The following is a 57,671-nucleotide window of genomic DNA, read 5'->3' on the forward strand; positions in this document are numbered from 1 at the left end:
AAACGAACTGATCGCGGCCGATCCTTATGAGACGGCAGCGAAACTGCAAACGGTGCAATTTCAGCTGGAAAGCCTGTATTCCTTAACCGTTCGCAATGCGAACCTGTCGCTGGTGAACTTTCTGAGATGAGGGCGCTGATATTTCTCCTGATTTTCCTTCCCGGCATGGCTTGGGCTGGGACAATCCGTCTCAAGGACCTCGTGGATTTTGACGGTGTAAGGGGCAACGATCTGGTGGGTTACGGCCTGGTGGTCGGCTTGAACGGAACCGGCGATGGGTTACGCAACGCGCCTTTCACCGAAGAAATCATGTCCAATATCCTCGAACGTCTTGGCGTCAACGTCACAGGTGAGGATTTCCGGCCCAAAAACGTGGCAGCGGTATTGGTCACGGCCAGCCTGCCGCCTTTTGCACGGGTGGGGGGTCAAATCGATGTAACGGTTTCAGCCATAGGCGATTCAAGCAGCCTGTTGGGTGGAACATTGATCATGACCCCGCTTAACGCTGCCGATGGCCAAATCTATGCGGTCGCGCAGGGCACAATCCTTGCAGGTGGCGTGTCGGCTGAAGGAGAGGCAGCCTCGGTCGTGCGAGGGGTGCCTACTTCGGGCGTGATCCCATCCGGTGCAAGGGTCGAGCGTGAAATTGACTTCGATTTGTCAACTCTCACTCAGATGCGCCTTGCACTCAGAGAGCCCGATTTCACCACAGCCGCGCGCATCGAAACCGCGATAAACACCGAGTTCAACAGAGCCGTGGCAATCATGCGGGATTCCGGCACGGTTGAGATCAACGTCGCGGCGACGCAGGCGCTTTCGACAGCCCACGCCATAGGGCGTATCGAAAACATTCTGGTCGAACCTGAATCGAAAGCGCGCGTTGTTGTCGATCAGCGCTCTGGCACCATTGTCATGGGGCAGGAGGTCCGAATTTCGCGTGTTGCAGTGTCTCAAGGCAACCTGACTCTGACGGTTCAGGAAGCACCGATTGCGGTGCAGCCCAACCCATTCGCCAGAGGTGAAACAGTGATCGTGCCACGTACAATCGCAGGGATCGAGGAAGAAGAGGGAACCGGCCTCGCCGAAATCCCCGAGGCCACCACGTTGTCCGAGGTTGTCGCAGGTCTGAACGCGCTTGGGGTCTCGCCTCAGGACATGATCGACATTCTGAAAACGATCAAGGCAGCAGGCGCGCTGCATGCGGAATTCATCGTCAGGTGAAGGGCACCGCCAACTGGATGGGCGTGCTGCTGGCACGCCCGCCAAAGCTTGTATCTATTTCGATTTCCAACTGTCCAGCCAGCGTCGAAATCTGTTGTGTCGCTCTTCTATGGCGTCACCGGCCGCATATAGGCCGTCTTCCACGTTTTCGATCATCGGATCAATCCGTGCTTGCCGGAACCTGCGCCAACGCACCCATATCGCCCAGACGAACGCCGCAAAGATCGTCAGGAAGATGATATTGAACCAGGGAATGATCCGAACATCCGGCCCTTCAACGTCTTTGATGAAAATGGCGTTGGGAAAGATCGACATGAATTCGTTGCGCCACCCGTAGTGGGTTACGACCACCCATTTCGGGTTTTCCTTGGTGGATTTCGCATCATTGGCCTCGGTATACAGGTTCGCCGTGTCGAACTTGAAATACGGGGGCCATCCCCAGCCGGTATCCTCATTTCGGTACACGATGGGTTTTCCGTTGGCCCGCACCGCCTGAATGAACTGCACATCCCGGTTGGACAGGCTGGTGGATTGATCTTCCGGCTCTGACCAAAAGATCCGGGTCCAGTCATTCAGATCCTGCCGTTCTTCATAGGTGTTGACGATGCGCACAATGTCATGCTGGGGCAGAGAATATTGCAGGATCACGGCAATCGCACCCCAGAAGATGATAATGAACGCCCATTTCACATAGGCCATGCCTAAACCCTCACATGTAATTCACGATGTAGATCAGCGCGCCAATCGCCACCCACGGCACGATATAGACACCTAGGATCAGTTTACGCCGAAACGAGTTGTCATACACATGCAATCCGCGTTCGACAAAGGCTTCTTTGTTGCCCGTCTTGCCCTTTTCGTCCCACCAGTTCTCCAGTTTGCGCCGGCGTATGCCGCGCGAATAGAAAGACAGCCCGACATAGGCAATCGTCTGGATCACCAGCAAGATCAGCAAAAGGCGCAACAATCCAATCATTTCAACCTTTCCTCACCGAACCCCACGGACCGACCCGGGCAATTATGTCATCGCTGACGCGATCGTCGCCGCTCATATCCGGCTCATGTCCGAACAGGGCGGCGCGGGCACCTTGCTTGTCCACCTGATATTCGCGCGCAAGGAAGTCGGCCACATAGGCCTTCTTGCTCTCGGGCCAGCCCGAATATGTTCGGTAGAACAATTCTTTGTGGCAGATGAACATCTGGCGCGGGTCCAGCGGGGCCAATTCGGACAACAGCATGTTCACCAGATCGCGGTTCGGCGTATCGGCGGCGCGAAGCGTGTAGAAATAGGCCGGGTGGTCCGAAGTGATGCGCGGCCACGGACCCCCGTCACTTGCCCAGCGCAGCAGTTGCGCAAGCCCGTGATAGGCCTGCGGCAGGCGATCCGCGTGGTTCCGCGCCAACCGCCGCATGTCGCTGCGATCCAGCCCGGTGAGGTTGACATCGGCATCCGCCGCCGCATCGACGGTCAGGAAATCCATCTTCTGCTGCAAGATCGCGGCGGCATCCACGCCACGCGCTTTGACAATCGGTTCAACCAGATCGTTGTAGTCCAGAAACTTGGCAATCTGGTTTCGCTGTGACGGGTCGAACGTGTATTTGATTGGCAGATCATCCGGCTTTTCGCCCATGCAGATTGCCGCCGGGTGATCCACATCCGGAAACAGGTACAGCCCGCCAAAATGCGCGGTCCAGAAATTGCGCTGCTCAAATTCCGTGTGGCGCAGGCGCACCGGATTGCGGGTGACGTCGCCGGTTTCCCTGGCGGTTTCGATCATCTTGGCGATCAGCACATCGTCGAACCAGGCGTCCTCTTCGGTTTTGAACTGTTCGACCATGCCCGCCAGTTGCTGGGCCTTGCGCAGGGTGCCGCCAACCGTGTCGGCCTCGATCTCGATCTTGCGCAGGTTCAACAGGTCGCGCGGTGTGGTGAGTTTGAAGACCGAGTTCACCAGCTCTCCGGCCACCGCATCGGTGGCGGTCAGGGCGAATAGCTGCGCCTCGTTCATCTCGATGAATTCGCGCAGGATATCACGCGAGGTCGAGAATTTGACGTTCAACAGAGGCGCGCGTTTTTGTTCGGTCGTCAGCAGGATGAACTGCCGGTTGACCCCGTTGGGGTTGAGGTAGAGCGGGTCGTCCAGCTCAATCCCCACCTCCGGCGAATAGCCCGAGATATCGACATGAAAATCCGAAAGCTGAGTGGTCTTGCCCGCCAGGTGCTGCAGCGCGCGGTTATACCGCTCGACCAGAGCCGGGCTGGAGATGTGGACGAGGTTGCCAAACATCAGGCCTTTTTCGATGAGGCGGATCATGGGGCCTTCGCCTTTTGAGTTTCAAACTTGAGAATGAGCAACTTTATCCATGACATAGCATTTTCAATTGCCCATGAAGTCTGATCTGGCGAAAGCTGTGGCATGGGTTCACTTCCGGGGCCGTGACCCAATTGGTTGCGCACCTTAGTAAAGTAGGCCTTCAACAGTTCCTTTTCCCAATCACCCAAGAAAACTACTGATTTCTTCGAAAGGTTATCGATGTAGTTATGCGCTCCCTTCTCGCCGCCGTGCGTAACACCGAGTTTGTCAGATATGATTTTAACCGTACTTTCGAGCGCTTTTGCCGCAAAAAGTGCTGGGTCTTTGCCACCGTTGTCGCGTTGGTCAACCGCTTCCTTCATATCGAGGTCCACGTTTTGCCAAACAGGTTCGGATACAAGGCTCCAAAAAGGTTGCTCGATTTCATTTGAAACCAAAAGATCAGCTTCAATCTGGAAAAAACCATTGTGATAGTTGAGTGGAAACCTTGCCGAGCGAAATCTCTCGTTTATTTCTGCCGACGCGGTTTCGTATTCGTCGACCGTTTTCTTATATGCCTTAGCCACCAAAGAACTTGAAGGCCTGCTAGCTTCTAGAGACTTTCTGCAAGAATCCGCTCTATCGTACTTTATGCGTAACCCGACTTCGATAAGGCTAAGCCGTTCTTTCAGAAACTCATCAATATCGGCACTTTGAAGTGCGTGATTATTATACCAGTTTCGGCAGATTTCGATAAACGCTCTCTTTCTATGTTCTTTGCGCTTGTACTCCCCTAGTCCAACGTGGGTTTCGTACCATGCGTCAGACAGCCAACGAACACCGAGTTCATTTGCTAGCCTTTTGTGGATCTCTTCCCAAAACTTGCCACTCGCTTTTTGAGCATCGTCAGTTTCGCCCCAATAGGGGTGGAATTCTTCGAGGACAGTAAAGCACTGATGAAGAGCTCGTTTTTCCCGCCTAAGGAAGCTCCTGAATAGCGGGGTTTCTTCGTATCTGACAAAAAATACGTCCGTTAGCACTTGCTTCTACTTCCCCTCCAAATACCGCCGCTTGGCCTCTTCCATCCGGCCCATCTCACGCACCGCGTTCTCGATGGCGACCTCGTCGCTCTTGTCGGCATAGCGGAACTCGCTGTCGGCGTAGCGGTTGATCTCCTGGATCACCATCTCGACGGTGATCGGCTGGCGCAGGTCCTCGATCATCGCCTTCTTGGTGTCATAGTCGCGGAACAGGAACAGATCGGGGTTCTCCATCCACTCGTCCGGCAGTTCGAAATCCATCGCGCGGACCTTGACAGCGTCGGTGATGTTCTTGATCGCGCGGCCGGTGAACCGCTCATCCGCCTGTTGGATCGCCTTGAGGTAAGTGCCCAGCTTGGCGATCGTGTCCATCTGGCCGATCTCGCCGGAGACCCGGTCATAGACCTGCAACAGAGCGTCCTCATGCGGGCGCGAGTGGCTTTCAAAACTGGCGGCGACAGCCTTTTTGATCTCCTGCGCGGCATAGGCTTCGTGCTCGCCCAGCGGAATGTCGTGGTTGCGGCCCATCAGCAGGTGCAGGATGTCGATGTAATCCTCGCGCGTTTGCGGCCCGTCCACCAGGAACCGCGCGCCCGCCCGCTGGCGCAGAGCGTCGTCCACATTCTCGGGGTAGTTCGAGAACATGCCAAAGGTGCAGTTGCCGCGCACGACGGTGTTGGCACCCGCAAAGCTCTCCATCAGCACGGCTGTGATTTCCAGTTGTCCGGCTGACGACTGTCGGTCGCCGCGTTTGCCCGCCAGCTGATCGATATCGTCGATGGTGCCGAAACCGATGACCGAGGGGTCGATGATCGTGTTGATGAACGCCTTGGCGTTCTGGCCGGATTTGCCTTGATAGCTGTCGATATTATCGGTGCTCAGGTTCTGATAGCGGAATGGATAGCCTGCGTTCTGGCAGTAGTCGTTGATCAGCCCGGCCATCATCTGGATCAGGGTCGTCTTGCCGGTGCCCGGCTTGCCGTCGCCCATGAAGGTAAAGATGAACCCGCCCAGTTCCGCGAACGGGTTCAGGCGGCGGTCGAAGTCGTAGGCCATCACCATCTTGGCAAGTTTCATGGCCTGATATTTGGCGATATGGTTGCCGACCACCTCATTCGGTTTCTTGAACGTCATGGTCAGGGTGGTGGACTTCGCCTTTGAAGCTGGTTCGAACCCCCGGATCGTTAGATCATCAGCCTCGATATGCCAGGCGGCATTCTGGAACGGGGCCAGATGGCCTGCTGACTGCGCGCGCAGCGCGGCCTTTTCCATCAGTTGCTCGGCATAGGCGCTGGTGGCGGCAATCAGGTGGGCATCGTCGGGGGCATGTTTGGCGAGGGTCTGGTCCAGCTCCCACAGCGCGCCATGCAGGGCAAGTTGGCCATTATCGGTCAAAACCTCTTCGATCTCACTGATATCGGCGGTGGTTTCACCCAAATGCGAGGACATCAAGTACGCCAGCGCATTGCCGAACGTGTGCGAGGTGATCAGCGCCTCGGCCGTTAGCAACTCCGAGAATTCGGTCTTGCGGGCGGCGGGCAAATCGCCTGCCAGGTTCGCACGTTTCAGATCAGCCAGCGACGTCTGTTGCGCATAGGTCTCAGCCACAGCCAAGGCGATGGCAATGGCGCGGCGAATGGCCTGCTGCGTGGTCGCCTGAGGTGGCGAGACCAGCGTATCACCATCATCCGAGGCCTCGATCCGTTCGACCAGATGCACCCCGTCTGCCCGCGCCACTCGCCGGGTCGCCAACCCCGGCGTGGTCGACCGGAACCGCCGCCCGGTCGCAACGCCCGGAGATCGCTCAACCGCCGCCTCTGCCACTTTCGCAATCCGGGGCGCATGTTCGAACCCGTTTAGCAAGGCTGTTGCAGCAGGATAATGCTTGCGAATATCGTCTTCGCGCAATTCCATCTGATCTGACGTCAAACTCATCTCAATAACCGCCCTTGCTTCATCTTTTCAAAAATTCTCCCGCCGGAGGCGGAAAATTCAATATCTCAGCACCTGCCCGGCCTTACTGACGACGAACTTGCGCACATCGGCAAAGCCTGGCGGGTTGCGCTCGGCCAGCACCTGAAACGGCCGCTGGGGCAGGATGATCGACCGCTGGGTGCGCGTAGCCCCAGTCTCGGCCCCCTGCCCGCCGAACGGGTCCAGTGCAAAGACCTCGCGTTCGACGGTGGAAAACCATCCCGCGCGTTCTTCAATGACCTCTTCGCTTTCCAGCTCCTCGGTGGTCCAGGCCAGCGCCCAATCCTGACCTTCGGGCGCCTGTGCGTCCTCCAACACCTGCCGCAGGGGGCCGGATTGCTCGGTATAGGCCGAGGAATACATCGGGCCCACATGGATGCGGCGCATGTGTTTGGGGTGCAGGTCGTCGAAATCCTGATCGAACCCCTTGGCGATCGTCACCAGTTTCAGCCCTCCCAAGCTTTGCGCCATCAGATGCGCCTGTACCTCGGGCCAGCGGCGTTGATCCTTGGGCAGGGCAGTTTTGCCGCTGTCCTCCAACTGCATCAGATAGATGACGGGCAGGTTGATCTGGCTGTCATAGACCGCCCAGTGGATCAGGAACTTGCGCCGCTCGCCCTCATTCCCGATCCAGTGGCATTCGGGATCGTTGCGGGCCCAGAACAGCTGACCTTTCAACAATTCCTCGTAATAGAGCCTTTGGGACAGCGCGAATTGCAGCTTGGTGGGAATCTCCCGGTCGCCAATAATTGTCCGCACCATGTCGGTTTTCAGATCCTCTTCCGAGGGCATATTCGCCAGATGCACCTGCGCCTGCTGCGCGTCATTGGCCATGGTCAGCAGCTCGGCCGCGACCGGAAATCCGCTGTCGCGCTTGTCCATGGCGAGGCTACCAAAGAACCGCCCCGTATCGCGCCCAACCAGGAGATATTTCATGCTCAGCGCGCGGAAGGTGTAGAGCAGTCCCGAGAGGTAGCGCGACACGATCCGCACCTCTTGTTTGCTGATCGCGCCCTCAGCCTCCATCGTCGCAGCCACGCGCATGAGGTGGACGGTGATCACCTCGAATTTGCGGAAGTAGCGCCGCGAGGCGAAAGTGTCGGTCAGGCCGACATGGTCTTGGGAGGGGTTAGTCATCCTTGATGGTTTCTTCAAAATTGTTTGAACTCAGCCTAGAAAACCAAAGCCTAACTAAGCTGCCAAAGCAGAGCACAGCATAAAGCAGTATCCATTTCGACACATCGTTTGGAGCTAACCAAACTATGAACGAAATGAGGCAGGCACCTAATGCTGATTGGTATGCCCACTCACCCAACGTTCTTGGACGCCCCACTAAATTGAACTCAGGGAGATTCATCCGCCATACAAATTCTTATCATGCTTCTCGACAATCGAGGCAAACCGGCGGGCAAAACGCTCATCCGCCTTCGCCTTTTTCTCCAACACGTCGCGGGCAAAGACCATGTGGTCCTCGTGTGCCTCAAGCATGTCGGCCATTTTCTGGTTGGTCGCGGTGCCGATGGCGGCCATGGCGGTTTGCGCCTCTTGGTCGGTCTGCACGCCGATCTCGTTGATGCGGTGGGCCACGTCCTGCTGCTGCGCGGTTTTCAACGATTTGGTCAGGGCATCGTACAGCACCACGCGCTGTTGCGTGTCTGTTTGCAGCTTGTTGATCAGCACCATCTGCGTCGCCGCCTGGTTTTGCAGCGAATCGACCCAGGTCTTGCCCTTTTCGATGTAACGCTCCAGCGTTTGGCTTTTGGCCAGCTTGACCTGCTCTTCCTGAACCTTGGCGTTGTATTGTTTGTTCAACTCGGCAAGTTCGGTTTCCAACTGGGTTCGCGCGGCGGCGTCCTGTTCGACGCTGATCTTGTTTTCCAGCGTGATGATCGTCGGATCCATACCCTGAATCTCGGCGCGCAGCGCCTCGAGTTCCGCCACAGTCGCCTCGCGATCGTCCAGCGTGACGGTCAGGTTGTCCTCGACCTTGACGCGCTGTTCCTCCAGCACGGCCAACTGCCCTTGCAGCAGTTTGACGATCACGTCGGATTTGGCGATCAGGTCTTGCAGCTTGTCATCGATATTGGCGGTGCGCATCCGCTCCTGCCGCATCGACTCGGATTTACCTTTCGAGAAGATGCCGACAAACGACTCCCACCCGGTTTTCGAGCGCATCTCGTCAAAATCCTTGGAAAACGCGCTGGTGACGTCGTCCAGCCCCATGATCAGTTCGGCGATATTGGCGTTCATCACCTCGGTATGGGCGTGCACATCCTCGAGCGTGGCGTTTTCGATGTCGATATCGGCCTCGGCAGTGCCGATCTTGGCGCGGGCCGCTTCAATGCGCGAGGTCAGCCCTTCGATCTGAGACTGACTTTCGCGCACTTTGGCTTGAGTCTCTTCTATCAACGCTTCGAATTGCTGGTTCGACATCGCTTCTATCCCTTTTTTCTTCTATTACCCAATAAGATAGGGAATGTTACACTGATTTACATCCCCCGGGTCTCAAAATTCACCCAGACTTTGGCAAACTCCTTGGCAAAAAGAAAGGCGAGACCGGCCAATGAAACGCGCAGATTTCGGGTGACTCAATTAAATTAACTTGTTAAGTATTTTTTGATCAAATCTGGATTGATTCCACATCCAGAGTGGCCATAGACAATTGAGACATCACCTGATTGGGTGCGCGCAACCCAATTCACGCCGGAGGCTTATCATGCTGGACGCAACGACCGATCTGAAGTCAATCCTGAAGAACCCCGAATTGCTTGTAACCAAAGCCTATATCGGCGGTCAGTGGGTGGACGGTGACAATGGCACGTTCAAAGTCACAAACCCCGCTCGGGGCGATGTGGTCGCCGAAGTGGCAGACGTCAGCCGCGCTCAGGTCGCCGGAGCAATCGCACAGGCCGAAGCCGCGCAGAAGGAATGGGCCAAACTGACCGGCAAGGAACGTGCAGCCATCCTGCGGCGCTGGTTCGATCTGATGATGGAAAACGCCGAGGATCTGGGCAAGATCCTGACCGCTGAACAGGGCAAACCCCTGGCAGAGGCCATCGGTGAGATCGGCTATGGCGCGTCTTTCATCGAGTTCTTCGGTGAAGAGGCCAAGCGCGTCTATGGCGAGACCATTCCCGGCCATCAGCGCGACAAGCGGATCATGGTGATGAAGCAGCCGATCGGCGTTGCGGCCTCGATCACGCCCTGGAACTTTCCCAACGCGATGATCACCCGCAAGGCAGGCCCGGCTTTGGCCGCTGGCTGCGCCTTTGTGGCGCGCCCGGCCACCGAAACGCCCCTGTCGGCGCTGGTACTGGCGCTGCTGGCGGAACAGGCCGGCGTACCTGCGGGCGTGTTCAACGTGGTGCCCTCGTCGCAGGCCAGTGAGATCGGCAAGGAGTTCTGCGAAAACCCCGGTGTGCGCAAGCTGACCTTTACCGGATCGACCGAAGTGGGCCGCATCCTGCTGCGCCAGGCAGCCGATCAGGTCATGAAATGTTCGATGGAGCTGGGCGGCAACGCACCGTTCATCGTGTTCGACGACGCCGATTTGGATGCCGCCGTCGAAGGCGCGATGATGTGCAAGTTCCGCAACAATGGCCAGACCTGTGTCTGCGCGAACCGTATCTATGTGCAGGCCGGCGTCTATGACGCATTCGCGGCCAAACTGAAAACGGCAGTAGAGGCACTCAAGATCGGCGACGGCTTGACCGAAGGCACCACCACCGGCCCGCTGATCAACGCCGACGCGGTCGCCAAGGTCGAGGAACATATCAAGGACGTGACCGACAAGGGCGGCGAGGTTCTGACTGGTGGTCTGCCTCATGATCTGGGCGGCACGTTCTTCCAGCCAACCATCGTGACCGGCGTGACGCAGGACATGCTGGTGGCGCAGGACGAAACCTTTGGCCCGCTGGCCCCGCTGTTCAAATTCGAGGACGAAGACGACGTGATCGCCATGGCCAATGACACGATTTTTGGTCTGGCCTCGTATTTCTATGCCAAGGACCTGAGCCGAGTCTACAAGGTGGCCGAAGCGCTGGAATACGGTATCGTCGGCGTGAACACCGGCATCATCTCGACCGAGCTGGGCCCGTTCGGCGGCGTCAAGCAATCCGGTCTGGGCCGCGAAGGCAGCCATCACGGCATGGAAGACTATCTGGAAATGAAATACGTCTGCATGTCGGTCTGATCCAACACGGTCTCTGTCCCATTGCGGTGGGCAGAGACCCCGTATCCGGAAACGGGATCGCGTCGTCTTTTGACTGTTTATGGCGACGGCCCAGTCGACGCTGACACGGCTATTCTGCGGACTTGTCGCGGATTTGTTCGATTGCACGGGTCGCGAACTTTCCCTGCAACGAACCGTCAACCATGGCTTCCAGCGCGGGCAATGCAGAGGACGCCGCGCCACCAATTTTCCCCAATGCAATAGCTGCCTCTTTGCGGACAAACACCGACGGGCTTTCAAGAAGCGCGATCAATTCCGGCACCGCTGGCTCTGCCTCGGGACCGAACAGGGCCAGCGATTGGGCTGCCGTCCGCTGATCTTTGGCATCCCCCCGTGACAGATCCGCCCTCAGGCTTGCTATGGTCTTTTCCGGAGGCAACGCCGCCAGACGCAGCCCGTCGTTCAGCCGGGCGTTCAAATGCTGGTTCTCACCGACCCAGCGAATGATGAAAAAGTAATTCTGAACGGCGTCCTGAATGACACCGGCATGCTTGCCCTTTTGCCATCGGTCGATGATCGCCCTACCCGCACGGCGATCTCCATTCAGGGCCAGAACCGAGGCTGCAAATGGCATCAGCTCAGTTGCCTGCGGATTTCTGTTCAACTCTTTCTCGATCACATCTGCCGCACCCGTCAGGTCATTCAATGCGTAAAGAGCCGCCGCTTCAAACAGCGCGTAGTGGCTGGGATAATTGGGATCCAGCCGGGTCGCAGCCTGTACAAAGGCCAATCCTTCCTCGGGCTCACCAGCTGCAATCAGCGCCCATCCCATCGTCAGATGCGCCTCGGGGTCGCTGGGTTGCAGCGCGATGGCTTTCGCTGCTTCTCGTCTGGCTTCTTCCGTCCCCCGACCTACCCGTAGGTTACTGTCCCAATCCGGAAGGTTGAGACTGACAATAGCCCGGATAACGTGCACCAGGGCGGTATCCTGCTCCATCACATCCCGGTAATATCTGTAAAACAGGCCGATATGCATTTGCGCGCCTGACTCTGCAAACCCATTCCAATGATGAAAGATGTGCGGTCGCAAATGCGCCAGAGCAAGCGTCGCCCAGGCACGCCCATAATCCGGGTCCAGTTCCACGGCCTTTTCAAAATGGGGAATTGCCGCAAGGTTGTCCTGTTCGTTGAACTGCGAATACAACTCCCACCCGCGTTGGAAGGCTTCGCGTGCTGCAATGGTCTGGGTTTCCACGCTTTCGATGGCTTGCCGGCTTTGAGGGTCGAGTGGAAGATCCAGCTCCTGAGCAATTGCGAGAACAATGGTTTTCTGCACTTCAAAGATGTCATCAATCGCGCCATCAAACCTGTCCGCCCAGATCAATCGCCCGCTCAATGTGTCGGTCAGGCGAATGTTGATCCGGAAGTCTTCATCCGCACGTCGCACGCTGCCGTCAACGACGTAGCGAACCCCAAGTTCTTCAGCGAAACGTGCGATATCTATGTTCCTGTCGCGGTATGCGAAGGATGAATTCCCAGCGATGACGAACAATCCGGATATTCGGGACAGGTCCGTGATCAAATCCTCAGAGATACCGTTGATCAGCGTGTCCTTGGACGCGTCATCGGTGTAATTCGCAATCGGCAACACAGCGATGGAAGGCAGGTCCGGCAAAGGGTAAACCATCTGCGCCTCTGAGGCGCGCAATTGGCCAGTCTTCCACGGTTTCGTCAGAAAAAGGCCAATTGCCGCCAACATCACCAGCAGAGCCGCCAGCGGCAGCCAGCGGGATTTCCTCAGTGTGCGGCTTTTTCGCGGTGAAGGCAAAATTTCCGCTTCTACGCGAAAGGCCTGAACTGGGTCTGCGATGTTCTTGACGTTCTGTGGCCCGATCGGGGCAAAACCATAGGGCACTTTGTTGCGCGCATAATCGACGATGGATTGTGAAACAATGATACCACCGGGATCTGACAGTGCCTCGAGCCGCGCGGCAACGTTCACCCCGTCGCCAAGGATGTCATCCCCGTTCGAAACCACATCGCCGACATTCAGGCCGATCCGAAACGTGATGACGCTATCTTGATCGGTACCCGCGTTTCTCTTTGCAAGGTCGGCCTGAATTTCCACGGCAGCGTGAACCGCATCGACGGCGCTGCGAAATTCGATCACAAAGCTGTCTCCCGCAGTGTTCGCGATGCGCCCTGAATGCCGGGCGATCGCCGGCTCTATGACTTCGCTGCGGATCAGGCGAAGCCTTGCGATGGTACCTTCTTCGTCCAGACCAACCAATCTTGAGTAGCCGGCGATGTCGGCTGCCAGGATAGCTGCTAGTCGACGTTTTGGTCGGCTTTCCATAATACCGAAGACTATCAGGCGGATAATTTGCTGGGAACCAGTTTTCGCACACGCCCAAAACACAACGCCCCGCGTCTGGAGGAACGCGGGGCGTGTGTTGCGGCAGTCCGGGAGGAGTGAACTGCCGCGGGATATTCAGAAGCCTCAGTTCACGGCTTTGGCGTCCACCACATCCTTCTCGATGGCTTTGGCCGAGGTGATCTCGATCCGGCGCGGTTTCAGGGCCTCTGGAACCTCGCGCTTCAGTTCGATGTTCAGCATGCCGTTTTCATGGCTCGCACCGGTGACGCGGACATGATCCGCCAGGGCAAACCGACGCTCGAACGCGCGGGTGGCGATGCCACGGTGCAAATAGGTGCGCTCTTTGTCTTCGGCGGCTTTTTTGCCTGACACGACAAGCGAGTTCTCTTTCACTTCCACGGTCAGGTCGTTTTCCGAAAAACCGGCAACGGCCACCGAAATCCGGTAGGTGTCGACATCGGTTTTTTCAATGTTGTAGGGTGGATAGCTGGGCTGGGCCCCATCGTTGGTCAGAACGCGATCCATCATGTCGGCGATCTGGTCAAAGCCAATGGTGGCGCGGTGCAGCGGTGCAAAATCAAACGTACGCATGTGTCATATCCTCATTCTTGAGCGATTTGCGATAAGTGCCCTCCGACTGGACGGGCGATTTCTTGTACCGGACCCCGTTGTGGCGGTCCGATACACATCACATGGGTAGCGATTTCGCCGAGTTCAACCCCCGCCAGAACTGATGAATTTCGCACCAGATCCTGACTTACCGGACCCGACTTGCAATCGGCGGATCGACGCCTTGGGCTGAGGTGCATCGCGCCGCATGATGGCCTTGAGCTCGGCGACGATCCCGCCAAGCTCCATGCCAAACCCCACCTTTCTACGGCCGTTCGTGCCTACCGCCGATACCACAGACAGGATCTGCCAGCGCGCACCGTTTTTCGCCAGAATTGCAGACCCGGAAGACCCGAAAGTAATGTCGCAATCAAAGGTGATCAGACCCTGCCTGCGGTCGATGATACGGCAGGACCGTTCTCGGGTGATCGCCTCGGACCGTCCGCGCCCATACGAGGCAATGCTGATCTCGTTGCCCGGAACACGGCCGCTGTGCAGTGCAAAAGGGTCGGCGACCGAATACGGGATAGGCTCGTTCAGCCGCATCAGGGCCACGTCCAACTGGACACCTTCGTGCGACAGCGGGTTCTGCGCCCCATAGCTGGGATGAAGGGCGATTTGCGTGACTCGACGCTCGGCCAAGGCGTTGCCGTTGCTAAGGCCTGCACGAAACGTGATATCTTCGGGCACATAAGTCTTCCCGGTACGACGATTCACCGCACAATGGGCTGCGGTCAGCACCATGTCCTGCGCGATCAACGTGCCGGTGCAATACGAGGCATCGCGGACATCCAGCCGACCGATAGCCTCCCAACCATAAAGGTCATCCCGGTCGGTCAGCTTGCGCTTGTTGGATTGCGCTTGCGGCGATGTTGCCAAGACGCTCAGGCCCAATAACAGGCTCCAGAAGACTCGCATCATGGTCGAATGAACCTTGCGCCTATGTTCTTGTTCGTTCCCGATCCGGACGAGGAAAGCCCAAATCCCCGCCCCGCAGAAAGTTCGTCACGCAGCAATTGCAGCGAATGCTCAACCGCGGTTCCAATTGCGACACTCTGGCCGTCCATACTGGCCTTGGCCGCAACCACCGATACAATCTGAGGGCGCGCGCCCGTGAAAGAAAAAACGGGTGCCCCCGAAGACCCGAAATCAACGTCGCAGGACATGACCATAACCCCGGCCTGCCGGTTCATGACCGAGCAGACCTGTTGCAGCGACGGAGCTTCTGACCGGTCATGCGCATAAGACACAACGCCCACTTCAGCGCCACGTTTGGGCTGATCGCCCGACTCAAATGGAATGACGGCGGTATTACGGATCGGCTGCCACAGCTCGATCAAAGCCACGTCCGCGCTTACCCGGTCGGCCGTAGAATCGACGCCATATTGGTAGTCCGGATGGATCACTGCCTGGCGCGCGGTCCGATAGGCCAACGCACGTCCCAAACGCCACCCGGCCAGAAACTCGATATCCGCGGGGTTGATCCGTTGTCCGGATCTTTTGTCAAACAGGCAATGCGCCGCTGTCAGTACAAGCGTCGGCGACACCAGCGTTCCGGTGCAAAACCCCGCGCCGGCGATATCCAACCGCCCGACAGCCATCCACTCGCGCCCGGAATCCGACGTATCCAGGCTTTCCAGCCTAGTGTCCTGCGCCGTGGCCGCCAATGGCAAGACACAGAGCACGATCGCCTTGATCCAGCTACGCACGCGGTTCTCCGAGACTCACTTCGAAGCTTTTGTCCTACGCGCCGCGTTGGGCGAAAATAGGGCGGTCATGCACCAAAGGTATTTCCCTGGGAAATGATGCGCGCTGGCATCAGCATGATTCACCGCAAGACGGGAACCGGGTTCCCTGTTCCCTGCAAGGCCGGTGGCTTTGGCCCGCCGGTCGCCCAGTCCAGCAACTCTACTGTATGAACGATCGGCAGTTGCGTACCAGAACCGATCTGCATCATGCACCCGATATTGCCAGCGGCAATGATATCAGGCTGTTTCGCCTCAAGAGTTCTGACTTTTCGCTGTTTCAACTGGCCTGATATGTCCGGCTGCATCAGGTTGTACGTTCCCGCGCTGCCGCAGCACAAATGACTGTCGGCGGGTTCGACAACCGTGAAACCCGCGTGTTTCAGCAAGTCTTTGGGATAGGATTTGATCTTCTGCCCATGCTGCAATGAGCAGGCCGCATGATAGGCGACGGTCAGGTTTTGGTTTTCCCCCGCCGGCAAGTCCAGCTTGATCAGAAGTTCACTGACATCCATGGCGATTGCAGACACACGCGCTGCATCTTCGGCAAGCGGGCCATTGCGAAACATATGCCCATAATCTTTCACGGTGGTGCCACAGCCAGAGGTATTGATGACGATGGCGTCCAACCCATCACCGTCCATTTCCCTTTTCCAGGCTCTGATATTGGCGGTTGCCGCCATATGACTGTCTTGGACCTTGCCCATGTGATGGGTCAAAGCTCCGCAACACCCGGCACCTTCGGCGACCACGACCTCGCACCCCAACCGTGTCAGCAGGCGGATCGTGGCGTCATTGATATCGGTGTTCAGCGCCTTTTGTGCGCAGCCTGTCATCAGCGCCACCCGCATTTTTCGTTCACCGCCGGGCGCAAAACTCTGCGGATCATCGTTGCGGCTGACAGACGGGATATGCTTGGGCGCCATCTCCAACATCGCGCGCAGCCGGGCATCTGGCATCAGGAACCGGAAAGGTCGACCCAGCCTGGCCCCGATCAGGGCCCAACGGAACCGCATCGGATAAGGCAGGATCTGCGCCAGAACCCAGCGCAACACCCGATCCGTCAGCGGGCGCTTGTAGTTGGCCTCGATATATTCGCGCGCGTGATCCACCAGATGCATATAATGCACACCTGACGGGCAGGTGGTCATGCAGGCCAGACAGGACAGGCAGCGGTCGATGTGCTTGACCGTCTTTTCGTCGGGCACACGCTCGTTTTCCAGCATGTCCTTGATCAGGTAGATGCGCCCACGCGGACTGTCGAGCTCGTCTCCCAGCACCTGATATGTCGGACACGTGGCCGTGCAAAATCCGCAATGGACGCAGCTTCGCAGAATCTCGTTCGAGCGCTGGATCGCCGGGTCCTGCAATTGCTCATCGGTGAATGTTGTCTGCATCGCCCTATCCCATCAGCCCCGGGTTGAACAAACCCCGAGGATCAAATTTCGCTCGCAAGCCCTTTGTCAGAGCCGATATTGATGTGGGTTCCGGATGAAATCGCCCCAGTTTTCTGATCGTGCCGGGGTCGGATCGCACCAAAGTGGCATGACCTGAAAACGCATCAAGCCGCGCACGCACATCCGTGCCTGCCGGGACCCGCAGCCAGACAAGACCGCCGCCCCAGTCAAACAGCGCTTGATCCGCTTCGGCGCGCGCCGAAATCTCCGCCGCGTCACCCGGTTTTACCGAAAGCCGCCAGACGTCCCCGTCCTTGCCCTGAAATGGATGAACGTCACGTATTCCAGCCCACAGCGCGTCGGACTTTCTTTCCTCGGCAACGTCCCCAAAACCTTCCAACTCAGCAATCAATCTGCTTGTCCGATATGCAACCGAATCCACAAAACCTTCGACCCTAATCAGGGCTTTTTGAAGATCTGGGTCATATGCCGCGCCCGTCACTTCGAATGGAGATTTCAGTGCTGCCGAAAGAACCCGCACAGCAACGCCGATGTCCGAGACTGCAACAGAAAGGGTTGAACTTCGCTCCGGCTTGGGCAGGACCTTCAACGACACCTCGGTCAGAACGCCCAAAGTGCCCCACGACCCACCCATCAGCTTGACCAGATCGTAGCCGGTAACGTTTTTCATCACCCGACCACCATTCTTGATCACCCGCCCACGCCCATCGACAAAGCGCACACCCAGCAGAAAATCCCGACATGCCCCGGCCTGAATCCGCCGCGGGCCCGAGATGTTGGCCGCCACAACACCACCAATCGTCGGCTCACCCTGGGTCGCCAGCAAACCCCGGTGATCCATCGGTTCAAAGGCCAGTTGTTGCCCTTCCCCATCCAGGGCCGCCTGAATCTCAGCCAGGGGTGTACCCGCCTTCGCCACAAGTGTCAGCGCACCGGGTTCATAGAGGGTAATACCGCTCAGCCCGGACACGTTCAGTTCAGGCTCTCTCCCGGTCACACCGCGCGTGCCACCTCCGGCGATCCGCACCGGGCCGTTCAGGCCGGCCACCAGTTCGGCCAATTCGGCTTCCGTCTCAGGTCTCATTTGCTTCATCTTTTCCAAAATACTCCGGGGGCAAGGGGGCAGAGCCCCCTTACTCCGCCGCAATGCGCCGCGCCCGAGACACATCCAAAGGAAACACCTTGGCAGGGTTCAGCAGCCATTTGGGGTCAAAAACGTCCTTGACCGCCATCTGCGCCTCAAGATCGGCAGGCGCATATTGATGCGACATGAGATCCCTCTTCTCGATACCCACGCCGTGCTCACCGGTCAGACAACCGCCTTCGTCCACGCATAATTTCAGAATTTCGGCCCCGAATGCCTCGCATTTTTCAAGATCACCCGGTTTGTTGGCATCGAAAAGGATCAGCGGATGCATGTTCCCGTCACCTGCGTGAAATACGTTCCCAACAGGCAGACCGAATTCTTCACTCAATTCGCCGATACGGCGCAGCACCGTTGGCAGGGCCGACACCGGGATCGTACCGTCAAGGCACATATAGTCGTTCAACTGCCCCATGGCGCCGAATGCGGATTTCCGACCAAGCCAGATTTTTGCGCTTTCTTCGGCTGACTGGCTTTCTCGCAGCTCGACCGGGTTGTGGCGTTTGGCGATCTCGATGATTTTCGACAATTGATGGTCAATTTCGGCTTCCGACCCTTCCACTTCGACAATCAACAGAGCATGGCAGTCGGGATATCCGGCGTGCGCAAAGTTTTCGCAGGCTTTTATGCACAGCGTGTCCATGAACTCGATCGCGACCGGCAGAATGCCCGATTTGATAATGTCCGAAACACACTGACCCGCGACTTCGTTGTCGTCGAACCCCATCAGAACCGGCCGCGCGCCTTCGGGTTTGCGCAGAATGCGCAGTGTTGCTTCGGTCACCACGCCCAACTGACCTTCCGAGCCGCAAATGACGCCCAAAAGGTCCAGACCGGGCGCATCCAGATGCGCGCCGCCGATCTCGACGACACTGCCATCCATCATCACCATGGTCACGCCCAGAAGGTTGTTCGTTGTCACGCCATATTTCAGGCAATGCGCGCCACCTGAATTCATCGCGATATTGCCGGCAATGGCACATGCCAGTTGCGAGGAAGGATCAGGCGCATAAAAGAAATCCTCTTCCTCGACCGCGCCGGTGACGCTCAGGTTTGTGCGGCCCGTCTGCACCCTGATGAAACGGTTGTCATAGTCAACCTCCAGCACCTCATTCATCCGCGCGACGCCCAGAATGACGCAATCAGCCGTTGGCAATGCCCCACCGGCCAGCGACGTACCCGCACCGCGCGGCACGACCGGCACGCCCTCTTCATGGCAAATGCGCAAAACGTCCGAGACTTCCTGCGTGCTCGACGGCAACACGGCCAGCATCGGAGGGCATTTGTAGGCCGTCAGGGCATCGCACTCATAGGCTCGGGTTTCAGCCGGATCATGGATAATTGCCGTATCTGGCAAAACCCGCGACAGCCGCGAAACGATCGCGCTTTTCCGGTTCAGTACGTCCGGGCTTGGCTTTGGCATTTCCATGGCATCCCTCCCTTTGGTAAAATAATATTACCAATTTACCACTCTGGCAAGTTCCGATGTCCGGTCGTACTGTCGCGCCATGACCTGGATCGAACGTGCCGCCCTATTTTCCCCTCTGGATTATGCTGCCATTGCAATGTTGCTGGGTGCGTGGCTGTGGATCGGATGGAAGATCGAACACCCGTCACCACAGAAGCCGTCCGTCGCCCTTGTGATGGATGGCTACCGCCGCGACTGGATGCACGAGATGGTGACGCGCCAGCCACGGATGTTCGATGCGCAGGTCGTGGCTGCCATGCGGCAAGGCAGCACCTTTTTCGCTTCAACCACGATGATTGCCATCGGGGGTGGTCTGGCCCTGTTGGGCAATACCGAGCGATTGGCCGGGGTGGCGACGGATCTTGCCATCGGCAGCGCACCGGCGATGGTCTGGGAAATCAAGATACTTGTGGTTGTCCTGCTGCTGGCCAATGCTTTTCTGAAATACGTCTGGGCACATCGTCTTTTTGGGTATTGCGCCGTTTTGATGGCCTCGGTTCCAAACGATCCTGAAGACCCAAACGCCTATCCTCGGGCCGGTCAGGCGGCCGAGATCTGCGTGACCGCCGCCCGAAGCTTCAACCGCGGTCTGCGCGCCACCTATTTCGCCCTTGCTTCGCTGGCCTGGTTTCTCGGGCCGATGGCATTGGTGTTGGGCACAATGATCACATTCGGTGTCCTGTATCGCCGCGAGTTTGCATCGCATTCCCGCGCGATCCTCATGGCCCAAACGTCGAACACAGAGACGTGATCCCCAAGCGCGGCATTAAACCCTAGGTTCGAACCATGCGATATGTGATTCTCAGCGCCCTTCTGGCTGCACCTGCCCTTGCCGACCCGCCGACAATCGAACAGGTCCGCGCCAGTGCCACCGGTGACACATGGCGGTTCGACGTGACGATCCGGCATCCCGATACAGGCTGGGATCATTACGCCGACGGCTGGCGCGTTCTGGACATGGACGGGAATGAACTGGGAATGCGTGTGCTGCACCACCCGCATGAGACAGAGCAACCTTTTACCCGCTCGCTTGGCGGCGTGGTGATTCCGGAAAACGTTTCACAGGTGCAGATTCAGGCCCGGTGCAATGTGGATGGCTGGAACGAAGACACGACGTTGGTCGAACTAAACTAACCTTCAGAAAATCCCCATGGCAAGGCCCGCACCCAACGCGGCGCCGATCTCGCGACACCGATCCAGCTGATCTTCCGGAATGGTTTTTCGGGCCAGAATGGCCTCGGGCGTTTGCGCGTGCGTGCAGACAATCAACGGCGACTGGACCTCTTTCAACCGCCAGCCAGTGGCGATCCGTGCGATCTGGCGGGCTGCATTCTCTCCGTCCGACCCGGCGCAAATCATCTGCGCATATGGGCGACCTTCGATCTGTCCAAGAACCGGGTAATAGCAGCGGTCGAAGAATTCCTTCATTAAGCCAGAGATCGCCGCCAGATTCTCTGGCGCGCAGAAGATGTAGCCGTCGGCGGCCAGCACATCCTCCGGCCCCGCCTGATCCGCAGGCACAAGCTCAACCTCGGTCTCTGCCCGTGCCGATTCAGCCGCCGCTTCGGCCATCTGCCGGGCACCACCTGTGCGCGAATGGTAAACGATCAGAAGCTGCGCCATGTCAGACCCGGTGATAGGGGCCACCTGACAGAATGGTCGCGGCCCGATACAGTTGCTCAGCCAGCATCACACGGACCAGCATATGAGGCCAGACCATCGACCCGAACGAGAGGGAAAAGTCGGCTTCGGCCCGCAAAGCAGGGTCTATTCCGTCCGCTCCGCCGATGATCAGCGCCAGATCCTGCCGCCCCGCATCGCGCCAACTACCCAGTTTCTTGGCAAAATCGGGCGAAGACATCACGCGCCCGCGTTCGTCCAGCGTACAGATCACCGCGCCCTTGGGCAGCGCCTTGCGCAGCAACGCGGCTTCGGCCCCCATGCCTGCGTTTTTCTTGTCCTCGACCTCGATCACCCGCGCGGGACCAAGGCCCAGGCCACGGCCGGTCCGGTCAAAGCGGGTCAGGTAATCATCAAGCAGGGACTTCTCCGGTCCGGCGCGCAATCGCCCGACCGCAACTATGCTGATACGCATATCTCTCTCGCCTCCGGCCCCTCAATACGGGCCGGGATGGCGCCTCAGTTCGCCGAGGCGCTGCCGCCCTGGGGCAGCCACATCTTTTCCAGCTGGTAGAATTCGCGCACTTCGGGGCGGAAGATATGGACGATCACGTCGCCCGTATCGATCAGCACCCAATCGCCGGCATCCTTGCCTTCGACCTTCGAGGTGAAACCGAATTCCTGCTTGATGCGATCCGTCAGCTTTTCCGCCATGGCCGAGACCTGACGGGTCGACCGACCCGAAGCAATGACCATGTGATCCGCGACAGACGACTTGCCTTGCAGGTTGATCTGCACGACGTCTTCGGCCTTGTCATCGGAAAGTGAGGAAAGGATACGCTCAAGCAGCTTGTCGCTGATTGACTGAGAGTGGGCCATTACACGGGACCCGTCTTCGGCAGGCAAACCCGCCTGTGTATGTAGTGACAGGACATAGTCCTCCTTTGCTGCGCGCCGTGAAACCCCGGCGCCGGGGTACTAATAAAGTAACAAGGGGAATGCAACATTTCAATGAAAGCGCGTCCGGCCCCGCGCAGGGTTGATCACTCTTCTGCGATTTGTTGCATGTTTGCGTTTTCCGACAAAAGCCGAACCTCGCGCTGCGGGAAGGGAATCGAGATGCCTTCGTCCTGAAACGCATCCCACAGCGCAAGATAGACATTGCCCCTGATATTGGTCAGCCCTTTGGTCGGATCGCTGATCCAGAACCGCAGAACGTAATCCACGCTGCTGTCGCCAAAACCGGTGATATGGCAAACCGGTTCATGTTTTCCGCCACTCAATACGCGGGTCACTGCCTTTACAGCCCGGATCGCCGTTGCCCGCACTTTGTGGGGGTCATCCTCATAGCTGGTGCCGAAATCCAGATCCAACCGCACGAATTTGTCGGAATGCGACCAGTTCACCACCTGGTTGGTAATCAGGTCCTCGTTCGGGATCAGGTATTCCCGCCCGTCCCGCGTGACAACCGAGACATAGCGTGCGCCCAGCGCATTGATCCAACCGAACGTATCGCCCAGCGAGATCACATCGCCTGGCTTGATCGACCGATCCATCAGGATAATGATCCCCGATATGAGGTTCGACACCACTTTTTGCAGGCCGAACCCGATGCCCACGCCGATCGCGCCCGACAACAGCGCAATGCCGGTCAGATCGAAGCCCAGCGTGCGGATCGCAGCCAGAAAGACCGCGCCATACAGCAGCACCTGAATTCCCTTGGCCAACAACACCTGCATGGACGGGGTGATGTCGTCATTGCTCTGCAATCCACGCTCGGCCGCGCGGGTGCCGATGCGGGCCAGCGTCAACAGGACCCCGATCAGCAGGATGGCCTTGAGAATGCCAAGCAAGGAAATATGCAGGTCACCGACGGAAATCGCGACCCCATCGAGGAATTCGGCCACGTCATCCGTCAGATTCAACGCAACAAGCGTTGCATAGACCCACATTGCCCACTTGAATATCCGTCGCAGCGTCCGGTTGCGGACAAGCCTCGCCACCAGTGCAATCGCCAGCCACGCAGTTGCCAGAGTTGCAATGATCCCAATGAGATAACTGCGCGACGGCCAGGTGACATGCTGCATAACCTGATACAAGAGCCAGGACAGCAGCACGAAATAGACCAGTGTCAGCCGCTGCATCAGCTGTACCATGGTGCGAAGCCGCCATTTCGGCCATCCGGTGCGTGCGCGCGTCCAAGCATCCCATCGCGGCTGTGTCAGAACTTTCAGAAGGAAAGCCAGCGCCCAAATGAAAAGGATGATGACCAACTGATACTGCCGCCAGCCCGGCGTAACCACCAACTCGACCAGTTCTTGAAGCTCGGAAGAGAACCCCGCGACCATGTTGTTGTAAAGGTCTGTCAGCGAGCTGGGGATCAGGTCTTGGTTCATACGCGCCTCCTGCACGGCAGCTTGGACAGCAATGCTAGGCGATGCAAGTCTGACACCAGTTTTGAACCTTGATTGCAGCAAAGGCGCGGTATATCTGAACCGCATGAGACTCAATGTGGCCCAAGAACAGAATCTGGAAGACCGCGCGCGTCTGCGCGAACGGTTCTTTGGGGCTGCCCGCACGGTCCTGGCGCGCCTACCCGTCGCCTGAGCCAACTCGCCAGCTATTTCTCATTACATACGGGAGAGGACACATGTCCCCCAAAACACTCTATGACAAGATCTGGGATGCCCATGTCGCGCACGAAGCCGATGATGGCACCTGCCTGCTGTATATCGACCGCCATCTGGTCCACGAGGTCACCAGCCCGCAGGCGTTCGAAGGCCTGCGTATGGCAGGCCGCAAGGTGCGCGCCCCAGAAAAAACCATTGCCGTGCCGGACCACAACGTTCCGACCACACCGGATCGGGTGAACGGGATCGAAAACCCCGAATCGCGCATTCAGGTCGAAGCGCTGGACAAGAACGCCCGGGATTTCGGCATTCACTATTACCCGGTGAATGACGTCCGTCAGGGCATCGTGCACATCGTCGGCCCCGAACAAGGCTGGACCCTGCCGGGCATGACCGTCGTCTGCGGCGACAGCCATACCGCCACCCATGGCGCATTCGGCGCATTGGCCCATGGCATTGGTACGTCCGAGGTCGAACACGTTCTGGCCACGCAGACCCTGATCCAGAAGAAATCCAAGAACATGAAGGTGGAAATCACCGGCAAATTGCAGCCGGGCGTGACCGCCAAGGATATCACCCTGGCCGTGATCGGCGAAACCGGCACCGCCGGCGGCACCGGCTATGTCATCGAGTATTGCGGTGAAGCCATCCGCAACCTGTCGATGGAAGGCCGCATGACCGTCTGCAACATGGCCATCGAAGGCGGCGCACGCGCAGGGCTGATTGCACCGGATGAGACCACGTTCGAATATGTCAAAGGCCGTCCGCATGCGCCGAAAGGTACGCAGTGGGAAGCCGCGATGAATTGGTGGAAAACACTCTACACCGACGAAGGCGCGCATTTCGACAAGGTTGTCACGATTCGTGGCGAAGACATCGCGCCTGTCGTCACCTGGGGCACTAGCCCCGAGGATGTTCTGCCGATCACTGCAACCGTGCCGCACCCCGAGGATTTCGAAGGCGGCAAGGTCGAGGCGGCCCGCCGGTCAATCGAGTATATGGGTCTGAAAGCCGGTCAGAAGCTGAGCGATGTCGAGATTGACACCGTCTTTATCGGGTCCTGCACCAACGGACGTATTGAAGACCTGCGTGCCGCGGCCGAAATCCTGAAAGGCAAGAAGATCAAGGACGGGATGCGCGCCATGGTCGTGCCTGGTTCGGGGCTGGTCCGCGCCCAGGCCGAAGAAGAAGGCCTGGCCGACATCTTCAAAGAGGCCGGGTTCGAATGGCGTCTGGCAGGCTGTTCGATGTGCCTGGCGATGAACCCCGACCAGTTGCAACCGGGCGAACGCTGTGCCGCCACCTCGAACCGCAACTTCGAAGGCCGTCAGGGCCGGGGCGGGCGCACACATCTGCTGAGCCCGGCAATGGCTGCCGCAGCGGCAATCACGGGACGGCTGACAGACGTCCGTGAATTGATGTAAGGTGCCCTCATATCTAGATATTTGAGGGATTGAACAAATGAGTGACTGGGTCAAATGGCTCCTGCTGGGGCTTCTATCAATTGCGTTCGGCGTCTTTGCGCTGGGCAATGCGATTGCGGCTTCGCTTGCCGTAACGGTCGTAACCGGTGCGCTGCTGCTGATTGCAGGCGCGATGCAAGTGGTCGGCGGTTTCACCGTCGAAGGCACAGGCAACAAGATTCTGTCACTTATCATGGGTGCGGTCATGCTGTTCCTGGGCTGGTCCTTTCTGGATCACCCGCTACAGGGAACACTGACGCTGGCAACCGTGATGCTGATCCTGTTCATGGCAGGCGGCATCGCGCGGGTCATTCTGTCGTTCCAGATGAAAGGAACACAGTTTTTCTGGCCCACGATGATCTCGGGCATCTTGTCGATCATCCTCGCAGGTATCATCTGGTCTTATGCAAGCAGCGAACCCGCCGCTTTGCTGAGCCTTCTGGGTATCCTGCTGGGCATCGAGATGCTGTTCAACGGGTTCGGATTGGTGTTCATGGCGTTCTTCGTCAAGAACGCACCCAATGACGAAACAACAGAAGCGAAAGAAGCTTAATCGCGGGATACGGGCGCGGCCCTCTCCTGCAGGAGTGCAGACATGGAAAAGTTTGAAAAAGTCCACGGGGTGGCCGCCCCGATGCCACTGATCAATATCGACACCGATATGATCATTCCCAAAGTGCATCTGAAAACCATCAAACGGTCCGGCCTTGGCGTCGTGCTGTTTGATGAAATGCGCTATCATGATGACGGGCAGGAGAACGAAGAGTTTGTCCTGAACAAACCCGCCTATCGCGAGGCCGAAATTCTGGTCGCCGGCGACAATTTCGGCTGCGGCTCGTCGCGCGAACACGCACCCTGGGCGATCAAGGATTTCGGCATCAAGGTCGTGATCTCGACCAGCTTTGCCGACATCTTTTTCAACAACTGCTTCAAGAACGGCATCCTGCCGATCGTGGTTGAAGAAGAACACCACGCGATCCTGATGGAAGACGCACATAAGGGAGAGAACGCCCGCATGACCGTGCACCTGGAAGATCAGCAGATCACCACTTCGGATGGGATCGTGATCGAATTCGACATCGATCCGCACCGCAAGCACTGTCTGCTGAACGGTCTGGACGATATCGGTCTGACCATGGAGAAAGACCACCACATCGACAAATTCGAGGATCACGCAAGTCAGGCCCGCCCCTGGGTGTAAGGCCTTAGCCGATTCTTTGGATACTCAACCTAACGGGGTCGCCAAGGCGGCCCCGTTCTCATTCTTGGGGTTGATTTTACCAGAACCACAACATCTTGGTCTCACATTGAGATACACGTCGGATTTGCGTCGAAAATGATGCAATCCCGCACCAGTTGCGCCATCATTTTGCCCGAAATCACGTGTTTTCTGCACCCTGTCTTGAGCGAAATGCCGCTTATCGTCCATGTTGGCGCTAAAGAGGCATCCGTCAAAAACTCGAGACGATGGGCACAAGTTGGAATGTAAGTCGGCGAAGATCGACTTATCCGGTTTGAAAAAGGGTTCGGATAGTGATTGCGCGCACAACAGGGGCGGCGATACGCGGAATACTTGTGGCACTGATGGTGCTGACACCCGCGTTGTACCTGCCTGTATCATCGACGAACGGGACCGAGATTCTGGTCTTCCTCGCGATTCTCGCGTTCATCCTGACATTCGCCGAGTACAATTCTGCCTTTCCTAGCTTTATTGAATTTCGCGATGCGCCGCCGGTGAACCGTCTGCGGTTTGTCGGGCTGATGTCGATGGTCACCTTTCTGACCCTGGTTTGCAAAAACGCCTATGAGCCGACTGAGCTGACCGCGTTCGCCTACACCGCGGGTCTGGCCGTCGCGAATGTCGCGGACTTTCCCTATTCCCCGGTTCGGTTGATCGTGCTGATGCTGCCCTTGGATGCGGGCCAGCCGTTGATCGAATTGGTTCGGATCGCAGCCAGTGTGGCTTATGTGGCCGCCTTGGTCACCGTCGCCAGCTTTGCCTATGCGGTCAAAGTGCGTGGCTGGCCCACGGGCAATGGCGCCTTCAACGTGTGGACCAATCTACCGTTGTTTGATCCCACCAAGGGCGGCGATGTCGTTACCCGTCTGCAACGCGATGGCCGCCTGAATATCTGCATTGGCGTTCTGCTTCCCTTCCTCATTCCGGCTGTAATCAAGCTCATGAGCAGCGTCGTCGCCCCGATCTCGCTGAGCAATCCGCAAACGTTGATCTGGACAATGTGCGCCTGGGCCTTCCTGCCCGCCAGCATGATCATGCGCGGCATGGCGACGCTTCGCATCGCGGGTCTGATCGTAGAAAAGCGCCGCGCCTATTCGACAAGCGAGACAACGCAAGCCGCATGATCCGTGCCCTTGCCCTGCTGCTGCCTTTATCGGCGCAGGCAGAGGTTTATCGCATCGCCACCTACAACACTGAACTCAGCAGAAACGGCCCCGGCCTGCTGCTGCGCGACATCCAGCGGGATGATGCGCAGGTTGAAGCCGTTGTCGAGGTCATTGCCGCTGCGCGACCTGATGTCATTGCCCTGCAAGGCATCGACTGGGATCTGGAAGGCGCGGCCCTGAGCGCCCTGTCCGAGAAACTGCGCGAGGCGGGCCTGGATTTACCCTATCACTTTTCCGCCCAACCAAATGCTGGGCTGGAAACGCCGCTGGATCTGGACGGTGATGGCAAAACGCAAGGCCCCGGAGACGCGCAGGGCTGGGGGAAGTTCACCGGCCACGGAGGGGTGGCGGTGTTGTCCCGTTTCGAAATCATGACCGATGACGTTCAGGATTACACCGATCTGCGGTGGAAAGATCTGCCTGGGGCTGCTTTGCCACGCAGTGATGGGCTTCCCTTCCCGTCTGAAGCTGCGCACGACATTCAGCGCCTGTCCTCGACCGTGCATTGGGTGCTTCCGATCGAAACCCCGCAGGGGCGATTCAGCCTGATGACCTTTCACGCTGCCCCACCGGTTTTTGACGGACCCGAGGATCGCAACGGTCTGCGCAACGGGGATGAGATTCGCCTGTGGTCGGTTTTGTTGAATGGCGGTCTGGGGCCAGTTCCTCAAAGCCCCTTCGTGATGGCTGCGGACGCCAATCTCGACCCGACCCGCGGAGAAGGCCACAAACAGGCCATTCGCGCGCTTTTGACCGATCCCAAGGTGCAGGACCCGATGCCAAAGGACCCATCGGGGTCATCAGCAACGGTCGAATGGAAAGCCACCGGGGAAATGCGCGTTGACTATGTGTTGCCGTCCAGTGATCTGCAAATCTTGGAAACCGGCATTGTCTGGCCCGTGGAAGGTGACACGCTGTACGACAGTGCCCGACGCGCCAGCAGGCATCGACTGGTCTGGGTTGACATAATCCTACCCTAGAACCTCGCCCCCGTTCCCGGCTGTTGACGATGAAGCGGCACGTTGGGGCGGAATGGCGGAACGCAAGGCATCCTCCAGGTTCGTTTCAGAAAACGAGGCCAGCAATTCATTCATATAGCCGCCATCCAATTGATGCGGCACGTGCCAGAGGTACCGCATCTCGATCAAATGAGGGGCCATGCTCCAGAACGGGCGGGCCAATTGCAGAGGCCACCATTTCATGCGCCGCACTGCAACCGGCCGGCCGGTGACTTGCGAAAGCGATTCAGCAATCTGCGTCCCGGTCAAAGTGTACCCTTCAAATGGAACATCGCAAAAACGGGGAAGGTCTTGCCGCATCTCAGCCAGCGCGACGGCGGCGCGGGCCAGATCAGGCAGAAAGGCCCACGCATGCGGTGCGTGCGGATCACCGGGATAAACGAACTGACCACGCGAAAGACGCTTGATCATGACCTGATCGAACCAGTTTCCGGATGCATTGGTGTCGATGAAATCCCCGGCGCGCAAAAGGATGGTGCGCACGGTTGACGCGCGATAGGCCTCTTCCATCTCGATCCGAACCCGGCCCAGAGGGTTGCTGGCCTGATGCGGAGTCCCGCCCGACCATGGGCCCGGCGTAATTCCACCAAATACGTAGACATTGCCCGGTACGATCACGGTCGCCCCCGTATCTGAGGCCGCATCTATCACCCGTTTGGTCAGTACCGGCACATCGCGTGCCCAATCGGGATAGGGCGGGTTCCATCCGTTCACGATGACGTCCACGCCGCGCGCCGCCTGTGACAGCGAATCAGACCTGCGGTCAAATTCCGTCACGTCCCAGCCCGCGCGCCTGAACGCCAGGGCTGCGTTGCGTCCAAAACGACCTGTTGCGCCCAGTACCAGTGCAGATTGTGCCATGTTTGCCTCCTGACTGAGATCAATCTAGCCATTCACTTCGCGCAAGGAATTGCCGCAATTCGCAGAACGTGTATTCATTTCTGAATGGACAAAGCTCTGACACATGCAGATTGGTCTCTGATCCAATGCTTTCTGGCCGTGGCCGAGACGGGATCGCTGTCCGCCGCCGCACGGCATCTAAATCGCAGCCAACCCACTTTAGGGCGGCAGGTCCAAAACCTCGAGGACGAGCTGGGTGTCTCTCTTTTCGATCGCCACGCGCGTGGTCTGAAGCTCAGCGAAGCGGGTTCACAGCTTTTGCCGATGGCCCAGCAGATGCACAGCGCCATGACCGCGTTCAGTCTTGCCGCTGCTGGGCAATCGCAACAGCTTGAAGGTTCGGTGCGCATCACCGCATCCGTCTTTGCCTCGCATCACCTGCTGCCACCGATACTGGCGTCCATCCGCAAGCAGGAGCCCACGATCCAGCTTGAACTGGTGGCCACTGACACCACCGAGAATCTGCTGTATCGCGAGGCGGATATCGCCGTGCGGATGTATCGTCCTGCGCAGGTGGATCTCATTTCCCGCTATCTCGGGGATGTGCCGCTGTGCTTTTGTGCGGCAAAGTCCTATCTGGACCGGAAGGGGCGCCCCAAGACACCCGAAGAACTGTTTACGCATGATCTGGTGGGGTTTGACGCGAACCAGGAGATCATCAAAGCCATGCGTGAAAAGGGATGGCCAGCCAGCCGCGACAGTTTTGCCACCCGCTGTGACCTGCAAAGCGCCTATTGGGAACTGATCCGGGCGGGCTGTGGCATAGGCTTCAGCCAGGTACAGGTTGCCCAAGCCGACCCCGACGTGGAAATCCTGCCGCTGGATGTAGACATCCCGATTCTACCCGTGTGGCTGGCCGCACCTCAGGCCATGCGCCAGACCCCGCGCATCCGCAGGGTCTGGGATTTGTTGGCAGAAGGGCTCAAAGCCGCTCTTTGAGGGTCAAAGCGGACCGGTATAAGTTCCACGCGCGGGATAGTTGTTGCCCAATGTGAATTTCAAACCACCCGCAATATCCGACATGGACGGGCGACCGAAAGGCGTGGTCTGTTGCCACGCATAGTACAGCGTGCGGTCGGGTGCGATGTAGAAATGCCCCGGCTCTGCGAACAAGTCCGGTTCGGCGCTGCCTTCGCGCTTGGTCGAGATGTTAAGGCCCCAATCATCCCGCGCGGCGGACAGGGGAAGGCTGTGGCCCACACGCAGGCGCGACGCTCCGGCTTTTTCGGCGGTTTCCGCCGCGCGCTCGGCCGTATCGGTGGTGATCATGATGACCTCGACGCCCAGCGCCGCAAAGTCATCCAGCGCCGCTTCGACCTCGGCCATCTGCTTGATGCAGATCGGGCAATGCAGCCCGCGATATTGAATCACCAGCGTCCCGTTTTCGCCCTTGTCCGCGTCAAGATCGAAGCTGCCATGGGCAACAGTTTCGATTTTCAGCGCAGGAACCGGATTTCCAGGAGTCAGCATGTGTTTTCCTTCTGTTTTGGCAGGTTCGTCTCATTGACCCGATGCAACGCAGACGCTAGGCCCTGTGCAACAAAACGCAAGGAGACCCTTCATGTCCAACCCTTCGCTCCTTATCCTGCCCGGAGACGGAATTGGCCCGGAAGTCATGGCCGAAGTGCGCAGAATCATCGATTGGTTCGGCGCCAATCGCGGTCTTCAATTTGACGTGAGCGAGGATCTGGTCGGCGGTGCCGCCTATGACGCCCACGGCAAGCCTCTGTCCGATGAGACGATGGCCAAGGCGCAAGAGGTCGACGCGGTTCTGCTGGGCGCTGTCGGCGGTCCGAAATACGACGATCTGGATTTCAGCCTGAAGCCCGAGCGCGGCCTGCTGCGCCTGCGCAAGGAAATGGACCTGTATTCGAACCTGCGCCCGGCCCAGTGCTTTGACGCGCTGGCTGACTTCTCGTCGCTGAAGAAAGACATCGTTGCCGGTCTGGATATCATGATCGTGCGCGAACTGACCTCGGGCGTCTACTTCGGTGAACCGCGCGGCATCTTCGAGGAAGGCAATGAACGCGTCGGCATCAACACCCAGCGTTACACCGAATCCGAGATTGAACGCGCCGCACGCTCGGCCTTTGAACTGGCGATGCGCCGGAACAAAAAGCTGTGCTCGATGGAAAAAGCCAACGTGATGGAATCGGGTATCCTGTGGCGCGAAGTGGTCAACCGTGTTGCCGCTGACTACCCCGAAGTTGAGCTGAGCCATATGTATGCCGACAACGGTGCCATGCAGCTGGTGCGCGCGCCGAAACAGTTCGACGTGATCCTGACCGACAACCTGTTCGGTGACATCCTGTCCGACTGCGCCGCGATGCTGACCGGGTCTCTGGGTATGCTGCCGTCGGCGTCCCTGGGCGCGCCGATGGCCAATGGACGCCCCAAGGCAATGTACGAGCCCGTACACGGATCTGCCCCCGATATCGCGGGTCAGGGCAAAGCCAACCCGATCGCCTGCATTCTCAGCTTTGCGATGGCTCTGCGCTACAGCTTTGATCAGGGCGAGGAAGCGGATCGGCTGGAAGCTGCGATCGAGAAGGTTCTGGCCGACGGCGTTCGCACCGGCGACCTGCTTGCGGATGAGGGCGTTCAGCCCGTCTCGACCAGCGAAATGGGCGACGCGATCCTATCTGCATTGGACGCAAGCGTCTAAGTAACGAAAGTAAGAAATAACAAAAGGCGGTGCACCGGGCACCGCCTTTTTTTGTTTTGGCGTTTTCGAGATTGATTTAATTGCCGCCGAAAATGTTCTTCAGCAGATTGTTGATGTCATTGGCAAAACCTCCGCGCTTTCGACGGGGCTGCGGCTGGGCAACCTGAACCGGTGGTTCCGGCGCCATCATCGGCAAGGGCGTGGGCGTCATGCCCTCGGTCACGCGCAGCATGGTTTCTTTCCAGATCTCGGCCGGCAAGCCACCACCGGTCACGCCGGACAAGGGCGTGTTGTCATCATACCCCATCCAGACCCCGGTCACATAATCCGCCGTGAACCCGATGAACCACGCATCGCGCGCGGCTTGGGTCGTGCCGGTCTTGCCCGCCACCTGCCAGCCGGGCAATTTGGCCCGCCCGCCGGTTCCTTCAGAGACCACGCGCTCCATCATCCAGGTCAGCTGTTTGGCAGCCTTTTCATTGATCACCCTCTCGCCAATACCGGTCGTCGTGACCATGACGGGTGTTTCGTCGCCCAGCAGCTTCAGTTCGGTCAGCCCATAAGGTTCAACCTGTGAACCGCCATTCAGGATGCCTGCATAAGCCCCGGTCATCTCGATCAACGTGCTTTCAGATGCACCAAGCGCCAGCGCAGGCCCCTGTGCCAGGTCGCTGGCAATCCCAAAGCCGCTGGCGACCGTCCGAACATTGTCCAGGCCGGAAATCTCGGCCACTTTCACCGCCGGTATGTTCAGCGAGTTTTTCAGCGCATCCGCCAAAGTCACCCGCCCATAATACTTGTTGGTGTAGTTCTTGGGGCACCACTGGCCTGACCCCGGAATATCGACGCAATAGGGTTCATCCATCACCGTATCCAGCGGCGAATATCCAAGTTCCAGCGCGGTGGCGTAAACGAATGGCTTGAACGATGACCCTGTCTGTCGCAACGCCTGCGTCGCCCGATTGAACGCGCCAGACACGCGTGTCTTGCGCCCACCAACCATCGCACGCACCGCACCGTCGGCCGACATCACCACAATGGCCGCCTGCGCCTTTGATCCTTCGCGCACTTTTTCCTGAAAGATGAACTTCAGCGCCTCTTCCGCAGAGGTCTGAATGCGCTGATCCAAGGTTGTCCGGATCACCACATCTTCGGTCGTGTTGCGGGTAAAGAACTCGGGCCCGCTGGCCATGACCCAATCTGCAAAATATCCCCCGGCCCGGGCAGCCGCCGCCTCGGACAGTTGGGCCGGGCGCGCCCGCGCCTCGCTGGCCTGCGCGGCGGTCAGATAGCCCTGATCCTCCATCAGACCGATTACAAGGCGGGCCCGGTCCTGCGACCGTTGCAGATTGTTCGTCGGCGCATAGCGTGTGGGCGCAACCAACAGCCCGGCCAACATCGCTGCCTCGGCCGGCGAGACTTCGGCGGCGGACTTGCCAAAGTACCGCTGGCTTGCGGCCTCGAACCCGCGCGCGCCTGCACCAAGGAAAGCCCGGTTCAGGTAGATCGTCAGAACCTCATCCTTGGAGTATTTCACCTCCATCGCCATTGCATAAATGGCCTCTTTGGCCTTGCGCCACAGTGATCCCTGACGGCAATCGGCTTCATAGGCGGCCTCTGATTCCCATTCTGTCGGATCATAAGGCACGCCCAGACACAACAATTTGGCCGTTTGCTGCGTTATGGTTGACCCGCCATGCCCGGACAACGGGCCGCGCCCTTCGCTGAGATTGATGCGCACGGCGCTTGCCACACCGCGCGGGCTGACCCCGAAATGGCGATAGAACCGTTTGTCCTCGGTCGCGATGACGGCGTTTTTCAGATGCGGCGACACCGTATCAGCCGTGATCACCCCGCCAAACTGGTCGCCCCGCCAGGCAAACACTTTGCCGTCGCGGTCCAGCAGCGTGACAGACCCGCGCGCACGGCCGTCCAACAAGGCATCCAAGTCAGGCAACGAGGAATAGACGACACCCACCGCCAAGGCGATCAGGATGGCCACGACCGCTCCGACCCGCCAGGTCAGACCCCAGACCATGCGCCAGACCCAACGGAAGAAACGACGCAAGATGCCGCCGCCTTTGCCCCCCGATCTTTTGCGCGTCTTTTTGCGCGCAGTTTTGCGTGAGGTGGTTTTGCGAGCCGTCGCCTTCTTGCCCGCCGGGCGCTTGGATGCCGACGGTTTACGACCCTTTGGCGGGTACCTTTTATCCGCAACCAATTTCGGCTTGCGTCGCTTGGACTCAGTCATGCTCAAACTCTGCCCGGGTTTTCTTTTGCGCCACCATACCCCGGTGATCTGAGTATGTAGAGGTCCGAATTTCCGAAATTTCCCCTCACAATACTGCCTATTATTTAATCAGCGTGCCTATTTTGTGCAAATAATGTGCAATTTTTCGCCGTTTGGCGATCCTTTGGCCCTCAAGAGCCGTTTCTTACCACGATCAGTCGCGCATTTTTCTGCAGGTGCAAACAAACCGGTTCCACCGGAGAACCAGAGGGGAAAGACGTGAAACTGATCATTGCGACAATCAAGCCGTTCAAGCTGGAGGAGGTGCGCGAAGCACTGACCGAGGCCGGCGTGCGCGGCATGATGGTAACCGAGATCAAGGGCTTCGGCTCGCAATCCGGCCACACCGAAATCTATCGGGGGGCCGAATACGCGGTGAACTTCGTGCCCAAGATCAAGCTGGAAATCGTGGTGCCTGCCGCGATGACCGACCAGATCGTCGAGACCATCACCAAAACCGCCAAGACCGGAAAGATCGGCGACGGCAAGATTTTCGTCCTCGATGTCGAGCAGGCGCTGCGCGTGCGGACCGGGGAAACCAACGAAGAGGCGCTGTAGGCGCCGCGACCGACAATCATTCGAGGACTGAACATGAACCTGATGAAAACTCTCATTCCTGCCGCGGCGATCGTCGCGCTGCCGCAGATGGGCCTGGCGCAAGAGGCCACCGGCGAGACTGCGCAGCATACGCAATACATCCTGACTTCGCTGTTGTTTCTGGTCGGCGGTTTTCTGGTATTCTGGATGGCCGCGGGCTTTGCCATGCTCGAAGCCGGCCTGGTGCGTTCCAAGAACGTTGCCATGCAGCTGATCAAGAACATGGGCCTGTTTTCCTTTGCAGCCATCATGTATTGGCTGGTGGGCTTCAACCTGATGTATCCGGGCGACGGCTGGACCATCACCGGCATTCTGGGCGCGTTCTCGCCAACGTCACTGGAACCGGTTGGTCTGGAAGGTGTCGAAACCGACCTGTCCTATGCGTCCGTCGGATCGGACTTCTTCTTCCAGCTGATGTTCTGCGCCACCACCGCGTCCATTGTATCGGGCACCATGGCCGAGCGCGTCAAACTGTGGCCCTTCTTCTTTTTCGTGATCGTCCTGACAGGCATCATCTACCCGATCGAAGCGTCCTGGCAGTGGGGTGGCGGCTGGTTGTCCGAGATGGGCTTCAGCGACTTCGCCGGCTCGACCCTGGTTCACGCCGCAGGTGGCTTCGCAGCTCTGGCCGGTGCCATCGTACTGGGCCCGCGCATCGGTAAATACAACAAGGAAGGCAAAGTTGTGCCTATCCCCGGCTCGAACCTGGCGCTGGCAACCCTGGGGACGTTCATCCTGTGGCTGGGTTGGTTCGGCTTCAACGGCGGCTCGCAGCTGGCCATGGGCACGATCGGTGACATGGCCGACATCAGCCGTATCTTCGCCAACACCAACATGGCCGCTGCCGCCGGTGCCGTCGCCGCCCTGATCCTGACGCAGGTGATGTATGGCAAGGTCGACCTGACCATGGTTCTGAACGGCGCGCTGGCCGGGCTGGTTTCGATCACCGCCGAACCGCTGGCACCGTCGCTGTTCCAGGCGCTGATCATCGGCGGCATCGGCGGCGTGATCGTGGTCTACACCGTGCCGCTGCTGGACAAGATGAAGATCGATGACGTGGTCGGCGCCATCCCGGTTCACCTGATCGCAGGCTTCTGGGGCACCTTCATCGTGGCCTGGACCAACGGTGATGCGTCCTTCGTGACCCAGATCATCGGCTTCGCGGCTATCGGCATCTTTGTCTTCGTGGTCAGCTTCATCCTGTTCTCGATCCTCAAGGCAACTGTTGGCCTGCGGGTTGGCGAAGAAGAAGAGATCAACGGCCTGGATATGGGCGAGCTGGGGATGGAAGCCTACCCCGAGTTCTCCAAGGGCTAACCTGAGTTAACCACTCGAAGGCCGGGCGTTCGCGCCCGGCTTTTCTTTTGGGCAGGGTCTTTTAGATAGGGCCAGAAAACAAAAAAAGCCGCGCTGGTCAGCGCGGCTTTTGTCAATTTCGGATGGTTGGCTCAGACGCCGACGTCGACAATCGCCTTGGCCAGAATCGGCACGGTCGTTGCGTTCAGGCCCGCAATGTTCAGGCGGCTGTCGCCGACCATGTAGATACCGTGATCGGCACGCAGCTTTTCGACCAGTTCCGGTGCTGCACCCAGACGCGAGAACATGCCACGGTGCTGCGCGACAAAGCCAAAGCGGTCCGAGCCGGTCAGGCGCTGCAGTTCATCGGCCAGTTGCTGACGCAGACCCAGCATGGACAGACGGATCTCTTCCAGTTCGGCTTTCCAGTCGGCACGCAGGGCGTCGTCGGTCAGGATCGTGGTCACAACCCGCGCGCCGTGATCGGGCGGGAACGAGTAGTTCTGGCGGTTCAAAAACGCCAAAGTCGCCTGGTTCAGAGCCGTCTGCGCCGCATCATCGCTGATCGCCATCAGCAGGCCGGTGCGCTCGCGGTAGACACCGAAGTTCTTCGAGCAGGACGCCGCGATCAGGCAGCGCTTGACCGACGAGGCCACCAGACGGGTCGCCTGCGCATCTTCTTCCAGACCGTCGCCAAACCCCTGATAGGCAATGTCGATCATCGCCACGAGGCCAAGCTCGTTGATGATGTTCACAACTTCTTGCCACTGCACCATGTTCAGGTTGGCGCCGGTCGGGTTGTGGCAGCAACCGTGCAGCAGGACCACGTCGCCTGCCTTGGCGGTTTTCAGGTCCTCGACCATGCCGTCGAAATCGACACCACGGGTTTCGCCGTCGAAATACCGGTACGGGACGGCCTCCATCCCCAGATAGTTCAGGATCGACAGGTGGTTCGGCCAGGTCGGGTTCGACACGAACACACGCGCCGACGGGTTGGCCATGCGGATCATCTCGAATGCCTGACGGCAGGCGCCGGTGCCGCCCGGTGTCGCCACGGCGGCGATATTGCCGCGCTCAACCGACGTGCCGAGGATCAACCCGATCATCGCATCCGCATAGGCCGGGTCGCCGGCCAGCCCGGTATAGGCTTTGGTTTCCTGCTCGTCCCAGACGCGCTGCTCGGCCGCTTTGACGGCGCGCATGACCGGGGTGATGCCTTCCGCGTTTTTGTAGACGCCGACGCCCAAGTCGATCTTCTGATCGCGCGGGTCTTCGCGGTACATCTGCATCAGCGCCAGGATCTTGTCGGCAGGCTGCGGTTTCAGGTTCTCGAACATCAGGTCTCTCCGGTTGCGACGGGCAGGGTCGGGAAGGCGCCCCATTCAGCCCATGAGCCGTCATAAAGCGAGTGGTCTTTCTTGCCCATGCGCTCAAGCGCAAGGCTGAGGATCGCGGCGGTCACGCCAGACCCGCACGAGGTGATCGCCGGTTTCGACAGATCGACGCCCGCGGCCTCGAATATGGCGCGGCACTCTTCCGGCGACTTCATGGTACCATTGGCGTTCAGCAACTGGCCAAAGGGGACATTGCGTGAACCCGGAATATGCCCCGAGCGCAGCCCCTCGCGCGGTTCGGCCTCGGCCCCGGAAAACCGGCTGGCAGAGCGGGCGTCGATGATCTCATGATCACCCAGCTTGGCGGCGGCGGAAACTTGCGTGACATCCCGGACAAGCTGATTTTGCACCCGGACGGTCATATGACGATCACGGATGACCGGCGGCAGGTCTTCGACCTCGCGCCCTTCCGCCTGCCATTTGGGGAATCCACCATCCAGAACCGCGATGTTTTCCTGCCCCATCAGACGGAACAGCCACCAGACGCGCGCGGCCGACATCAGCCCGGCGCCATCGTAAACCACGACCTGATGACCATCACCCACACCCATCGCCCGCAGGCGCGACATGAATTTCTCGACCGGAGGCGCCATATGCGGCAAGTCGGAACGGTGATCCGATATCTCGTCTATGTCAAAGAACCGCGCCCCGGGGATGTGGCCTGCGTCATATTCCGCCCGTGCATCACGATTTTGCGCGGGCAAGTACCACGACCCGTCCAGAATCCGCAGATCCGGATCCTTCATATGCGCGGCCAGCCATTCAGTGGATACGAGGGTTTTTGGATCGTCCTGCATCAAAGCCTCCCCTAAGCGCGCTTGATTTTTCCCTATACCCGGCGGCATAGGGGTTCAAGGCTGGATAGCGCTCACTTGGCGCTGCGCAGGCGGAAATGTTGGATAATCCCAATGAGGCTGATCAGAATCCAGAACCCTTCGATCAACATTGATGCGAGATTGAAGTTCTGGAGCAGGGAATAGACGATCAGCACCGAGCCCAGCAGGTTGATCACGGGAAAGGCCAGATCATCCGAGTTCATCATCCGCATCTGTGTTGCGAAATACGCGGCGATCACGATCAGAGCCCCGAAAGAGCCGATGGCGTCGACGATGGTCAGGCTGTCGAAAAATGCGGTCATGAATGGGCCTTGCCGTTCTCTACAAATTCGGTGTGTTGGGCGTAATGATGCATGTTCAGAAAGGCCGCCCCCGTTGGACCGGCGCGATACCCGTGCGGAAGATCGGCCGCGAAACGCAACCCCTGCCCGGCCTGTAGGGAAACCCACTCGTCTCCGCGCAGGATCTCAAGCGTGCCGTTCAGAACAAAGACCTCCTCGGTCACGCCTGTCGCGTGGGCGGGCGACTCGTGGCTTTGGTTCGGCTTGAGGTTGACGTGGAACGTCTCGGCCCCCAGAGCGGGATCGAATGGAAAGACGATCTTGACCTCGATCGTGCCGGGGAAAGTTACGGTCTGAAAAACCGAAGGATCCCCGTTCATCGTATCGATCAGCGCGCTGAGCGGCAGTTGAAACCCCTTGGCAATTTTCCACAGCGTTGCGATGGTCGGGCTGGATTCGCCGCGCTCGATCTGCCCCAGCATGGCTTTGCTCACGCCCGTCATCTCGGCCACTTTCGACAGGCTCAGGCCCGATGCCGCGCGCACGTCTCGCAGTTTCAGCGTTATATCGTCAGAGTTCATCTCATCGTCCCGCGAATCCTCTTGTGCGTTATAGCGCACATGTGGTACGTGCGCTATAACGTACGAACCCCAAGACATGCAACCCGAGGCAACAGGGAAACAGCATCATGCCATTGTACCGATCCAGAACCTCAACCCACGGCCGCAACATGGCTGGCGCACGCGGCCTTTGGCGCGCCACCGGCATGGGAGACGATGATTTTGGCAAACCGATCATTGCCATCGTCAACTCGTTCACCCAGTTCGTGCCCGGTCACGTCCACCTAAAGGACCTGGGTCAGATGGTTGCGCGCGAGGTCGAGGCCGCCGGTGGCGTTGCAAAAGAATTCAACACGATCGCGGTGGATGACGGCATCGCAATGGGCCATGACGGGATGCTGTATTCGCTGCCCTCGCGCGAAGTCATTGCGGATTCGGTCGAATACATGGTCAACGCGCATTGTGCCGACGCGATGGTCTGCATTTCGAATTGCGACAAGATCACCCCCGGCATGCTGATGGCCGCGATGCGCCTGAACATCCCTGCCATATTTGTTTCGGGCGGGCCGATGGAGGCCGGCAAGATCGATATCGCAGATCTGGATGCCAAGAAAATCGACCTCGTCGACGCCATGGTCGCCGCGGCGGACGACAAATTCACCGACGAACAGGTTCAACACATCGAAGAGAATGCCTGCCCGACCTGCGGGTCCTGTTCTGGCATGTTCACTGCGAACTCGATGAACTGCCTGGCCGAAGCATTGGGCCTGGCTCTACCGGGCAACGGCTCGACACTGGCGACACATGCCGACCGCAAAGAGCTGTTCCTTGAGGCAGGCCGCCGGATCGTCGAGATCACCAAGCGCCATTACGATCTGGATGAAAAAGGTTTTCTCCCACGCGAGATTGCCACCTTCGAAGCATTCGAAAACGCCATGAGCCTCGACATCGCCATGGGCGGGTCCACCAATACGGTGCTTCATCTGTTGGCCATCGCGCATGAGGGCGGCGTTGATTTCACCATGTCCGACATGGACCGCCTGAGCCGCCGCGTTCCCTGCCTGTGCAAAGTCGCGCCCAACACCGAAAATGTGCACATGGAAGACGTCCACCGCGCCGGAGGTATCTTCTCGATCCTCGGAGAGCTCAGCCGCGCAGGCCTGCTGCACGAGGAATGCAACACGGTACATTCGGCCACAATGGGTGAAGCGATCGCCAACTGGGACATCAAGGTCGCCAACAATCCAAAGGCGCAGGAGCTGTTCAAGGCCGCCCCCGGCGGTGTGCGCACCACACAGGCGTTCAGCCAGTCCAACCGGTACAAGGAACTGGACACCGACCGCGAAGGCGGCGTGATCCGCTCGAAAGAACACGCGTTCAGCCAGGATGGTGGTCTGGCCGTTCTGTTCGGCAATATCGCCCGCGACGGTTGCATCGTGAAAACTGCCGGCGTGGACGCCAATATCCTGAAATTCACTGGCTCGGCCTACGTGTGCGAAAGTCAGGATCAGGCGGTCAACGACATTCTTACGGGCAAGGTGAAAGAAGGCGATGTGGTCGTCATCCGCTATGAAGGCCCGCGCGGTGGCCCGGGGATGCAGGAAATGCTATATCCGACGTCATATCTGAAGTCCAAGGGCCTGGGCAAAGCCTGCGCGTTGCTGACCGATGGCCGTTTCTCGGGCGGCACATCAGGCCTGTCGATCGGACATGTATCACCCGAAGCGGCCGAAGGCGGTGAGATCGGTCTGGTTCAGAATGGCGACACGATCGAGATCGACATCCCCAACCGCACCATTCATCTGGCGGTTTCGGATGAAGAGCTGGCCGCCCGCCGCGAAGAACAGGACGCAAAGGGGTGGGAGCCCGCCGCACCGCGCAAGCGCAAGGTGTCAACCGCGCTCAAGGCCTATGCCAAGCTGACGACAAGCGCAGCAAAAGGGGCTGTGCGTCAAGTCTGACGAATTGGTTTTCAAATCATCAAAACCGCAATAGCTTCAAAGGCCTCGCTATTCAAAATCAGCGGGGCCTTCTTCCGTCCAATCAGCTGTTCCGGTGCTGAGACATGATTATCTGGCGTCCACAAAATAGTATTCGTGTCAAAGCCATTGGCTTGCTTTGGCGGGGACCCCGGCTGCTTGTGGCAGATGTTCGTGACGACGACAACGTGTTGAAAGGTGTGCACCCGCTTGGCGGAAGCATCGAGTTTGGCGAGACCTGGCAAGTTGCGCTGAAACGCGAGTTTCGTGAAGAACTCCAAGTTGATGTCGAAGTATCAGATGCGCCGCTGGTGCTCGAAAACATCTACACCCACGAAGGATCGTTTGGGCATGAGATCATTTTCGCTGCGGACGTGCGCCTTGCAAATCCAGCAGAGTTGCCGGAAGCACCCATCACGTTCCGCGAAGACTACGGGGTAATCTGCACCGCCCGTTGGCGCGACATCCGCAAACTGGGCACACGTGACGGACCGCAGCTTTTTCCCAACGGTCTCAAACAGCACCTGAGCTCAGACTGAAACGCAAAAAGACCCTCCCACGCCCAAATCGCACCATCAGCTTCGCTGATGCCACGTTTGGCCTTGGGCCCGGCGCCGCGCAACGCGCGGCGCCGGGCCCAACCGGAGGAGATGCTTCGCAAGAAATATCGACGACGGGCGGGAGCACCCCACCGTCAGTCGCCCAATTTGGCGTGGATTTCATCCAGATCGATTTCACCGATCGGCATCTTGTTCGCCGGGTTTTCGAAGTCGTATTTGAACAGCTCGAAATCCTGCTTGTAGATCTCGTAGACCAGATGCATTGACAGATCGTCAAAGTAGTCCTCGACCGGATGCGCACGTTTTGGCCCGTGCCCTTCGGATTCATTGAACCGTGGAATCTCGGACAGTTTGACCGGGTGCTTCAGCTCGACATTGTCCAGAACATCCTGCATCCCGTCATTGAACGCTTCTGTCCAGAATATCCGGTCATAGTGACCGCCGTTCACGATGAAAGTGGACACGTGGCCTGACATCGCAGACCAGTGAATGTCCGGGTCCATCGGGCGCCGCCACCGGATCGTATCACGCGCAAACAGCAGAAACCGGCGGAAGCTGGCGATCTGGTCAAACTCTCCCTTGCCGTCGTCGCCGCCCACTTCGATCCCGTAGTTATAGATCAGCGTCGGCACCAGATTGCCGCGGTATCTCTTGCCGTTGCGCTGAATGCCACAGATCTTGTCAAAGAATGAGCTGAGGATGCGAGTGTAGGGATTGCGCACGCAAGTGAACGAATAGGACGCGTGATTGCGCACATTGTTCGAGATCAGCTCCTGGCTCTGATCAAATGCCCATTTGTGCATGCCGTCCTTGGCATCATGGATATCACCGTCGAAGAACTGACCATGATCCGAGAAATACATGATCTGACCAATGGTCGAGCAGGCACATTTGGGCACCACGCGGTACACCATGCTTTCGCTCTCGGTCATCCAGGTACCGGGAAACCCCATCTGCTGTGCCTCCTCCGCTGGCCAGGTCTCGATCCGACACGCCAGCTTTTGGTTACAAAGAACCAAAATTATTCTGTTTATTCAATCGTTCATCCTCAGTATCACGGTTGAAATCAGGCAGAAACGGATATTGCGTAATCTCAATGGCAAAAGTCGCCTATATATTGCTGTGTCACAAGGACCCTGAAGCCATCATTGCACAGGCCGAACAACTGACCGCTGTCAGCGATTGCATGGCCATCCATTTTGACGCCAGCGCCAGCGCCAAAGCCTATGAGCGCATTCGTTCCGCACTGGATCAGAACCCCAATGTGACCTTTGCAAAAAAACGCGTCAGATGCGGTTGGGGAGAATGGTCGCTGGTCCGGGCCACGCTGAACGCCCTGGAAGCCGCCGTGGAAAATTTCCCGCGCGCCACACATTTCTACATGCTGTCTGGTGACTGCATGGCGATTAAAACCGCTGAATACACGCACCGTTACCTCGACGATAACGACAAGGATTTCATCGAAAGTCACGATTTCTTTGAAAGCAACTGGATCAAGACCGGCATGAAGGAAGACCGGCTGATCTATCGCCACTACTTCAACGAGCGCACGCAGTCCAAGCTGTTTTATGCCGCCTATGAATTGCAAAAGCGCCTCGGTCTGACGCGGGACATCCCCCAGGACATTCAGATGATGATTGGCAGCCAATGGTGGTGCCTGCGTCGTAGAACCGTCGAAATGATTCTGGATTTCCTGCGTCAGCGCCGGGATGTGATCCGTTTTTTTTCGACCACGTGGATCCCTGATGAAACCTTCTTTCAGACGCTGGTGCGTCACCTGATCCCAAAAAACGAGATTGAAAACCGAACGCCGACATTCCTGATGTTCTCGGACTATGGAATGCCGGTCACGTTCTACAATGACCATTATGACATGTTGCTGGGCCAGGATTATCTGTTCGCCCGCAAGATCAGCGCCGAGGCGCATGAGTTGAAGGCCCGGCTCGGCTCGCTCTATGCCAGTGAGGGTGTCGATTTCCCGATCTCGAACGAGGGGCGCAATCTGTACGCGTTTCTCACCGGCCGCGGACGCATCGGCCGCCGGTTCGGACAACGCTTCTGGGAAGCCGGGAGCGTACTCGGCCCGGAACGGGAACTGTTCGTGATCGTCTGCAAGAAATGGCATGTCGCCAAACGTCTTGTGGATCAGATCGCATCTGAAACGGATATTCCCTGCGTAGAATACCTGTTCAACGAAGAAAAAACGTTGCTGCCGGACCTGGGCGGGATCGAATCCACACTGACTAAGCGCTCTCGTCACCGGCGCGCCGTTCTGCGCCTGTTGTTCGACAGTTTCGGGTCGGATCAGCTGGTGCTGTGCCTTGACCCGGCCTATCTTGACGCGCTCGAGGATTTCTGCGGCGACCAAGCCAAAACCCACGTGCTTGAGATAGAATGCGAATACTCGGACGATTATCTGATCGGCCACGCGCGTCGCGTCGGGCTGGCCGGAGACAACAGCCCAACGGAAACCGTTGCTTCCTTGCTGCCGACCCTTCGCAACGATCTGGGTTATGAATCCGAACGGATCCGCGCCGCCCGGCTGGACAATTACCTGCGCCTACGGGAAACGGCCACGCGCGCCGACAATGAAGCGGTTATTGCCAAGTTTCTTGGGGTTGGTGAAGACAAAGCCCAAGCCATTATGCAGTTGGATTACCTTTTCCTCGACTGATCCCCAAAGCCCTTCACAGATTGTCTGCCCGAAGGCTGGCACCCGTGACCCGCGCAATCCAAATCGCGGATGGCAGGTGTTCCGCCACGCAAGGCAGCAACCGCTGCAACTGCACTCGTGATTTTTATTCAAATATCGGATACTGTGCAGCCAATTGGGCCATTTTGTTCATACTTTTTCCATCAGCAACACGGCCCTTGCCAGGAACAAACACGGAAAACAGGCAGGTCTTTTATTCTGAATGACCGGTGTCCGAGCTTCGAAGAACCAGAGGCACTGGCTGACCGAAGATTGAAGTATTGCAACGCAACTCCGGGGGGACACAGTTGTGACCATAGATCAAATTTCCAAATCCAGACCTTACACCCCAAGCGACGCAGACTGGAAGATGATATATGATGTTCTTCCGGGCAAGGCTCAGATCGCCGACCCAGCCGTCATCAACCCACAATTCGAATGTATCGAGGTGACCGGAAACGCGGTTCTGCCAGCGAACGGCATGTATATCGTGCTGCGTGGCGTGGTTCAGTTGCGCCAGAACGGGAAACCATTGGCCAGCGCGGATGTCGGTGATTACTTCTATGAAGAACACCTTCAGATCTCGGATATCCCTGTCAGCCTTGAAGCGCTTGCGCTGGATGGAACCCGGTTGGCGTATTTATCCAGCCAGAACTGGCTTCAGATACCAGAGAGCGTCCGGCAACCCTGTTTTGCAACGATGTTTGGTGATCTGGTCAGCGTTCAGTTGCAGAATTTTCAGCAGCCGATCAATTGTTGCAGTGTCACGGCGGCCGCTCTCAGCATGTCGGCGCTGGGGTTCAGCTGCGAAGTGAATGACATCTTCCGCGAATGCGCATTGCCCTCGTCCTTTGTCGTGAACGACGGAATCTCGCTGGGCGAGCTTTTTGACGTCGCCTGCACCTACATTCACACGCAGGGGCTGCGCGAGAGGGTTCAGGTTCAGGCCTATTTCATGGACGCAGACACAACCAATGTGCCGCTGCTGCTTGAGGCGATCGACGAATCCAACCGGCTGGGCGGTGACAACGACATTCTGGTGGCGAATTTCCAGGTCGGTCTTGCCCATGGCAACGAGACTATGCCCGGCGGCCATTTTGCCGTCATCGCCAAGTGCAATCCAAGCACGGGGCTGGTGCATATGATGGATGTGCACCCTGAGAAATACGGCAAGCTTTGGGTGACAACCGTCGAACGGTTGTGGCAAGCCATGTCGGATCGTGACGGAACCTCGATGCGGTCCCGCGGCCTTTTGCGGTTTTCGGCACGGGCCGCGGTCAAGACGCATCTGAAGACCTTCAAGCAGCGGTGCAATTACGTCGACAGCACACGTTATCTGGCGAAAGATCCCAAGAAACGCCGCAACCTGTTCCGCCGGGCAACGCCCAACATGAACTCGATCGGCGTTTTGGTGGAAAGCCTCGCCATTCACGGCGACTACAGGGTGGACGAGGACGAGTTGCTGCGGGCGGCCCAGGTGTCGTTCACGGATACTGTCCGCCGGGTCGCCACCGCCAAAGACATGCACGACATGGTCGAAAAGTATATCAGACAATCCGAGAACCTGCATCTGAGCAGTTCGTTCCAGAGCTTTGAGACCCGCGATGACAAATCAATCCAAACCCCCGAAGACTGGTTCAAGGCGCAGTTGAAAAGCCTGACCCCCGACAGCAATCGCCACCTGATGATCAACATCGACTTCAATCGCGTCACCGGGATCGAGGCGATCCGCCCGCCGGACAACGTGTTCCGGGAAACTGCGTTGCTCGAAGAGTTCTGGTGCCTGTGCATAGACTATGACGACGATGAAGACGTTGTGACCATAGTCGATATGAGCCCGGCAACCTCGCAGGTCTGGCAAGCGCCGCGCAGCAACATCTTCCGTGGTCTGCGGGATCTCGAAGACCCTGCATTGTTGGTGATCGAAGAGGTCGAACCGCCCGAAAACCCAAGCGATGTTGCCAGCATCATCAAGCACAATACGATGGTTCTGTTCTACGAGGACGAAGACCCGTGGTCCTATATGCTGCGCAGCATTCTTTCGAATATCGGGGCAACGACCGTCAAGCAGATCGACGTGGGCGGGCGCGATCCCAATATGATCAGGATGCGGCGGCAACTGGTGACGCTGGGCGAAAGACCGGACGTGCCGTATTTGTTTTTCAAAGGGAAATGCATCAGCAAAAGTGAAAAGCTGGAAGACATCGTAGACATGATCCAGGCCGGTGAATTGCAGGCCAGGATGCGCAAGGAAGGGCTGCCGGTATCCGAACTGAATGAAACCCCAAGCCTTGAGAAGAACCCGTTCGGCTACCCCAAGGGGGTGATGAATCAAGTGAACGCCGGAAAGCGAAACGTATTGCTCTGTGCCTGCGGGTCGTCGGCGGCGGACAAGATCCCCGAGCTTGTCGAACGTATTGTCGACGCGGGGCATAACGTGAAACTGATCCCGTCTGTTTCGGCCGAGAAATTCTTTCGGGATTTCGGTGCCGAACGGATCGACGCCAAGATCACCCACAATGACTACTACCGCGATGATGACGAGTGGAATTTCCGTTATTTGAATTTCGACATGCCGGTGCGCGCTTCGCATCTGGCACTATGTGACTGGGCAGATTGCGTCATCGTGGCCCCCATCACCTGCAACACGATGGGTAAAGTTGCCAATGGCATCGCCGACAATCTTTTGACCTCGGTCTTCGTGGCCTGGCAATACCAGAAGAAACCCGTGATCCTCTGCCCCGCGTGCAATACTAATATGTGGAACAATATCACCACGCAGAACAACGTCGACAAGCTTAAGACCCTTGGGGTCGATTTCGTCGGACCGCGCGAAGGCCGCCTGTCGAACGGCCGGATGGGCATCGGCATGATGGCAACGCCGGACCAGATCATGGAAGCTTTGGCGGATGCGTTCGAGGAATTGGACGACCAGAAGTATCGCGTCTGCAAATGGGCGCGCGAAGCCGCTGCCGCCGATGACATCAACGAATGGAAGCGCGTGTTCCGTGCCATCGACGAAGGGGTAGTGGGCGTCAACATCGTGGACGAGGCCCATGGAGATTCACTGTTGCACTATGCAGCAGGCGGTGAAGGCGAACTGGGCGAAAGCGGCCATGATCTGGGCAAGCCGGATTATGAGGCCGCCCAAGACCTGATCGACAGGGATATCGACGTCAACATTGTCAACGATCACGGGTTCACCGCATTGCATGTGGCGGTGATGAACAAGGCACCGAAGATGGTGGAAATCCTGCTGCGGGCTGAAGACATGGATGCGACCCCGTGCATCGAATTCGTTCAGGGCATGCAGATCGAACCGGAAATCCGTTCCATGCTGGACGCCTGGGCGCAAGATCACAACCTGAAGATGGCAGACCCCGAACAGGGGCGTGACGAAAGCTTCGTGGCGGTGAACGAACCCTCTTACCTGTATTTCACCTATGGATCACTGAAGCAGGGGTTCCCCAATCATGACGCACACAGCGCGGTCCTGAATGAATTCGTGGGAACGGCGCGCACCCGGCAGCCAATGCCCCTGATCATCCCGAAGGAACCATTCTGCGACAATCCCAACTGTGGGTATCTGCATCGCATGGCAACCCTTGTGGATCAGCAGGGGATGGGCAAGCAAGTGGGTGGAGAGGTCTACCGTGTCACCGAATCCGACCTCGGCGAACTGGACAGGCTGGAAGGGTATCACGGCCCCGGCTCACCCGAGAATGTCTATGTGCGCAAGAAAATCAACGTCGTCATCGACGGGGCGATGAAACCCGCATATGCCTATGTGATCGCGGATCCGGAAAAATACCTGAAAAGCTGGCGCGAGGGTACGTCCGAAGTGGTGAGCGACTACACGCTGGATATGGCGCAAGGCGAACCCAAACCCGGGTTTGAACCCGTGGCCTAACACTCCCGCGTGCTGATCGGTGGCGGTTCCGCGCTATCCTTGATGCTGAGGTTATAGGCCGTGATCGCCACCATGCACAGCAGCACGAAGGGCCAGAAACTGGCCTTTGGAATCAGGTTGTCCCGATAATGGATGATCCGCAGCGACGTTACCGCCTCTGACGCGAAAAGGTACGTGTTGATCGAAACTGCCAACAACATGAAATACATAAGGAAAAAGAACGACTCCATGTAGATCACGGGCGATCCGGCGAATCCTTCGCGCAGTTGTACATGGGCAAGCAGGATCACGAAGAACAGAACCGAACAGGTGCCGATCACGCTGGACGTGCTGAAGTCATGCCGCTCTACCAGACCCTCGCGGCGCGTGACTGTCATGACCGCACCGAACAGCAGCATCACCACGACCAGCAACGGGATCATGTGAACGATGAACGCGTTTGCGAAATTGCGTTTGATGACGAAGTTGTAATGCAACTCGGGCGTGTTGGTCTGGTAAGCGTTCTGCCGGATGCCCAGCGTCGTGTCCAGTTTCGACAGCTTGTAGTCGAAATAGGTGTTTTCTCGCTCCCACGTGCCCATCACGATCCGGTTGTCGATCCCGAAAATGTCATCCGGTCCGGTCGCCGGATAAGCCTCGAAGTCAGGAACCAGTGCGATATTGACCTCGAAAGAAGCGGGCGAGAACCGCACCCAAACCGTTTTGTGATCGAAGGGATAGCTGGTGTAGTCGAAGCTCTGGCGCAGAGTTTGTTCAAAATACCAACCAATCAAGACGCCCTCGGGTTGTGACAAGCGGTATGCCTCTTCAACTAGGCCGCTTGCCGTATCGACCGCTTCGGGCAGAAGAAATCCAACCTCACCTTCGGCGGGAAGGATCGCATCATGTTCCTTTTCCTTGTAGTGCTGCCAGATATAGCCGGTAAGCCGCACGTCACTGGCGCCCAGAAAGCTGAACGACTTTATGAAAATCCCCGTTCTCAAACGATAGTCCGGCGCCACGTCCATTCTGCACAGATACGCATCTACCGAAGCCTGATCGGGCAGCTGCGTCAGGTCTTCCTCGAAATGGTTCAGTTCGATCCAAAGCTTGAGCAACAAGGCGGCCAACCCAAAGGTCAGCAGGCCAGAGATAAGCCAAACCTTTTTTTCGACGCTCATTCAGCCTCCTGCCTTGCCGCCTAACCGGTCAGAAAATCCGCGCGGCCCAGCAAGGATTGGGTAATGCCCATCGCGGCAAAATGCTCGGTCATACCGGCAAAACCGCTATGCTGTGACGGTGGAGTATTCTGCCTTCCGCTCTCGGCCAACAACCGTGTTTGACGAATGGACAAGTCAACCATCGGCAACGGCTCGTTCCTGGTGAACGCGGCAAGGCCTTCCGCATATTCAAGTGCGGCATCCCAATCACCACGCGCCAGCATGACGGCGCTGGCATCGGGGAAAAAGTGCAGATGGCTGTGGCCGACACATCCCTCGGCGATGATCTCGGAACCCAGTTTCAAAAGGCGCGTTTGCTCATCCGGGTCCGTTTCGGCCATCGCCAGGGCTGAAAGGGCCTTGGGTCCAACAAAGTTGCGGCCATGTTCAAGCGCAATTTCGACCGCTCGCAGACCGGTTTCACGTGCGCGCCCGACCTGGCCGGCATAAACCTGCGTTCTGGCCAGATGTTCCAACGCCTGCGCTTCAAGGCGTTTTGCGCCCACGCGCTCTGCGATTTCGGCAGAAACCCCAAAGGCTTCCAGCGCACGGTCGAGGCTGCCCAGAAAGGTCTCGGCCACACCAAGGCATGTTTGCGCGACACATTCCGGAACGAAGGCGAAATAGGTCTGCGAGATTTCAATCGCCTCATTGGCATCTGCTCGGCCCTGCCCGACATCCCCAGTATAGCTGCGCGCCACGCTGAGATTGTGCAAATTGGCCGCAAGGTCCCGAACCAGCCCTTTTTCGCGCGCCCTTTCAGCGGCTTGGGTATAGAACCCCGCCGCCGTCTTCATCGAGGCTTTCATGAAATTGGCGTCGCCAAATCCACTCAGCGCCCCAACCTCAAGGCGCGGGGATTCCAGCTTGCGGGCAAGCGAGAGCGCCCGCTCGTTGGCCTTCAGCGCTTCTTTGTTCCGGCCCAGCGGGAAATAGACGTTGCCGCGCACATAGCTTATCTGGGCCTCATCTTCCTCGGACCCGCAGCGCTGTGCTGCTGCCTCGGCCGTGTCGAGCGCTTCCAGCGCGTCCTGATACAGGCTTGCTTGCCGCGCCGCCTGCGCAAGCCCGATATGGGCCCGGGCGATTTGCTCGTCTGTTTCAGCCAAACGGGCGGCGTCTTTGAACTCGTCCAAAGCTTCGTTTGACAACCCCTGCAACCGATGGGTTTCGCCCCGCGCGCACAGCAGGTCAAATCGGACACCCGCCGGGGACGGCAATTCCAAAGCACGCTCGATCAGCGGGCTGGCATCGTCGAACCGGAAGGCCTGAATCAATTTGTCGGCTGCTTCCAGATAGGCTTGCGCCGCGTTATTGGCCCCGGCCCGGTCCAGATGCTGGGCGCGCAAGGTTGCATCCTTGTCTTCGAACCACTGAGCCGCCTGCCGGTGCAGACGGGCGCGCTCGGATTTGACCAGTGTTGCATAGGACCCGTCCCGGATCAGCGCGTGGGTAAACATGAAATCGGGCCCTGCCTCTCGGATCAACGCCGAGCGGATCAGGTTGCTTGTATCCAGATGCCCTTCACCCAGAATGAAATTCAGAACTTCGGGCGAGAACCGTTGACCCAGAACCGATGCGGCCTGAATGGCGGTTCGGCTGGCGCGATCCAGCGCATCCAATCGCGACTGAACGATACCCTGAATACTGCCCGGCACAGTTTCCTGTTTGAGCACATCCGTATTTCGCAACAGCTGTTCCAGAAACAACGGATTTCCACCGGCGCGCTGGACGCAGGTTTCCAGCAAGTCGCGATCGATGGCCCGGAACTCTTCGACCAGTTGCCTGACGTGCTCTTCTCCCATCGGTGCCAGTTCCAGTTTTGACACCAGCGCGCCATCCGTGGCCATCTGCCAGTCTCTGTCGATCGGATCGCCCTCGGCCCGGCTGGTCATCATCAACACACAGGGCGTGTTCCGCGTCACCGCGGCGATATGAGAACACGCCGCCAGGATGTCGGGCGTCGCCCAGTGGATGTCTTCAATCTGAATAAGCAAGGGCGATTCCCGACTGCTGGCGGAAAGCAGCTCCTCCAGCACCTGACGCCGCCCGCGCAGACGGGTCTTATTGTCCATTACCGCATAGACCTCGGCCAGGCCCGGATCCTGCTCGAGTTCAAGCAAAGCATTGAGATGCGCAGCGTTGGAAGGGCTGACCCAGCCTTTGGCAATGGCCTCTTTAGCAACGGCCGCCCCGGTTTCCGCCCCGTCTGACGCTTCAAGCCCCAGAATGCTGCGTGCAACGGTCTGAATGGCTGAATGACCTTCGCGCGCGCCGAAGTCCATCACAACGCCGTTGTGGATCGTGTAGGACAGGCTTGTCGCCAGTTCCGCCACTTGCTCGGACAGGTGGGTTTTTCCAATTCCGGGTTCGCCCAGAACGATATGCACTTCACCTTTTCCGTGGCGTTGGCATCGGTCGAATGTGGCCGAGAAAATCGACATCTCGCGCTCGCGCCCGATGAATTTGTGCCGTCTGGTCCGAATGTTCCTGGCTAACCGGTCCAGACGCCAGACCTCAACCGGCTCGTTCAACCCCTTGATCGCCTTGACCCCGATGGATTCGCCCACGAACAACGGGCCCAGCGCGCGTTGAATGTCATGTGAGACCAGAGTCTCGCCGCCCCCTGAGATATCTGTCAGCCGAGACGCCAGATTCACCCCATCACCTGTCACCGTATATTCCGTATGCGACTGGCTGCCTGTCGTACTGGCGATGACCTGACCCGAAGAGATACCGATATGGCAGGACAGCGGCGGCGATAACGTCGGAAGAACCGAGTGGATTTCAGCTGCCGCCCGTGCTGCCCTTTCCGTGTCATTGGTATGTGAGATCGGCGCTCCGAAAACGGCCATGACCGCATCACCGATATGCTTGTCGATGCGTCCGCCGTATTTTTCGACCACATTGTCCACTTTGCTGAAGAACTGATTGAGCAACGCGTGCAGATCCTCGGCATCCAGCTTGCTGGACATTTTCGTGAACCCGGTCAGGTCCGCAAACATCACCGTGACCTGCCGCCGCGCAGGTTCGTGCGGCGCTGCGGGTTCAGGCTCTGCGGCGATCTGCGAGGAATCAAGTTGCTCGATGGCACGCAAAAGCCGCCGACGATCGCCGACAGCGGTCACACCGATTTCGATCAGATCCTCGGCCGTCAAATCAGGCAGAATGGAAAAGTCGATCTTGTTATCAATGAAGGCCTGCGCGTACTCGTTTAATCCATTTGCGCTCAACCAGCCCCTCAGGTCTTGAGACATATCGCCCCTCTGAAGTCCCCCACTTCAAACGAGAACCTAGCATGGCAGCGGACGTGAGTCTGCAAAAACCAAATTAATTTGTGATTTTGAGCAGGGTTAATCCCCTTTTGATGCATTCACAGGCTTGAATTTCCAAATCCACTCGACAGGACAAATGAACGACAGGCCTCGGAGATTTCGCGAAACCGCGCTCTTTCCCTGACATAAAGATACACTTCGCGCCTGTCCGGCAAATCCGAAATCGGACGAAAGGCAACTGCGTCCGGGATGAATTGCGCGACGGTCTGCGGCAGGACCGTGATCCACTGGCCTGCCCTGACAGTCGTGATCAGGGAATGCGTGTTGTGAATGGTGACCTCGGCCCTGTCCAAAATCTCTCGGAAAGGCGCGGACTCGATAAAGTCACACAAGGCGTTTCGCACGAAAGGCTGAGCCACCAGATCGCAAATGGCTGGCGGTTCCGCCCGTGTCATCAGCGGATGATCGGACGCTGCAACCAAGCCGAAACGGTCCTGAAACAGCGGCTCTGCACTGATCCCGTTCAGTGGAAAATGGCCGGACGCTATGCCGATATCAGACGTGTCCCCGGCGACCGCATCCAGAACCTGCTGCGAATCTCCGTCGCGCAGCTCGATCTTCAGGCCGGGAAAGCGAGACGTCATATGATCCAGCAGGGCAGGAAACACCAACGCCCCCACGGACGGCACGGATACGATACGGATCAACCCGTGCTCGGCCTGTGCCGCCAGTTCAATATTCTGAACGGCCTGGTCAAAATCCCGCACCTGTTTGAGCGCAAGCTCAAGAACTTGCTGACCCAGCGGTGTAAGGTGGTTTTTCCGTTCGCCTTCAAACAGTTTCTTGCCAAGATGCTCTTCGAATTGTTTCAACATCATTGAGACCGCGGATTGCGTGCGGCCCAAACGGCTGGCTGCCTCGGCAAGATTTCCGGTTTGGGCCACGGTGCAAAAGCACCGCAGCATTTCAATTTTCACGGCCATGCTTCAATCTTTCTGAAGTTTTCTAAAGTTATTTGAGTTTGACTGATGTCGCCGGCAAGTTCCATCCTTTCGCAAACTGAAATTTGCGAATTTGGGGCCCGACGTGACCAAACTGAATCTGATTGCCGGCGAATGGCTGGCTGGCGAAAGCGAAATCGAAAACCGCAACCCATCGGATCTGAGCGATCTGGTCGGCATGTTCGCGCAGGCCAGTGCTGATCAGCTTGAGACAACGCTGGATCAGGCGCGCGCGGCCCAGGTGGAATGGGCGGCTTATGGGTTGGAGCGCAAGCAGGCCGTGCTGAACGCCATCGGCAACGAACTGATGGCCCGCGCCGAGGAGCTCGGCACTCTGCTCAGCCGTGAAGAAGGAAAACCGCTGGCCGAGGGCAAGGGCGAGGTCTACCGCGCCGGTCAGTTCTTCACCTACTATGCGGCCGAATGCCTGCGACAGATCGGTGAGAATGCCGATTCCGTGCGCCCGGACATCGAAATTGACGTGCGCCGCGAAGCTGTTGGCGTGGTTGCCATCATCAGCCCGTGGAACTTCCCTACCGCGACGGCTTCGTGGAAGATCGCCCCGGCGCTTTGCTATGGCAACGCGGTTGTGTGGAAGCCCGCCAACATCACCCCTGCCTCGGCCGTGGCCCTGACCGAAATCATCGCGCGGCAAGACATCCCCAAGGGTCTGTTCAGCCTGGTGATGGGCTCGGGCCGTTCCATCGGTCAACGCCTTGTGGAAAGCCCCAAGGTCAATGCGATTTCCTTCACCGGATCGGTGCCCGTGGGCAAAGGTATCGCCGCCGCAGCGATCCAGAACCTGACCAAGGTGCAGATGGAAATGGGGTCCAAAAACGCGCTGGCCGTGATGGACGATGCCGATCTGGATCTGGCGGTGACGCTGGCGCTGGGCGGGGCATTCGGCGGCACCGGTCAGAAGTGCACGGCTTCGTCGCGTCTGGTCGTCCACGCGGGCATCCATGATGCCTTCGTCGAAAAGCTGGTGGCCGGTGCACAGGCGATGAAAGTCGGCCACGCGCTGGAGGACGGCGTTCAGATGGGTCCGGTCGTCAGCCAGCAGCAGTTGAATGAAAACCTCGCCTATGTCGATCTGGGCAAATCCGAAGGCGCCGAGCTGGCCTGTGGTGGTCAGCGGCTGGAGATGCCCCATGACGGTTTCTACATGTCGCCGGGGGTGTTCCTGAACACCACCAACGATATGCGCATCAACCGCGAAGAAATGTTCGCACCGCTGACCAGTGTCATCAAGGTCGGCAGCTATGACGAGGCGCTGAGCGTCGTGAACGACACCAATTTCGGCCTGACCTCGGGCATCGTGACCAAGTCGCTGGCTCGCGCAACCCATTTCCGCCGCAACGCACGCACCGGCGTGGTGACGGTGAACCTGCCCACCGCAGGCACCGATTACCACGTGCCATTCGGCGGTCGGGGTGACAGTTCGTACGGTCCCCGCGAACAGGGCAAAGCAGCAGCCGAGTTCTACACGACCGTCAAAACCGCCTATATCAGCGCCGGCCCCGTCTGATGCGGATCGACGGCCTGCAATATGCCAACTGGTCGGAAAAGATCTTCCGCCAGCTGCGCGAAGGGGGCGTGGACGCGATCCACGTCACCATCTCCTATCATGAGAATTTCCGCGAAACGGTTCTGAATTTCGAGAAATGGAACCGCTGGTTCGAGCAATATCCGGATCTGATCATGAAAGGCCGGTGGGCCAGCGATATCGACACGGCCCGTAATACGGACCGAACCGCCGTGTTTTTCGGGTTTCAGAACCCATCGCCCATTGAAGACGATATCGGGTTGGTCGAAATCCTGCACGATCTGGGCGCGCGGTTCATGCAACTGACCTACAACAACCAATCCCTGCTGGCGACCGGTTGCTACGAGGCCGAAGACACCGGCATCACCCGCATGGGCAAGCAGGTCATCAAAGAGATGAACCGCGTGGGCCTTGTGGTCGACATGAGCCATTCGGCGGACCGTTCCACGATCGAGGCGGCTGAAATCTCGGACCGGCCCATCGCGATTACACACGCCAATCCGCACGAATGGTCCCCGGCCCTGCGCAACAAGCGAGATGACGTCATCCGCGCTGTAACGGAAAAAGGTGGGATGCTGGGCTTTTCGGTCTACCCTCACCACCTGAAAGACAAGTCCGATTGCACGCTGGAGAGCTTCTGCGAAATGATCGCCCGCACTGCTGACAAATACGGGGCCGAACATCTGGGGATCGGCACCGACCTGTGTCAGGATCAGCCCGACAGCGTCGTGGAATGGATGCGTGTGGGGCGTTGGACAAAAGAGATCGACTATGGCGAAGGCTCGGCCTCGGCGCCGGGATTCCCACCGATGCCGGGTTGGTTTCAGGACAACCGGGACTTTGGCAACATCGAAAAAGGGTTAAGCGCGACCGGCCTGAACGATGACGAAGTGGCCGGGATCATGGGCGGGAACTGGTATCGGTTCTTTGCCGAGAACTTCGTCCCACAAAGGTAACCAAATGGAACCACACGCGCAGACAGAGATCGCCAGACGTGACCCATCCACGGTCATGCGGCTGTCACGTTTGGGATCGTTGCACCAATGTCGGCTCAGCTTTATGCGGCAGCTGACGCGTCGCATGGCCGAAGAAAACTGGAGCTTTTCGCGCCCCGCGTTCGAAATTGACAACAAGGGTGTGGGCCATGCGGTCTATACCGCGCAAGGCCCCGATCGGGCCTATTCGCTGGTCGCCTTTGCCCATGACCTGCCGCCCGAACAACGATCGGACCGGGTGATTGCCGAGGCCTGGGATGCCACCTTTACCTTGTTTGACGGCATTCCAACGGCGGACGATATCGACCGTCTGTCGCAGAATGTTCCTTTGCAAGAAGCCGGACGCGTCAGCGAAGCCGAACTGTCCCTGTCGCGGGCGAACCGTTCCGTGCGGCTTTGGGCTCATGTGGTGGATCAGCTTGCTGCGGGACGGCAACCCGACCTCGAACAGATCTACAAGGTCGGCTATCTGATGCGGACCACGGCCGTTTATGGTTCGGGCAAATTCGGCGCGGCGGACCGCGAAAAGACAGCCGGCCGGTCCGAAGTCAGCGGTCCGTTCCAGATCGAGATGCTGTCGGTCTATCTGACCCGCGCCTTTGTGCGCGATCTGGTACAGCACATGGCATGGGTCAAAGGCCGAGACCAGACCGCAGAGCTTGATCCGGACATCGCGCGCTGGCTGGGTATCGGGAATTCGACCGGCCTGGGTATGGCACCGTTCATCGTCAATCACCCGGTACTGTTCAACAACTGGATCATAGTGCGCGAGGAGGCGATCTCGCGCGTTCGGTCCATTGATGTGGCTTCGGCGGATGAGGCACGTGTCTTTTGCGATGTCTTTGCACGCTGCAAACAGTCAATCGCCTGGTGGCGATCTGAACACCCGGTGCAGATGGAAAAGCTGGCGGCGCTGAATTCGGATCTGCAAGAAATCGAAAAATACCTGGCCAAGGATGATCTGACACAGAATCACCCCTGGAACCGTCTGATCCTTTGGTCCGAAACCGCGCTGACCGAAGAAGGTCAGGAGCTGCTGGCCTCTTTGATCCTTGAACCTTACGGCGCGCTTGTTGACGGGCTTGCGAGCTGCATG

Annotated in this window: 51 protein-coding genes (2 of these 51 running past the window's edge); 22 read left to right on the plus strand and 29 right to left on the minus strand. The window is 58.2% G+C overall.

The genetic code is table 11. The features are described 5' to 3' along the window. Positions 1 to 130, plus strand: partial view of a flagellin gene (locus GOW04_RS19220; RefSeq protein WP_171233668.1) — the final stretch only. 878 nt of this gene lie to the left of the window's left edge; the window shows 130 of its 1,008 coding nt (coding positions 879-1,008); its start codon lies off the left edge, out of view; the stop codon is at positions 128 to 130. Next, positions 127 to 1,221, plus strand: coding sequence for a flagellar basal body P-ring protein FlgI (locus GOW04_RS19225; protein WP_171233669.1), 1,095 nt, complete (start codon positions 127 to 129; stop codon positions 1,219 to 1,221). The genes GOW04_RS19220 and GOW04_RS19225 overlap by 4 nt, the downstream gene beginning before the upstream one ends. 54 nt (positions 1,222 to 1,275) lie before the next feature. Here GOW04_RS19225 and GOW04_RS19230 read toward each other — a convergent pair whose 3' ends face one another. The 7 genes from GOW04_RS19230 to GOW04_RS19260 form a co-directional block, all read right to left on the minus strand. Next, the gene (locus GOW04_RS19230) at positions 1,276 to 1,920 is read right to left on the minus strand and encodes a DUF1523 family protein (protein WP_171233670.1); all 645 of its coding nucleotides are present in this window, start codon (positions 1,918 to 1,920) and stop codon (positions 1,276 to 1,278) included. A 10-nt stretch (positions 1,921 to 1,930) separates the two neighbouring features. Then, on the minus strand, positions 1,931 to 2,197 hold the full coding sequence (locus GOW04_RS19235) for a hypothetical protein (RefSeq protein ID WP_171120117.1): 267 nt from the start codon (positions 2,195 to 2,197) through the stop codon (positions 1,931 to 1,933). 1 nt (position 2,198) lies between these two features. After that, on the minus strand, positions 2,199 to 3,536 hold the full coding sequence (locus GOW04_RS19240) for a DUF6638 family protein (RefSeq protein WP_171233671.1): 1,338 nt from the start codon (positions 3,534 to 3,536) through the stop codon (positions 2,199 to 2,201). Next, on the minus strand, positions 3,533 to 4,555 hold the full coding sequence (locus GOW04_RS19245; protein WP_171233672.1) for an AbiJ-NTD4 domain-containing protein: 1,023 nt from the start codon (positions 4,553 to 4,555) through the stop codon (positions 3,533 to 3,535). The genes GOW04_RS19240 and GOW04_RS19245 overlap by 4 nt, the downstream gene beginning before the upstream one ends. Positions 4,556 to 4,561: 6 nt before the next feature. Next, entirely contained in the window at positions 4,562 to 6,490 is a 1,929-nt protein-coding gene (locus tag GOW04_RS19250) for an ATP-binding protein (protein WP_171233673.1), read from the minus strand. Between the two features lie 57 nt (positions 6,491 to 6,547). Continuing rightward, on the minus strand, positions 6,548 to 7,666 hold the full coding sequence (locus GOW04_RS19255) for a hypothetical protein (RefSeq protein WP_171233674.1): 1,119 nt from the start codon (positions 7,664 to 7,666) through the stop codon (positions 6,548 to 6,550). Between the two features lie 216 nt (positions 7,667 to 7,882). Beyond that, complete coding sequence (locus GOW04_RS19260; RefSeq protein ID WP_171230262.1) at positions 7,883 to 8,962, minus strand: hypothetical protein; 1,080 nt, start codon at positions 8,960 to 8,962, stop codon at positions 7,883 to 7,885. 283 nt (positions 8,963 to 9,245) lie between these two features. Between GOW04_RS19260 and GOW04_RS19265 the strand changes: the two genes are divergently transcribed. After that, positions 9,246 to 10,721, plus strand: a complete 1,476-nt coding sequence (locus tag GOW04_RS19265) for an NAD-dependent succinate-semialdehyde dehydrogenase (protein ID WP_171233675.1) — start codon at positions 9,246 to 9,248, stop codon at positions 10,719 to 10,721. Positions 10,722 to 10,830: 109 nt separating this feature from the next. Here GOW04_RS19265 and GOW04_RS19270 read toward each other — a convergent pair whose 3' ends face one another. The 7 genes from GOW04_RS19270 to GOW04_RS19300 all read right to left on the minus strand — a co-directional run bounded on the left by GOW04_RS19270 (position 10,831) and on the right by GOW04_RS19300 (position 19,422). Further along, complete coding sequence (locus tag GOW04_RS19270; RefSeq protein ID WP_171233676.1) at positions 10,831 to 13,056, minus strand: tetratricopeptide repeat protein; 2,226 nt, start codon at positions 13,054 to 13,056, stop codon at positions 10,831 to 10,833. Between the two features lie 144 nt (positions 13,057 to 13,200). After that, entirely contained in the window at positions 13,201 to 13,668 is a 468-nt protein-coding gene (locus tag GOW04_RS19275; RefSeq protein ID WP_170345716.1) for an Hsp20 family protein, read from the minus strand. A 123-nt stretch (positions 13,669 to 13,791) separates the two neighbouring features. Next, positions 13,792 to 14,607 carry a serine protease gene (locus GOW04_RS19280; protein WP_171233677.1) on the minus strand — a complete coding sequence of 272 codons (816 nt, stop codon included), beginning with the start codon at positions 14,605 to 14,607 and terminating at the stop codon, positions 13,792 to 13,794. After that, on the minus strand, positions 14,604 to 15,395 hold the full coding sequence (locus tag GOW04_RS19285; protein WP_171233678.1) for a trypsin-like peptidase domain-containing protein: 792 nt from the start codon (positions 15,393 to 15,395) through the stop codon (positions 14,604 to 14,606). The genes GOW04_RS19280 and GOW04_RS19285 overlap by 4 nt, the downstream gene beginning before the upstream one ends. A gap of 119 nt (positions 15,396 to 15,514) precedes the next feature. Further along, positions 15,515 to 16,828, minus strand: a complete 1,314-nt coding sequence (glcF, locus tag GOW04_RS19290) for a glycolate oxidase subunit GlcF (RefSeq protein WP_171233679.1) — start codon at positions 16,826 to 16,828, stop codon at positions 15,515 to 15,517. Between the two features lie 4 nt (positions 16,829 to 16,832). Next, positions 16,833 to 17,933: an FAD-binding protein gene (locus GOW04_RS19295; protein WP_171233680.1), complete on the minus strand. Its 1,101-nt coding sequence runs from the start codon at positions 17,931 to 17,933 to the stop codon at positions 16,833 to 16,835. Between the two features lie 49 nt (positions 17,934 to 17,982). Beyond that, on the minus strand, positions 17,983 to 19,422 hold the full coding sequence (locus GOW04_RS19300) for an FAD-linked oxidase C-terminal domain-containing protein (protein WP_171233681.1): 1,440 nt from the start codon (positions 19,420 to 19,422) through the stop codon (positions 17,983 to 17,985). A gap of 79 nt (positions 19,423 to 19,501) precedes the next feature. Here GOW04_RS19300 and GOW04_RS19305 point away from each other — a divergent pair, with 79 nt between their 5' ends. Beyond that, positions 19,502 to 20,212: a DUF599 domain-containing protein gene (locus tag GOW04_RS19305; RefSeq protein WP_171230255.1), complete on the plus strand. Its 711-nt coding sequence runs from the start codon at positions 19,502 to 19,504 to the stop codon at positions 20,210 to 20,212. A gap of 35 nt (positions 20,213 to 20,247) precedes the next feature. Further along, on the plus strand, positions 20,248 to 20,595 hold the full coding sequence (locus tag GOW04_RS19310) for a hypothetical protein (protein ID WP_171230254.1): 348 nt from the start codon (positions 20,248 to 20,250) through the stop codon (positions 20,593 to 20,595). Between the two features lie 3 nt (positions 20,596 to 20,598). Here the strand turns inward: GOW04_RS19310 and GOW04_RS19315 are convergent, their stop codons facing one another. The 4 genes from GOW04_RS19315 to GOW04_RS19330 all read right to left on the minus strand — a co-directional run bounded on the left by GOW04_RS19315 (position 20,599) and on the right by GOW04_RS19330 (position 23,477). After that, complete coding sequence (locus GOW04_RS19315; RefSeq protein ID WP_171230253.1) at positions 20,599 to 21,084, minus strand: flavodoxin family protein; 486 nt, start codon at positions 21,082 to 21,084, stop codon at positions 20,599 to 20,601. A gap of 1 nt (position 21,085) precedes the next feature. Beyond that, a complete protein-coding gene (gene rlmH, locus GOW04_RS19320; RefSeq protein WP_171233682.1) occupies positions 21,086 to 21,556 on the minus strand; it encodes a 23S rRNA (pseudouridine(1915)-N(3))-methyltransferase RlmH in 471 nt (156 codons plus the stop codon). Positions 21,557 to 21,600: 44 nt separating this feature from the next. Beyond that, a complete protein-coding gene (gene rsfS / locus GOW04_RS19325; RefSeq protein WP_058276550.1) occupies positions 21,601 to 21,960 on the minus strand; it encodes a ribosome silencing factor in 360 nt (119 codons plus the stop codon). A 164-nt stretch (positions 21,961 to 22,124) separates the two neighbouring features. Then, positions 22,125 to 23,477 carry a mechanosensitive ion channel family protein gene (locus tag GOW04_RS19330; protein ID WP_171230251.1) on the minus strand — a complete coding sequence of 451 codons (1,353 nt, stop codon included), beginning with the start codon at positions 23,475 to 23,477 and terminating at the stop codon, positions 22,125 to 22,127. 103 nt (positions 23,478 to 23,580) lie between these two features. Between GOW04_RS19330 and GOW04_RS19335 the strand changes: the two genes are divergently transcribed. The 6 genes from GOW04_RS19335 (at position 23,581) to GOW04_RS19360 (ending at position 28,560) form a co-directional block, all read left to right on the plus strand. Further along, positions 23,581 to 23,688 carry a hypothetical protein gene (locus GOW04_RS19335; protein ID WP_010438763.1) on the plus strand — a complete coding sequence of 36 codons (108 nt, stop codon included), beginning with the start codon at positions 23,581 to 23,583 and terminating at the stop codon, positions 23,686 to 23,688. 43 nt (positions 23,689 to 23,731) lie between these two features. Further along, positions 23,732 to 25,135 (plus strand): 3-isopropylmalate dehydratase large subunit, encoded by a 1,404-nt coding sequence (gene leuC / locus GOW04_RS19340; RefSeq protein WP_171233683.1) that lies wholly within the window; start codon positions 23,732 to 23,734, stop codon positions 25,133 to 25,135. Positions 25,136 to 25,172: 37 nt separating this feature from the next. Continuing rightward, positions 25,173 to 25,727, plus strand: a complete 555-nt coding sequence (locus GOW04_RS19345) for an HdeD family acid-resistance protein (protein WP_171230250.1) — start codon at positions 25,173 to 25,175, stop codon at positions 25,725 to 25,727. Positions 25,728 to 25,769: 42 nt separating this feature from the next. Next, positions 25,770 to 26,375: a 3-isopropylmalate dehydratase small subunit gene (gene leuD, locus GOW04_RS19350; RefSeq protein ID WP_171120098.1), complete on the plus strand. Its 606-nt coding sequence runs from the start codon at positions 25,770 to 25,772 to the stop codon at positions 26,373 to 26,375. Positions 26,376 to 26,707: 332 nt separating this feature from the next. Next, entirely contained in the window at positions 26,708 to 27,538 is an 831-nt protein-coding gene (locus tag GOW04_RS19355; protein WP_152459720.1) for a hypothetical protein, read from the plus strand. After that, positions 27,535 to 28,560, plus strand: coding sequence for an endonuclease/exonuclease/phosphatase family protein (locus GOW04_RS19360; RefSeq protein WP_171233684.1), 1,026 nt, complete (start codon positions 27,535 to 27,537; stop codon positions 28,558 to 28,560). The genes GOW04_RS19355 and GOW04_RS19360 overlap by 4 nt, the downstream gene beginning before the upstream one ends. On the opposite strand, the gene GOW04_RS19365 is transcribed toward GOW04_RS19360, so the two are convergent. After that, entirely contained in the window at positions 28,552 to 29,460 is a 909-nt protein-coding gene (locus GOW04_RS19365; RefSeq protein WP_171233685.1) for a sugar nucleotide-binding protein, read from the minus strand. The genes GOW04_RS19360 and GOW04_RS19365 overlap by 9 nt on opposite strands. Positions 29,461 to 29,544: 84 nt before the next feature. On the opposite strand from GOW04_RS19365, the gene GOW04_RS19370 reads away from it, so the two are divergent. Next, a complete protein-coding gene (locus GOW04_RS19370) occupies positions 29,545 to 30,438 on the plus strand; it encodes a LysR family transcriptional regulator (RefSeq protein ID WP_152459717.1) in 894 nt (297 codons plus the stop codon). 3 nt (positions 30,439 to 30,441) lie between these two features. On the opposite strand, the gene GOW04_RS19375 is transcribed toward GOW04_RS19370, so the two are convergent. Then, entirely contained in the window at positions 30,442 to 30,969 is a 528-nt protein-coding gene (locus GOW04_RS19375) for a redoxin domain-containing protein (protein ID WP_171120094.1), read from the minus strand. 91 nt (positions 30,970 to 31,060) lie between these two features. Here GOW04_RS19375 and leuB point away from each other — a divergent pair, with 91 nt between their 5' ends. Further along, positions 31,061 to 32,164 carry a 3-isopropylmalate dehydrogenase gene (gene leuB / locus GOW04_RS19380; RefSeq protein ID WP_152459715.1) on the plus strand — a complete coding sequence of 368 codons (1,104 nt, stop codon included), beginning with the start codon at positions 31,061 to 31,063 and terminating at the stop codon, positions 32,162 to 32,164. 76 nt (positions 32,165 to 32,240) lie between these two features. Here the strand turns inward: leuB and GOW04_RS19385 are convergent, their stop codons facing one another. Then, positions 32,241 to 34,415 carry a transglycosylase domain-containing protein gene (locus GOW04_RS19385; protein WP_171233686.1) on the minus strand — a complete coding sequence of 725 codons (2,175 nt, stop codon included), beginning with the start codon at positions 34,413 to 34,415 and terminating at the stop codon, positions 32,241 to 32,243. A gap of 258 nt (positions 34,416 to 34,673) precedes the next feature. Here GOW04_RS19385 and GOW04_RS19390 point away from each other — a divergent pair, with 258 nt between their 5' ends. Then, positions 34,674 to 35,012: a P-II family nitrogen regulator gene (locus tag GOW04_RS19390; protein ID WP_152459713.1), complete on the plus strand. Its 339-nt coding sequence runs from the start codon at positions 34,674 to 34,676 to the stop codon at positions 35,010 to 35,012. 33 nt (positions 35,013 to 35,045) lie between these two features. Next, positions 35,046 to 36,368 carry an ammonium transporter gene (locus tag GOW04_RS19395; protein ID WP_171233687.1) on the plus strand — a complete coding sequence of 441 codons (1,323 nt, stop codon included), beginning with the start codon at positions 35,046 to 35,048 and terminating at the stop codon, positions 36,366 to 36,368. Positions 36,369 to 36,499: 131 nt separating this feature from the next. Here GOW04_RS19395 and GOW04_RS19400 read toward each other — a convergent pair whose 3' ends face one another. The 4 genes from GOW04_RS19400 to GOW04_RS19415 form a co-directional block, all read right to left on the minus strand. Beyond that, positions 36,500 to 37,684 carry an amino acid aminotransferase gene (locus GOW04_RS19400; RefSeq protein ID WP_171233688.1) on the minus strand — a complete coding sequence of 395 codons (1,185 nt, stop codon included), beginning with the start codon at positions 37,682 to 37,684 and terminating at the stop codon, positions 36,500 to 36,502. Further along, complete coding sequence (gene sseA, locus GOW04_RS19405) at positions 37,684 to 38,538, minus strand: 3-mercaptopyruvate sulfurtransferase (RefSeq protein WP_152459710.1); 855 nt, start codon at positions 38,536 to 38,538, stop codon at positions 37,684 to 37,686. Before sseA ends, GOW04_RS19400 begins: the two co-directional genes overlap by 1 nt. Before the next feature lie 71 nt (positions 38,539 to 38,609). Then, positions 38,610 to 38,879, minus strand: coding sequence for a hypothetical protein (locus GOW04_RS19410; RefSeq protein WP_171233689.1), 270 nt, complete (start codon positions 38,877 to 38,879; stop codon positions 38,610 to 38,612). After that, the gene (locus GOW04_RS19415) at positions 38,876 to 39,439 is read right to left on the minus strand and encodes a helix-turn-helix domain-containing protein (protein ID WP_152459708.1); all 564 of its coding nucleotides are present in this window, start codon (positions 39,437 to 39,439) and stop codon (positions 38,876 to 38,878) included. The genes GOW04_RS19410 and GOW04_RS19415 overlap by 4 nt, the downstream gene beginning before the upstream one ends. Positions 39,440 to 39,546: 107 nt before the next feature. On the opposite strand from GOW04_RS19415, the gene ilvD reads away from it, so the two are divergent. Both ilvD and GOW04_RS19425 read left to right on the plus strand, forming a co-directional pair. Then, entirely contained in the window at positions 39,547 to 41,379 is a 1,833-nt protein-coding gene (gene ilvD / locus GOW04_RS19420; RefSeq protein ID WP_171233690.1) for a dihydroxy-acid dehydratase, read from the plus strand. Between the two features lie 104 nt (positions 41,380 to 41,483). Further along, positions 41,484 to 41,936, plus strand: a complete 453-nt coding sequence (locus tag GOW04_RS19425) for an NUDIX hydrolase (RefSeq protein ID WP_171233691.1) — start codon at positions 41,484 to 41,486, stop codon at positions 41,934 to 41,936. Positions 41,937 to 42,091: 155 nt separating this feature from the next. On the opposite strand, the gene GOW04_RS19430 is transcribed toward GOW04_RS19425, so the two are convergent. Next, on the minus strand, positions 42,092 to 42,910 hold the full coding sequence (locus GOW04_RS19430) for a sulfotransferase family protein (RefSeq protein WP_171233692.1): 819 nt from the start codon (positions 42,908 to 42,910) through the stop codon (positions 42,092 to 42,094). Between the two features lie 143 nt (positions 42,911 to 43,053). On the opposite strand from GOW04_RS19430, the gene GOW04_RS19435 reads away from it, so the two are divergent. Together GOW04_RS19435 and GOW04_RS19440 are read left to right on the plus strand one after the other, a co-directional pair. After that, entirely contained in the window at positions 43,054 to 44,631 is a 1,578-nt protein-coding gene (locus tag GOW04_RS19435; RefSeq protein ID WP_171233693.1) for a DUF5928 domain-containing protein, read from the plus strand. Between the two features lie 328 nt (positions 44,632 to 44,959). After that, on the plus strand, positions 44,960 to 48,559 hold the full coding sequence (locus GOW04_RS19440; protein WP_171233694.1) for a flavoprotein: 3,600 nt from the start codon (positions 44,960 to 44,962) through the stop codon (positions 48,557 to 48,559). Here the strand turns inward: GOW04_RS19440 and GOW04_RS19445 are convergent. The 3 genes from GOW04_RS19445 to GOW04_RS19455 all read right to left on the minus strand — a co-directional run bounded on the left by GOW04_RS19445 (position 48,556) and on the right by GOW04_RS19455 (position 54,016). Beyond that, a complete protein-coding gene (locus GOW04_RS19445; protein WP_171206422.1) occupies positions 48,556 to 49,719 on the minus strand; it encodes a hypothetical protein in 1,164 nt (387 codons plus the stop codon). The two genes, GOW04_RS19440 and GOW04_RS19445, sit on opposite strands and share 4 nt — an antisense overlap. A 20-nt stretch (positions 49,720 to 49,739) precedes the next feature. Next, positions 49,740 to 53,015 carry an adenylate/guanylate cyclase domain-containing protein gene (locus tag GOW04_RS19450; RefSeq protein WP_171233695.1) on the minus strand — a complete coding sequence of 1,092 codons (3,276 nt, stop codon included), beginning with the start codon at positions 53,013 to 53,015 and terminating at the stop codon, positions 49,740 to 49,742. A gap of 116 nt (positions 53,016 to 53,131) precedes the next feature. After that, positions 53,132 to 54,016 carry a LysR family transcriptional regulator gene (locus GOW04_RS19455; protein ID WP_171233696.1) on the minus strand — a complete coding sequence of 295 codons (885 nt, stop codon included), beginning with the start codon at positions 54,014 to 54,016 and terminating at the stop codon, positions 53,132 to 53,134. Between the two features lie 103 nt (positions 54,017 to 54,119). Here GOW04_RS19455 and GOW04_RS19460 point away from each other — a divergent pair, with 103 nt between their 5' ends. The 3 genes in view from GOW04_RS19460 to GOW04_RS19470 are tightly spaced (at most 4 nt apart) and all read left to right on the plus strand, a layout consistent with a single transcriptional unit that may run on beyond the window. Then, positions 54,120 to 55,562 carry an aldehyde dehydrogenase family protein gene (locus GOW04_RS19460; protein ID WP_171233697.1) on the plus strand — a complete coding sequence of 481 codons (1,443 nt, stop codon included), beginning with the start codon at positions 54,120 to 54,122 and terminating at the stop codon, positions 55,560 to 55,562. Then, positions 55,562 to 56,536: a membrane dipeptidase gene (locus tag GOW04_RS19465; RefSeq protein WP_171233698.1), complete on the plus strand. Its 975-nt coding sequence runs from the start codon at positions 55,562 to 55,564 to the stop codon at positions 56,534 to 56,536. The genes GOW04_RS19460 and GOW04_RS19465 overlap by 1 nt, the downstream gene beginning before the upstream one ends. Before the next feature lie 4 nt (positions 56,537 to 56,540). Beyond that, positions 56,541 to 57,671 carry the 5' portion of a hypothetical protein gene (locus GOW04_RS19470; RefSeq protein ID WP_171233699.1) on the plus strand. Its footprint extends 558 nt past the window's final position, so 1,131 of the gene's 1,689 nt are visible here — the first part of the coding sequence; the start codon lies at positions 56,541 to 56,543; its stop codon lies beyond the right edge, outside the window.

This window comes from Ruegeria sp. HKCCA4812, assembly GCF_013034245.1.
Lineage (GTDB): Bacteria > Pseudomonadota > Alphaproteobacteria > Rhodobacterales > Rhodobacteraceae > Ruegeria.

Coding starts and splice junctions, on each gene's coding strand:
- GOW04_RS19225 (WP_171233669.1), top strand. CDS start 127: ATGAGGGCGCTGATATTTCTCCTGATTTTCCTTCCCGGCATGGCTTGG.
- GOW04_RS19230 (WP_171233670.1), bottom strand. CDS start 1,920: ATGGCCTATGTGAAATGGGCGTTCATTATCATCTTCTGGGGTGCGATT.
- GOW04_RS19235 (WP_171120117.1), bottom strand. CDS start 2,197: ATGATTGGATTGTTGCGCCTTTTGCTGATCTTGCTGGTGATCCAGACG.
- GOW04_RS19240 (WP_171233671.1), bottom strand. CDS start 3,536: ATGATCCGCCTCATCGAAAAAGGCCTGATGTTTGGCAACCTCGTCCAC.
- GOW04_RS19250 (WP_171233673.1), bottom strand. CDS start 6,490: ATGAGTTTGACGTCAGATCAGATGGAATTGCGCGAAGACGATATTCGC.
- GOW04_RS19255 (WP_171233674.1), bottom strand. CDS start 7,666: ATGACTAACCCCTCCCAAGACCATGTCGGCCTGACCGACACTTTCGCC.
- GOW04_RS19260 (WP_171230262.1), bottom strand. CDS start 8,962: ATGTCGAACCAGCAATTCGAAGCGTTGATAGAAGAGACTCAAGCCAAA.
- GOW04_RS19265 (WP_171233675.1), top strand. CDS start 9,246: ATGCTGGACGCAACGACCGATCTGAAGTCAATCCTGAAGAACCCCGAA.
- GOW04_RS19270 (WP_171233676.1), bottom strand. CDS start 13,056: ATGGAAAGCCGACCAAAACGTCGACTAGCAGCTATCCTGGCAGCCGAC.
- GOW04_RS19275 (WP_170345716.1), bottom strand. CDS start 13,668: ATGCGTACGTTTGATTTTGCACCGCTGCACCGCGCCACCATTGGCTTT.
- GOW04_RS19280 (WP_171233677.1), bottom strand. CDS start 14,607: ATGATGCGAGTCTTCTGGAGCCTGTTATTGGGCCTGAGCGTCTTGGCA.
- glcF (WP_171233679.1), bottom strand. CDS start 16,828: ATGCAGACAACATTCACCGATGAGCAATTGCAGGACCCGGCGATCCAG.
- GOW04_RS19295 (WP_171233680.1), bottom strand. CDS start 17,933: ATGAGACCTGAGACGGAAGCCGAATTGGCCGAACTGGTGGCCGGCCTG.
- GOW04_RS19300 (WP_171233681.1), bottom strand. CDS start 19,422: ATGGAAATGCCAAAGCCAAGCCCGGACGTACTGAACCGGAAAAGCGCG.
- GOW04_RS19305 (WP_171230255.1), top strand. CDS start 19,502: ATGACCTGGATCGAACGTGCCGCCCTATTTTCCCCTCTGGATTATGCT.
- GOW04_RS19310 (WP_171230254.1), top strand. CDS start 20,248: ATGCGATATGTGATTCTCAGCGCCCTTCTGGCTGCACCTGCCCTTGCC.
- GOW04_RS19315 (WP_171230253.1), bottom strand. CDS start 21,084: ATGGCGCAGCTTCTGATCGTTTACCATTCGCGCACAGGTGGTGCCCGG.
- rlmH (WP_171233682.1), bottom strand. CDS start 21,556: ATGCGTATCAGCATAGTTGCGGTCGGGCGATTGCGCGCCGGACCGGAG.
- rsfS (WP_058276550.1), bottom strand. CDS start 21,960: ATGGCCCACTCTCAGTCAATCAGCGACAAGCTGCTTGAGCGTATCCTT.
- GOW04_RS19330 (WP_171230251.1), bottom strand. CDS start 23,477: ATGAACCAAGACCTGATCCCCAGCTCGCTGACAGACCTTTACAACAAC.
- GOW04_RS19335 (WP_010438763.1), top strand. CDS start 23,581: ATGAGACTCAATGTGGCCCAAGAACAGAATCTGGAAGACCGCGCGCGT.
- leuC (WP_171233683.1), top strand. CDS start 23,732: ATGTCCCCCAAAACACTCTATGACAAGATCTGGGATGCCCATGTCGCG.
- GOW04_RS19345 (WP_171230250.1), top strand. CDS start 25,173: ATGAGTGACTGGGTCAAATGGCTCCTGCTGGGGCTTCTATCAATTGCG.
- leuD (WP_171120098.1), top strand. CDS start 25,770: ATGGAAAAGTTTGAAAAAGTCCACGGGGTGGCCGCCCCGATGCCACTG.
- GOW04_RS19360 (WP_171233684.1), top strand. CDS start 27,535: ATGATCCGTGCCCTTGCCCTGCTGCTGCCTTTATCGGCGCAGGCAGAG.
- GOW04_RS19365 (WP_171233685.1), bottom strand. CDS start 29,460: ATGGCACAATCTGCACTGGTACTGGGCGCAACAGGTCGTTTTGGACGC.
- GOW04_RS19370 (WP_152459717.1), top strand. CDS start 29,545: ATGGACAAAGCTCTGACACATGCAGATTGGTCTCTGATCCAATGCTTT.
- GOW04_RS19375 (WP_171120094.1), bottom strand. CDS start 30,969: ATGCTGACTCCTGGAAATCCGGTTCCTGCGCTGAAAATCGAAACTGTT.
- leuB (WP_152459715.1), top strand. CDS start 31,061: ATGTCCAACCCTTCGCTCCTTATCCTGCCCGGAGACGGAATTGGCCCG.
- GOW04_RS19385 (WP_171233686.1), bottom strand. CDS start 34,415: ATGACTGAGTCCAAGCGACGCAAGCCGAAATTGGTTGCGGATAAAAGG.
- GOW04_RS19395 (WP_171233687.1), top strand. CDS start 35,046: ATGAACCTGATGAAAACTCTCATTCCTGCCGCGGCGATCGTCGCGCTG.
- GOW04_RS19400 (WP_171233688.1), bottom strand. CDS start 37,684: ATGTTCGAGAACCTGAAACCGCAGCCTGCCGACAAGATCCTGGCGCTG.
- sseA (WP_152459710.1), bottom strand. CDS start 38,538: ATGCAGGACGATCCAAAAACCCTCGTATCCACTGAATGGCTGGCCGCG.
- GOW04_RS19410 (WP_171233689.1), bottom strand. CDS start 38,879: ATGACCGCATTTTTCGACAGCCTGACCATCGTCGACGCCATCGGCTCT.
- GOW04_RS19415 (WP_152459708.1), bottom strand. CDS start 39,439: ATGAACTCTGACGATATAACGCTGAAACTGCGAGACGTGCGCGCGGCA.
- ilvD (WP_171233690.1), top strand. CDS start 39,547: ATGCCATTGTACCGATCCAGAACCTCAACCCACGGCCGCAACATGGCT.
- GOW04_RS19425 (WP_171233691.1), top strand. CDS start 41,484: ATGATTATCTGGCGTCCACAAAATAGTATTCGTGTCAAAGCCATTGGC.
- GOW04_RS19430 (WP_171233692.1), bottom strand. CDS start 42,910: ATGGGGTTTCCCGGTACCTGGATGACCGAGAGCGAAAGCATGGTGTAC.
- GOW04_RS19435 (WP_171233693.1), top strand. CDS start 43,054: ATGGCAAAAGTCGCCTATATATTGCTGTGTCACAAGGACCCTGAAGCC.
- GOW04_RS19445 (WP_171206422.1), bottom strand. CDS start 49,719: ATGAGCGTCGAAAAAAAGGTTTGGCTTATCTCTGGCCTGCTGACCTTT.
- GOW04_RS19450 (WP_171233695.1), bottom strand. CDS start 53,015: ATGTCTCAAGACCTGAGGGGCTGGTTGAGCGCAAATGGATTAAACGAG.
- GOW04_RS19455 (WP_171233696.1), bottom strand. CDS start 54,016: ATGGCCGTGAAAATTGAAATGCTGCGGTGCTTTTGCACCGTGGCCCAA.
- GOW04_RS19465 (WP_171233698.1), top strand. CDS start 55,562: ATGCGGATCGACGGCCTGCAATATGCCAACTGGTCGGAAAAGATCTTC.